At 64.5% G+C, this 57,671-nt stretch carries 49 protein-coding genes and 1 pseudogene (1 of these 50 only partly in view); 14 read left to right on the top strand and 36 right to left on the bottom strand.

Features of this window, described 5'->3' with window-relative positions:
* Positions 1-11 precede the first annotated feature (11 nt).
* Complete coding sequence (gene ubiB / locus IF809_RS13040; protein ID WP_462837762.1) at positions 12-1,586, bottom strand: 2-polyprenylphenol 6-hydroxylase; 1,575 nt, start codon at positions 1,584-1,586, stop codon at positions 12-14.
* Positions 1,583-2,344: a bifunctional demethylmenaquinone methyltransferase/2-methoxy-6-polyprenyl-1,4-benzoquinol methylase UbiE gene (gene ubiE / locus IF809_RS13035; protein WP_462837761.1), complete on the bottom strand. Its 762-nt coding sequence runs from the start codon at positions 2,342-2,344 to the stop codon at positions 1,583-1,585. Before ubiE ends, ubiB begins: the two co-directional genes overlap by 4 nt.
* 81 nt (positions 2,345-2,425) lie before the next feature.
* Here ubiE and mutM point away from each other — a divergent pair, with 81 nt between their 5' ends.
* Positions 2,426-3,331, top strand: coding sequence for a bifunctional DNA-formamidopyrimidine glycosylase/DNA-(apurinic or apyrimidinic site) lyase (gene mutM / locus IF809_RS13030; protein WP_462837760.1), 906 nt, complete (start codon positions 2,426-2,428; stop codon positions 3,329-3,331).
* 268 nt (positions 3,332-3,599) lie between these two features.
* Here the strand turns inward: mutM and IF809_RS13025 are convergent, their stop codons facing one another.
* Positions 3,600-4,343, bottom strand: coding sequence for a nucleotide-binding protein (locus IF809_RS13025; protein WP_462837759.1), 744 nt, complete (start codon positions 4,341-4,343; stop codon positions 3,600-3,602).
* Positions 4,344-4,587: 244 nt separating this feature from the next.
* On the opposite strand from IF809_RS13025, the gene ggt reads away from it, so the two are divergent.
* The gene (gene ggt, locus IF809_RS13020; protein ID WP_462837758.1) at positions 4,588-6,267 is read left to right on the top strand and encodes a gamma-glutamyltransferase; all 1,680 of its coding nucleotides are present in this window, start codon (positions 4,588-4,590) and stop codon (positions 6,265-6,267) included.
* 144 nt (positions 6,268-6,411) lie between these two features.
* Here the strand turns inward: ggt and IF809_RS13015 are convergent, their stop codons facing one another.
* A complete protein-coding gene (locus IF809_RS13015; RefSeq protein WP_462837757.1) occupies positions 6,412-7,773 on the bottom strand; it encodes a serine protease in 1,362 nt (453 codons plus the stop codon).
* A gap of 91 nt (positions 7,774-7,864) precedes the next feature.
* Here IF809_RS13015 and IF809_RS13010 point away from each other — a divergent pair, with 91 nt between their 5' ends.
* Complete coding sequence (locus IF809_RS13010; protein ID WP_453981148.1) at positions 7,865-8,668, top strand: HesA/MoeB/ThiF family protein; 804 nt, start codon at positions 7,865-7,867, stop codon at positions 8,666-8,668.
* A gap of 20 nt (positions 8,669-8,688) precedes the next feature.
* On the opposite strand, the gene IF809_RS13005 is transcribed toward IF809_RS13010, so the two are convergent.
* A complete protein-coding gene (locus IF809_RS13005; protein ID WP_453981147.1) occupies positions 8,689-9,690 on the bottom strand; it encodes a 2-hydroxyacid dehydrogenase in 1,002 nt (333 codons plus the stop codon).
* 320 nt (positions 9,691-10,010) lie between these two features.
* Here IF809_RS13005 and IF809_RS13000 point away from each other — a divergent pair, with 320 nt between their 5' ends.
* Positions 10,011-10,541, top strand: coding sequence for an SH3 domain-containing protein (locus IF809_RS13000; protein WP_462837756.1), 531 nt, complete (start codon positions 10,011-10,013; stop codon positions 10,539-10,541).
* A gap of 88 nt (positions 10,542-10,629) precedes the next feature.
* On the opposite strand, the gene irrA is transcribed toward IF809_RS13000, so the two are convergent.
* Positions 10,630-11,118: an iron response transcriptional regulator IrrA gene (gene irrA, locus IF809_RS12995; RefSeq protein WP_128963107.1), complete on the bottom strand. Its 489-nt coding sequence runs from the start codon at positions 11,116-11,118 to the stop codon at positions 10,630-10,632.
* 367 nt (positions 11,119-11,485) lie between these two features.
* Here irrA and fabA point away from each other — a divergent pair, with 367 nt between their 5' ends.
* The 4 genes from fabA (at position 11,486) to IF809_RS12975 (ending at position 16,344) form a co-directional block, all read left to right on the top strand.
* Entirely contained in the window at positions 11,486-12,007 is a 522-nt protein-coding gene (fabA, locus tag IF809_RS12990; RefSeq protein WP_097663360.1) for a bifunctional 3-hydroxydecanoyl-ACP dehydratase/trans-2-decenoyl-ACP isomerase, read from the top strand.
* Between the two features lie 49 nt (positions 12,008-12,056).
* Entirely contained in the window at positions 12,057-13,280 is a 1,224-nt protein-coding gene (gene fabB, locus IF809_RS12985; protein ID WP_128963106.1) for a beta-ketoacyl-ACP synthase I, read from the top strand.
* 139 nt (positions 13,281-13,419) lie between these two features.
* A complete protein-coding gene (fabI, locus tag IF809_RS12980) occupies positions 13,420-14,220 on the top strand; it encodes an enoyl-ACP reductase FabI (protein WP_462837755.1) in 801 nt (266 codons plus the stop codon).
* 135 nt (positions 14,221-14,355) lie between these two features.
* Positions 14,356-16,344 (top strand): autotransporter outer membrane beta-barrel domain-containing protein, encoded by a 1,989-nt coding sequence (locus tag IF809_RS12975; RefSeq protein WP_462837754.1) that lies wholly within the window; start codon positions 14,356-14,358, stop codon positions 16,342-16,344.
* Between the two features lie 10 nt (positions 16,345-16,354).
* Here the strand turns inward: IF809_RS12975 and IF809_RS12970 are convergent, their stop codons facing one another.
* Genes IF809_RS12970 through IF809_RS12960 form a run of 3 tightly spaced genes read right to left on the bottom strand, consistent with a single transcriptional unit; the run spans position 16,355 to position 18,345 of the window.
* Complete coding sequence (locus tag IF809_RS12970) at positions 16,355-16,951, bottom strand: glutathione S-transferase family protein (RefSeq protein ID WP_128963103.1); 597 nt, start codon at positions 16,949-16,951, stop codon at positions 16,355-16,357.
* Positions 16,948-17,412 (bottom strand): GNAT family N-acetyltransferase, encoded by a 465-nt coding sequence (locus tag IF809_RS12965; protein ID WP_462837753.1) that lies wholly within the window; start codon positions 17,410-17,412, stop codon positions 16,948-16,950. Before IF809_RS12965 ends, IF809_RS12970 begins: the two co-directional genes overlap by 4 nt.
* A gap of 6 nt (positions 17,413-17,418) precedes the next feature.
* Positions 17,419-18,345 (bottom strand): hydrogen peroxide-inducible genes activator, encoded by a 927-nt coding sequence (locus IF809_RS12960; RefSeq protein ID WP_128963101.1) that lies wholly within the window; start codon positions 18,343-18,345, stop codon positions 17,419-17,421.
* Positions 18,346-18,459: 114 nt separating this feature from the next.
* Here IF809_RS12960 and katG point away from each other — a divergent pair, with 114 nt between their 5' ends.
* Positions 18,460-20,625 carry a catalase/peroxidase HPI gene (gene katG / locus IF809_RS12955; protein WP_462837752.1) on the top strand — a complete coding sequence of 722 codons (2,166 nt, stop codon included), beginning with the start codon at positions 18,460-18,462 and terminating at the stop codon, positions 20,623-20,625.
* Between the two features lie 206 nt (positions 20,626-20,831).
* Here the strand turns inward: katG and pnp are convergent, their stop codons facing one another.
* From pnp to rimP, 8 genes are all read right to left on the bottom strand, one after another.
* Complete coding sequence (gene pnp / locus IF809_RS12950) at positions 20,832-22,994, bottom strand: polyribonucleotide nucleotidyltransferase (protein ID WP_128963099.1); 2,163 nt, start codon at positions 22,992-22,994, stop codon at positions 20,832-20,834.
* 465 nt (positions 22,995-23,459) lie between these two features.
* A complete protein-coding gene (gene rpsO, locus IF809_RS12945; protein ID WP_008540131.1) occupies positions 23,460-23,729 on the bottom strand; it encodes a 30S ribosomal protein S15 in 270 nt (89 codons plus the stop codon).
* A gap of 2 nt (positions 23,730-23,731) precedes the next feature.
* On the bottom strand, positions 23,732-24,850 hold the full coding sequence (gene truB / locus IF809_RS12940) for a tRNA pseudouridine(55) synthase TruB (RefSeq protein WP_164938348.1): 1,119 nt from the start codon (positions 24,848-24,850) through the stop codon (positions 23,732-23,734).
* Complete coding sequence (gene rbfA / locus IF809_RS12935) at positions 24,847-25,290, bottom strand: 30S ribosome-binding factor RbfA (protein ID WP_128969083.1); 444 nt, start codon at positions 25,288-25,290, stop codon at positions 24,847-24,849. Before rbfA ends, truB begins: the two co-directional genes overlap by 4 nt.
* A 156-nt stretch (positions 25,291-25,446) precedes the next feature.
* Positions 25,447-28,137, bottom strand: a complete 2,691-nt coding sequence (infB, locus tag IF809_RS12930; protein ID WP_462837751.1) for a translation initiation factor IF-2 — start codon at positions 28,135-28,137, stop codon at positions 25,447-25,449.
* A 69-nt stretch (positions 28,138-28,206) separates the two neighbouring features.
* Positions 28,207-28,890, bottom strand: coding sequence for an RNA-binding protein (locus IF809_RS12925; protein WP_128963097.1), 684 nt, complete (start codon positions 28,888-28,890; stop codon positions 28,207-28,209).
* A gap of 23 nt (positions 28,891-28,913) precedes the next feature.
* Positions 28,914-30,524, bottom strand: coding sequence for a transcription termination factor NusA (nusA, locus tag IF809_RS12920; protein WP_128963096.1), 1,611 nt, complete (start codon positions 30,522-30,524; stop codon positions 28,914-28,916).
* A gap of 2 nt (positions 30,525-30,526) precedes the next feature.
* Positions 30,527-31,282, bottom strand: coding sequence for a ribosome maturation factor RimP (gene rimP, locus IF809_RS12915; RefSeq protein ID WP_462837750.1), 756 nt, complete (start codon positions 31,280-31,282; stop codon positions 30,527-30,529).
* A gap of 374 nt (positions 31,283-31,656) precedes the next feature.
* Here rimP and IF809_RS12910 point away from each other — a divergent pair, with 374 nt between their 5' ends.
* Complete coding sequence (locus IF809_RS12910) at positions 31,657-32,739, top strand: DUF2336 domain-containing protein (RefSeq protein ID WP_462837749.1); 1,083 nt, start codon at positions 31,657-31,659, stop codon at positions 32,737-32,739.
* Here IF809_RS12910 and trmB read toward each other — a convergent pair.
* The 15 genes and pseudogenes from trmB to murJ form a co-directional block, all read right to left on the bottom strand.
* Positions 32,736-33,446 (bottom strand): tRNA (guanosine(46)-N7)-methyltransferase TrmB, encoded by a 711-nt coding sequence (trmB, locus tag IF809_RS12905; protein WP_462837748.1) that lies wholly within the window; start codon positions 33,444-33,446, stop codon positions 32,736-32,738. The two genes, IF809_RS12910 and trmB, sit on opposite strands and share 4 nt — an antisense overlap.
* Entirely contained in the window at positions 33,443-34,570 is a 1,128-nt protein-coding gene (locus IF809_RS12900; protein WP_462837747.1) for a M20 family metallopeptidase, read from the bottom strand. Before IF809_RS12900 ends, trmB begins: the two co-directional genes overlap by 4 nt.
* Positions 34,571-34,687: 117 nt before the next feature.
* On the bottom strand, positions 34,688-35,101 hold the full coding sequence (locus IF809_RS12895; RefSeq protein WP_128963091.1) for a helix-turn-helix domain-containing protein: 414 nt from the start codon (positions 35,099-35,101) through the stop codon (positions 34,688-34,690).
* 224 nt (positions 35,102-35,325) lie between these two features.
* A complete protein-coding gene (lnt, locus tag IF809_RS12890; RefSeq protein WP_462837746.1) occupies positions 35,326-36,939 on the bottom strand; it encodes an apolipoprotein N-acyltransferase in 1,614 nt (537 codons plus the stop codon).
* Positions 36,936-38,054, bottom strand: a complete 1,119-nt coding sequence (locus tag IF809_RS12885; protein WP_128963089.1) for a hemolysin family protein — start codon at positions 38,052-38,054, stop codon at positions 36,936-36,938. Before IF809_RS12885 ends, lnt begins: the two co-directional genes overlap by 4 nt.
* A complete protein-coding gene (ybeY, locus tag IF809_RS12880) occupies positions 38,054-38,563 on the bottom strand; it encodes an rRNA maturation RNase YbeY (RefSeq protein WP_462837745.1) in 510 nt (169 codons plus the stop codon). The genes IF809_RS12885 and ybeY overlap by 1 nt, the downstream gene beginning before the upstream one ends.
* A gap of 60 nt (positions 38,564-38,623) precedes the next feature.
* On the bottom strand, positions 38,624-39,622 hold the full coding sequence (locus IF809_RS12875; protein ID WP_128963087.1) for a PhoH family protein: 999 nt from the start codon (positions 39,620-39,622) through the stop codon (positions 38,624-38,626).
* 64 nt (positions 39,623-39,686) lie between these two features.
* Positions 39,687-41,084, bottom strand: a complete 1,398-nt coding sequence (gene miaB / locus IF809_RS12870) for a tRNA (N6-isopentenyl adenosine(37)-C2)-methylthiotransferase MiaB (protein ID WP_462837744.1) — start codon at positions 41,082-41,084, stop codon at positions 39,687-39,689.
* A 139-nt stretch (positions 41,085-41,223) separates the two neighbouring features.
* Positions 41,224-41,904: an HAD family hydrolase gene (locus IF809_RS12865; protein ID WP_462837743.1), complete on the bottom strand. Its 681-nt coding sequence runs from the start codon at positions 41,902-41,904 to the stop codon at positions 41,224-41,226.
* 5 nt (positions 41,905-41,909) lie between these two features.
* Positions 41,910-42,365: pseudogene (locus tag IF809_RS12860) on the bottom strand (Fur family transcriptional regulator).
* 38 nt (positions 42,366-42,403) lie between these two features.
* Positions 42,404-42,889: a ribosomal protein S18-alanine N-acetyltransferase gene (gene rimI / locus IF809_RS12855; RefSeq protein WP_462837742.1), complete on the bottom strand. Its 486-nt coding sequence runs from the start codon at positions 42,887-42,889 to the stop codon at positions 42,404-42,406.
* Positions 42,886-43,578: a tRNA (adenosine(37)-N6)-threonylcarbamoyltransferase complex dimerization subunit type 1 TsaB gene (gene tsaB, locus IF809_RS12850; RefSeq protein ID WP_453981128.1), complete on the bottom strand. Its 693-nt coding sequence runs from the start codon at positions 43,576-43,578 to the stop codon at positions 42,886-42,888. Before tsaB ends, rimI begins: the two co-directional genes overlap by 4 nt.
* A gap of 200 nt (positions 43,579-43,778) precedes the next feature.
* Positions 43,779-44,348 carry a NifU family protein gene (locus tag IF809_RS12845; RefSeq protein WP_462837741.1) on the bottom strand — a complete coding sequence of 190 codons (570 nt, stop codon included), beginning with the start codon at positions 44,346-44,348 and terminating at the stop codon, positions 43,779-43,781.
* Between the two features lie 221 nt (positions 44,349-44,569).
* Positions 44,570-45,622, bottom strand: coding sequence for a tryptophan--tRNA ligase (gene trpS, locus IF809_RS12840; RefSeq protein WP_462837740.1), 1,053 nt, complete (start codon positions 45,620-45,622; stop codon positions 44,570-44,572).
* A 69-nt stretch (positions 45,623-45,691) separates the two neighbouring features.
* A complete protein-coding gene (murJ, locus tag IF809_RS12835; protein WP_462837739.1) occupies positions 45,692-47,224 on the bottom strand; it encodes a murein biosynthesis integral membrane protein MurJ in 1,533 nt (510 codons plus the stop codon).
* Between the two features lie 125 nt (positions 47,225-47,349).
* Between murJ and IF809_RS12830 the strand changes: the two genes are divergently transcribed.
* Complete coding sequence (locus tag IF809_RS12830; RefSeq protein WP_128963077.1) at positions 47,350-48,351, top strand: adenosine kinase; 1,002 nt, start codon at positions 47,350-47,352, stop codon at positions 48,349-48,351.
* Positions 48,352-48,523: 172 nt separating this feature from the next.
* Here IF809_RS12830 and IF809_RS12825 read toward each other — a convergent pair whose 3' ends face one another.
* Both IF809_RS12825 and IF809_RS12820 read right to left on the bottom strand, forming a co-directional pair.
* Entirely contained in the window at positions 48,524-50,176 is a 1,653-nt protein-coding gene (locus IF809_RS12825) for an AMP-binding protein (RefSeq protein ID WP_462837780.1), read from the bottom strand.
* Between the two features lie 166 nt (positions 50,177-50,342).
* A complete protein-coding gene (locus IF809_RS12820; protein WP_462837738.1) occupies positions 50,343-51,536 on the bottom strand; it encodes a serine hydrolase domain-containing protein in 1,194 nt (397 codons plus the stop codon).
* 334 nt (positions 51,537-51,870) lie between these two features.
* Between IF809_RS12820 and IF809_RS12815 the strand changes: the two genes are divergently transcribed.
* The 3 genes from IF809_RS12815 to IF809_RS12805 all read left to right on the top strand — a co-directional run bounded on the left by IF809_RS12815 (position 51,871) and on the right by IF809_RS12805 (position 55,000).
* On the top strand, positions 51,871-52,191 hold the full coding sequence (locus IF809_RS12815) for a hypothetical protein (RefSeq protein WP_128963074.1): 321 nt from the start codon (positions 51,871-51,873) through the stop codon (positions 52,189-52,191).
* A gap of 111 nt (positions 52,192-52,302) precedes the next feature.
* Positions 52,303-53,796, top strand: coding sequence for an NAD-dependent succinate-semialdehyde dehydrogenase (locus IF809_RS12810; protein ID WP_453981124.1), 1,494 nt, complete (start codon positions 52,303-52,305; stop codon positions 53,794-53,796).
* Positions 53,797-53,914: 118 nt separating this feature from the next.
* Entirely contained in the window at positions 53,915-55,000 is a 1,086-nt protein-coding gene (locus tag IF809_RS12805) for an SbmA/BacA-like family transporter (RefSeq protein WP_128963072.1), read from the top strand.
* Between the two features lie 18 nt (positions 55,001-55,018).
* On the opposite strand, the gene IF809_RS12800 is transcribed toward IF809_RS12805, so the two are convergent.
* Both IF809_RS12800 and IF809_RS12795 read right to left on the bottom strand, forming a co-directional pair.
* Entirely contained in the window at positions 55,019-57,235 is a 2,217-nt protein-coding gene (locus IF809_RS12800; RefSeq protein ID WP_453981123.1) for an SLC26A/SulP transporter family protein, read from the bottom strand.
* 229 nt (positions 57,236-57,464) lie between these two features.
* Positions 57,465-57,671, bottom strand: the end of a protein-coding gene (locus IF809_RS12795) for a phosphoribosylaminoimidazolesuccinocarboxamide synthase (protein ID WP_462837737.1). 708 nt of this gene lie beyond the right edge of the window; 207 of the gene's 915 nt are visible here — the last part of the coding sequence; its start codon lies beyond the right edge, outside the window; its stop codon occupies positions 57,465-57,467.

Genomic DNA, 57,671 nt, shown 5'->3' with positions numbered 1-57,671 from the left:
GCTTTTGGAGATCAGAGATTCCGGACAGCGATCAGGATGCCGATGAAGGTCACGGCGATGATCCAGACTGCCACGGTGCGCCAGCGGTTCTTGCGGCCCTCGCTGCGTCCCATCGCGGCGATGCTCTCCGGCGACAGCCCGATGCCTTCCCGCGTCATGGTCTCGAGCTGCTCCAGCACCTTAACCGAGCGCTCGGCGATGTCGGGCAGGCGCATCAGCACCTTGGCGAGCTCGCCGCCGCCGGCGAGCGCGCCCTGCACCCGGCCGATGGGTCCGAGATTGCGCTCGATCCATTCGCGCACGACGGGGTCGGCGACCTTCCAGATGTCGAGCCTGGGATCGAAGCCGCGCGCGACGCCTTCGACCACCACCATGGTCTTCTGCAGCAGGATCAGCTCGGGCCGCGTCGTCATGTCGAACAGGCCGGTGACCTCGAGCAGCAGCGTCAGCAGCCGCGCCATCGAGATTTCCTCGGCGGTGCGGTTGTGGATCGGCTCGCCGATGGCGCGGATGGCCTGCGCGAAATTCTCCACCGAATGATGTGCGGGCACGTAGCCCGCCTCGAAATGCACCTCGGCGACGCGGCGATAGTCGCGCGTGATGAAGCCGAGCAGGATTTCGGCGAGGAAGCGCCGCTCCTTCATGCCGAGCCGGCCCATGATGCCGAAATCGACCGCGACGAGGCGGCCGGCGTCATCGAGGAACAGATTGCCCGGATGCATGTCGGCGTGGAAGAAGCCGTCGCGCAGCGCGTGGCGCAGGAAGCTCTGGATGATCTTGCGGCCGAGATCGGGCAGGTCGACCTGCGCTTCTTCGAGACGCTTGTGGTCGTTCAGCGCGATGCCGTCGATCCACTCCATCGTCAGCACGTTGTGGGTGGTGCGGTCCCAGTCGACGGCAGGCACGCGAAAATCAGGATCGTCCTGCGTGTTCTCCGCCATTTCCGACAGCGCCGCAGCCTCGAGCCGCAGGTCCATCTCCATCGCGACGGAGCGCGACATGGTGTTGATGACCTCGACCAGGCGCAGGCGCCGCGCCTCGGCCGAATAGGTCTCGGCCTTGTGTGCGACGTAGAAGAAATCGGAGAGATCCCGGCGGAAACGCGCCGCCACGTTCGGCCTGAGCACCTTGATCGCGACGGCCCGGCGAATGCCGTCGCGCTCGACCTCGCCGCGATGCACCTGCGCGATCGAGGCGGCCGCGACCGGCGGTCCGAAGCTGGCGAACACATCCGTCAGCGGCCGTTCCAGCGACGTGGTGATCGCAGCCTCCGCTTCGGCCTGCGAGAAAGGCGGCAGCCGGTCCTGCAGGCTTTCGAGATCGCGCGCCATGACGACGCCGACGACGTCAGGGCGTGTGGCCAGGAACTGCCCGAGCTTGAGATAGGCCGGGCCCATCCGCGTCAGGGCGCGCGAGATCCGCGGGCCGTGCTTGGCGCCGCGGCGTTCGACCAGACGCGCAAGCTTCAGCGCGAGCTGTCCTGGCGGCGGCACCAGGCTGGGATCGACGGAGCCGAACACGCCCTCGCGCGCAAACACGAACGCGGCGCGGATCAGGCGCGAAATGTGGGTGATGGCAGAGATCACAAACGCCAGCCCGAATGCAGTGAGACGATGCCGCCGGTCAGTGTCTGCCAGCCGACGCGGGAGAAGCCGGCCTCGCGGATCATGTCGGCGAACACGTTCGGCTTCGGAAACCTGCGGATCGATTCGACGAGATATTGGTAGGATTCGGCATCGCCCGTAACCATGCGGCCGAGCGGCGGGATCACCTTGAACGAGAACAAATCGTAGAGCTTGTCGAGCCCGGGCATCTCGACGGTGGAGAATTCCAGGCACAGGAAACGGCTGCCGGGTTTCAGCACCCGATAGGCCTCGCGCAGCGCCTTGTCGATCTGCGGCACGTTGCGGATGCCGAAAGCGATCGTATATGCGTCGAAGCTGCGGTCGGCGAAGGCGAGCGCTTCGGCATTGCCCTCGACGAAATCGACCTGGGTCTCGAGGTGGCGCTTGGCGGCACGCTCGCGGCCCACCGCCAGCATGTCGGAATTGATGTCGCAGACGGTGGCGTGAAAGCCGGGACCCGCCGCCTTGGCGGCGCGGAACGAGATGTCACCGGTGCCGCCGGCGACGTCGAGCAGTTTGAACGGCCGGTCGCTTCGCGGCGGATCCAGCGCGTTGATCATGATGTCCTTCCAGATCCGGTGCAGGCCACCGGACATCAGGTCGTTCATCAGATCATAGCGCGACGCCACGCTGTGAAACACATCGTTCACCAGCGTCTGCTTGTCCCCCAGGGGAACGTCTTTGAAGCCAAAATGCGTGGTTTCGCCCGGCCGATCCATTACTCTACTCCACTGGGCGGACCATAGCCCGCCCGCCGCAATGGCGCTATCACACCGCCCTCATAAGGTGAATGCCTGACCATGCCTGAATTGCCCGAAGTCGAGACCGTCCGCCGCGGCCTTCAGCCCGTCATGGAGGGGGCCAAAATCGTCGTCGCGGAGGCTCGCAGGCCGGATTTGCGCTTTCCGTTCCAGCCGGACTTCGTGGCCCGGCTCCAGGGGCAGATCGTCACGGGCCTCGGCCGCCGTGCAAAATATCTCATGGCCGATCTCGCCTCCGGCGACGTGCTGTTGATGCATCTGGGCATGTCGGGCTCGTTTCGCGTCATCAAGCCGGACAACGAGGCCGCGCCTGGCGAGTTTCACTATCCCAGGGGCAAGGACTCCGCGCATGACCATGTGCTGTTTCGGATGTCCTCGGGCGCCGACATCGTCTTCAACGATCCCAGGCGCTTCGGTTACATGAAAGTGATTGCGCGCAACGCGCTCGAAGACGAGCCGTTGCTGCGCGACCTCGGCCCCGAGCCGCTCGGCAACGAGTTCGATGCCGCGATGCTGGCGCGCGCCTGCGCAGGGAAGGCGACGAGCCTGAAGGCCGCGCTGCTCGACCAGCGCGTGGTCGCAGGGCTCGGCAACATCTATGTCTGCGAAGCGCTGCACCGCTCGCATTTGTCGCCGCGTCGCATCGCCGCGACGTTGTCGACGAAGGCCGGACAACGCAAGGGCGTTGCCGGGGGCGAGCCGACCGATCACGCCAAGCGCCTGGTCGGCGCGATCCACACCGTGCTGAACGATGCCATCAAGGCCGGCGGCTCGTCACTCCGCGACCATCGCCAGACCTCAGGCGAGCTCGGCTATTTCCAGCATTCCTTCAAGGTCTACGACCGCGAAGGCGAGGTCTGCAAGACGCCGCGCTGCGGCGGCACCATCAAGAGGTTCGTCCAGAACGGACGCTCGACGTTCTGGTGCCCGAAATGTCAGAAGTGAGAGGGACCGCAGCCGGAAGACTGTGAACCTCTGGGACGACCAACCAATAGAGCACCTTAGCTCGCGAACAGCCGTTTTGCCTGACGAGTAAGACGTCTGGGGGCCGTCGCCGCGGCAACTCGGCTGACCGCGGTTCTACTGTGCATGGGGTTGTTTTCGACAAAACGCGAAGCGAAGCAATCCGGCCGGGCTGGGGGCCGGATTGCTTCGTCGCTTGGGCTCATTCACCGGACGGCGAAGAGCCTTGGGCCTCGAGCGATTGCCCCGCTCAGGACGCCAGAGTGTTGGTTTCGTCCGCAGCGAGCTCGCTGGCCGCATGCAGCATCCCGTCGGCCGCCGACATGACCTGGTCGATCAGGGCATTGGTGGTGGCCTCGAGCTCGAGACGGGTCTCGATCCAGCGCCAGAGGCCGCGGATCTCCTCGGTCGACTTGCCGTTCGGGGCGAATTCGCTGACGGCGAGGCCTGATGCGAGCGAGTCCTGATGATCATTGCGCATCACGATCAACGGGCGCGCGAGCACGTCAGCGAGATCGAGCGCGGCTTCCTCGGCGAGCGCGCTCGCGGCATTGTCGATGCGTTGGCCGCGGATCGGCGTCTGGTTCAGCACGAAGCTGTAGGGACGCTTCCAGGCGCGCGCGACGCTGAGGGTGGAGACGGTCGCCTCGATGTCGGCGACGCTCGGGCGGGCCGGGATCAGGCAGAGGTCCGAGTAGCGGATCGCAGCAGTGGTCGCTGCGGAAAGGCCGGCGGCGGTGTCGACGATCGCGAGCTGGAGGCCGCTGTCGGCCAGCATCTTCAGCCGCGGTGCGAAATCGGCGGAGTGATAGATCGGCTCGACGACGATATCGTCGTTGTTGCGGCGGCGCTGCCAGTTGGAGAGGGTGCCCTGCGGGTCGGTCTCGATCAGGCGGACGGTGAAGCCGGCCTGCTTGGCAGCCAGCGCGAGGCCGACGGCGAGCGTGCTCTTGCCGCTGCCGCCCTTTTGGGTGGCCAGTACGATCGTGTGCATGGGAAGATCAATCCTTTGGAGTGCTTGGGTCTTACGGGTAACGCCACGCGAACGTGCATCGCTTCTTGATGCTGAGCTCTTCTCGCTCAGGACGTGCCTTGCCCGATCCAAAGGGGACCGCGGATGTCCGAATCAACGCTGACGATGATGGCAGAATCGGGAATGCCAGCTAATCCGTACCAATACTGGACCCGTATTCGCGCGTATGATGTGCTTGCCGCAGTGAACAAGAAAGGCGAGCGGCATGGGCGGCAACTGGCGCGAACGGACGGCAACCAGCTTCGAATGTCAGAAGATGCCGGCGGTCTCGAGCCGCGGCATGGTGGTCAGCAATCATCCGCTCGCCTCCAGCGCCGGTGCCGAGATGCTGGCCGCCGGCGGCAACGCCATCGATGCCGCGATCGCGACGCTGTTCACGCTGACAGTGGTCGAGCCGATGATGGTCGGCATCATCGGCGGCGGCATGGCGCATATCCGCCTCGCCGATGGCAGCCACCGCGTCATCGATGGCCAGAGCGCCGTCCCTGCTTCGATGCGTGACACCACCTACACATCCAAGCCAGGCTCGGCGCACGACGTGTTCGACACCGTCGGCAACGAGAACCTCAACGGCCCGAAGGCGGTTGCGACGCCGGGCTCGTTGAAAGCCTGGTGCGAGACGCTGCAAAGGTTCGGCACCATGTCGCTGGCCGACGTCATGCAGCCGGCGATCAAGCACGCCGCGCGCGGCTATGCCGCCACGCCTTACCTGCACGAATGCATCAGCGAGTGCGCCGCCGAGATGCGCAAGGACAAGCCGATCGCCGCGATCTATCTGCCCGATGGGGAGCCGCTCAAGGTCGGCGAACGCGTGGTGCAATCGGAATATGCCGAGACGCTCCGTCATATTGCCGATCATGGCGAGGCGGCCCTCTACGGAGGGCCGCTCGGCGATATCCTCGTCGACTACATGGAGAAATCAGGCGGTTTCATCCGCCGCAACGATCTCGCCAACTACAGGACCGTCGAGCGGCTGCCGATCCGCGCCTGTTATCGCGGCTGGACCATTTTCGGTCCCCCGCCGCCGGCGGCTTCTGGCGTGCATATCACGCAGATGCTGAACATCCTGGAAGGCTACGACATCGGCGCCCTCGGCTTCGGAACGTCAGAGACCATCCATTACCTCGCCGAAGTCCTGAAGATCGCCTTCGCCGATCGTGCCGCCGCCAGCGGCGATCCCGATTACGTCGGCGTGCCCGTAGAGAAGCTGACCTCGAAGGCTTACGCCGAGGAGCGCCGTCGTACGATCGATCCGGCGCGGGCGCAGGCCTTTGGCGCCGGGGTGACGCAGCTCGAAAGCGCGCATACCACGCATCTAACGGCGGCAGACAGTTTCGGCAACGTGGTCGCGACCACCCAGACCATCAACAATCTCTTTGGCGCCAAGATCATGATCCCGGGTCTCGGGGCGATCGCCAACAATTACATGAACCTGTTCGATCCGCGGCCGGGCCATGCGCTGTCGCTGGCGCCGGGCAAGCGCGTCACGACCTCGATGTCGCCGATGATGGCGCTCCGCGAAGGCAAGCTGCGCTACGCGCTGGGCCTGCCCGGAGGCAAACGCATCTTCCCAAGCGCGATGCAGGCGCTGCTCAATCTGATCGATCATGGCATGAGCCTGCAGGAGGCGGTCGAGGCGCCGCGGGTCTGGACCGAAGGCAATGCGCTCGAGGTCGAGCAGACCATCCCCGAGAGCGTCCGCACAAAGCTCACAGCGCTTGGCCACAAGGTGCTGCCGGTCGCGACGGTCGCCGGCGGCATGAACGGGATCGCCTTCCATGACGACGGCACCATGACGGGCGCCGCCTGCTGGCGGGCGGATGGCACGCCGGTCGGAATTTCGGGTGGTCTTGCGAAGAGCGGGATCAGGTTCAGGCTGAGTTAGGTTTCATGCCCGGACGTAGCGCAGCGCGAAGCGGTGGGCTGCTGAGCCGGGGCTCAGAAATCCACCAACACAGCGCATGAGGATGCTTGGGTCCCGGCTCTGCGCAGCAACGCTAAGCGTTGCAGCGCGTCCGGGACACGAAAGCTATTTCCGCACGCAGATGACACGCACGACGGCGGCTTTCGCGTCCGTCGACGCGCCGTTCGCAGCGACCGCGTTCGCTTTCAGGAAATCGCGCACCGTATCCGCCGAGACCATCACCGCTTGCGATGGCGGCACTGAAGTCGTGGGGCCCGCAACCATTGCCGGTTTCAGCAGCGCGATGCCGGCGAATTTGCCGTCGCCGTCCATGGCCGGGCTGCCGGAGAAGCCGACCGCGGGCGGAGGCGAGAGCGCAGAATCGCTCGTCGTCACCGGCGCCAGCGCGCCCTTGAGGCTCGACACGCCTGCCGCGCCGCCCTGGCTCTGCGGATCGGCGATGCCGACGATATCGACACTCGTCTTCACAACGCCGCTTGCGAGGCTGAGCGGCTTCAGGCCGCGTGCGCCATAGATGTGCAGCAGCGCGAGATCGTGCTCCTTGTCCTCGGCGAGACGATCGGCATTGCCGTAGCCGCCGATGGTGATGGCGAGGCAAGAGTCGGTGACGAGACGATCCGTGACGATCGCGCCGTCGTCGCTGACGACGATGCCGGTGCCGTATTCGACAGTCTTGCGCGGCGGCGGCCCGGCCTGTGGCCCCGACGGAAACGCGTTGAATGCGCTCGACATCGCGATCACGACCGGCTCGACCGTGTTCTCCATGGCCTGGTCGTACAGAATGGTCATGATGCGGACTTCGTCGCCTCTAGAGGTGCCGCGCACGTAAAACTTCTTCAGACCCTGCAACCCTGAAAGCACGAAGAAGTCGGGCTTCACCACGGTGTAGTCGATCTTGCGCCCCGCTGGCTCCTTCTTCTCGGCGTCCGCGAGTTTTGCGGTGGTCGGGTTCGCCTCCTTGCGGCGGCTGAGCAGCACCTGCACCGTTCCGGTCGGTGAGGTCCATTTCGAGCCGTTGGCATCGGTGGCCTGTTGCGGCACCAGCTTCGAGGGAATGCCGAGCCGCGCGCCGCTGGTCATCTCGGTCACGATCTTCCAGCCGACGCTGTCCTGCTTGCGCCTTGCGGTCTCGGCGAGGGCGGCGCGCTCCTGCGGATTGAGCACACCGGTCGGCTTACCGCCCTTGGCTTTCTGGTATTCCTTGATGGCGTCGACCATGCGCGAGCTGACGTCGCCGGTGATGGCGCCGTTATATTGACCGACCCAGGCGAGGTCGGATTGCAGCGATAGCCGCTCGGCCTGCGCCATCGCGTCGGCCGTTTCCGACGGCGTTTGCACGGCGGGCGGCTTGATCGGGGTGGTCTGGACCACCTTCGGCTTGGCGCCGGGGACCTGCGGCGCCGTCATCTGGGCGTTCGCGCCTGTGGCAGACGCCAACATCAGTGTTGCCGCAAGCATCGATCTCATGACAAATCCAGCCAGCCCATTGAACGCGCTGCCATTGAAGCACATCTCGTTGGTCGCGAACAATCTCGGGGTGGTTCAGGAGTAAGAGACGGTGCTGAGCCCGGACGAACTCGAACGCTATGCCCGCCATATCGTGCTGCGCGATGTCGGTGGTCCCGGTCAGGCCGCGCTGAAGCGGGCTTCCGTGCTGGTGATCGGCGCCGGCGGTCTCGGCGCGCCTGCGCTGATGTATCTGGCCGCCGCGGGCGTCGGCACGCTCGGCGTGGTCGATGACGACGTTGTGTCGCTGTCCAACCTGCAACGCCAGGTGATCCACACCACGCCTGACATCGGCCGGCACAAGGTCGAGAGCGCGGCCGAGCGGATCGCCGAGCTCAATCCGCATGTCCGTTTCGTCGGTCACGCGACCTGGCTCAATGCCGACAACGCGCTCGACCTGATCGGCGACTACGATCTCGTGCTCGATGGTTCCGACAATTTCTCGACGCGCTATCTGGTCTCGGACGCCTGCTTCTTCGCGAAGCGCCCGCTGATCACGGCGGCGCTCGGCACCTTCGACGGTTCGCTCACGACGATCCGCGCGCACGAGACCAACGAACAGGGCGAATTCAATCCGACCTATCGGTGCCTGTTTCCGGAGGCGCCGCCGCCGGGCACCGTGCCGGCTTGCGCCGAGGCCGGCGTCATGGGCGCGCTTGCCGGCGTGATGGGCTCGATGATGGCGCTGGAGGCGATCCGCGAGATCGTCGGTTTCGGTGAGGGCCTGGTCGGCCGCCTGCTGATGATCGATGCGCGCGCAATGCGCTTCGAGACCTTGCGCTATGCGCGCGATCCAGCCAATCCGCTCAATGGCGATGGGCCCGTGATCGCCGATCTCAGCGCCCATCGCGACTGAGCGCGATAGGTCTTTGCGACCTACAGCATGCTCGGCAGCACCCGGTCCGGCGGCTTGTGTGCGTCGAGGAAGGTGCGAATGTTGATGATCACCTTCTCCCCCATCTCGACCCGGCCCTCGATCGTGGCCGAGCCCATATGCGGCATCAGGGTCACCTTGCCGGCCTTCGCAAGCCGCACCAGCTTCGGATTGACCGCGGGCTCGTGCTCGTAGACGTCGAGGCCGGCGCCGGCGATCTCGCCGCCTTCGATCAGCTTGATCAGCGTGTCTTCGTCGGTGACCTCGCCGCGCGCGGTGTTGACGATGTAGGCGTCCTTGCGGATCAGCTTCAGCCGCCGCGCCGACAACAGATGATAGGTCGCCGGCGTGTGCGGGCAGTTCACCGAGATGATGTCCATCCGCGCCAGCATCTGGTCGAGACTTTCCCAATAGGTCGCGCCGAGCTCTTCGGCGATGACAGGCGCGACGGGACGGCGGTTGTGATAGTGGATCTGCAGGCCGAAGGCGCGGGCGCGGCGCGCAACCGCCTGGCCGATGCGGCCCATGCCGATGATGCCGAGGCGCTTGCCTCCGATGCGGTGACCGAGCATCCAGGTCGGCGACCAGCCCGCCCAGGGTTTTCCTTCGGTCAGCACCGAGGCGCCCTCGATCATTCGGCGCGGCACGGCCAGGATCAGCGCCATGGTCATGTCGGCGGTGTCTTCGGTCAGCACCTTCGGCGTGTTGGTAACGGTGATGCCGCGGGCATGCGCAGCTGCGACGTCGATATTGTCGACGCCGTTACCGAAATTCGCGATCAGGCGCAGCTTGCAGTCGGGCTGGTTGACGATGTCGGCACTGATGTGATCGGTGACCGTCGGAACCAGGATGTCGGCGGTGCGCGCGGCTTCGGCGATCTGCTCGGCCGACATCGGCGTATCGTCGAGATTGATGCGCGCGTCGAACAGTTCGCGCATCCGGGTCTCGATCGAGTCCGGCAGCTTGCGCGTCACGACGACGAGGGGCTTTTTCTTCACCGACATGTCCTGCCCTCATGAGGCGTTGCAGGCCGCCTTTGTCGCCAAAGGCCGGCCGTTGAGGCCTCATTAACCCGGTTGTTCGACACTGGCCTTGCCGTGTCGTCCCCGGCGTTTCCTTCAAGCTTTCCCCCGATTTCCGGCCGGAAAATCGGGGCAAACTGGTTGTTCATGCGTCCGTCCTCTCTAGCAGAAGGCCGGGCCAAGACAAGAACCAGGACTAAGGCTCCGGGAACACCCGCGTGGGGCGGGAGAGGGGATGCGGCAGGGTTTGGAATTTGGGGAGAGGATCCGGTTCAGCCGGGTCTTCGACAGGAGACGGGTTAATGGCGTTGGGGCGTTTTTGTTCGGTGATGGCGCTCGTTTGCACCTGGTGGAGCGCTTCGGTCGGCCCCTCGCATTCGGCCAAGGACGCCACCCCGCAGACCGCCAGCGGTCTGCCGGTGCCGCGCTATGTCAGCCTGAAATCGGATCACGTGAACGTCCGCGCCGGCCCGACCAAGGACAATGACGTGGCCTGGGTCTACACCCGCGCCGGCCTGCCGGTCGAAATCACGGCCGAGTTCGAGAATTGGCGGCGGGTCCGCGATTCCGAAGGTGCCGAGGGCTGGGTCTATCATTCGCTGCTGTCGGGCCGCCGCACTGCGGTGGTCACCATGAAGCACAAGGACGAGCTCGCGCCGATCTATGATCGCGCCGATCCGGACAGCGCGGTTGCCGCAAAGCTCCAGGCTGGCGTCGTCACGCAGGTGAAAAAGTGCACGACCAGCTGGTGCCACGTCACCGGCGCCGGGTTTGACGGCTGGATCCAGCAGGAGCGCCTCTGGGGCGTTTACGCCGACGAGCAGGTGAATTGACGGCTTGACAATGGCCGGGACGTCTCGCGTGAAGACGCGCTTCGCGCTTCTGCCCGGTCCTGACGATCAAACTAGCGATTGAACGATCTCAGCGCTTCTTGCGCAGCCGCACGACCATGTCGATGCGTGAGATTTCGTAACCCTCCGGCACCTCCGGCATCTTGGACAGCGCCAGATGCGGATCCTCGATGTCGACCAGCTCGTGGCTGTTCTCGAGATAATAATGGTGATGGGTGGTGACGTTGGTATCGAAATAGGTCTTGGTGCCGTCGACGCTGACCTGGCGCAGCAGACCGGCGTCGGTCAGCTGATTCAGCGTGTTGTAGACGGTTGCGAGCGACACCGGGACCTTGGCCAGGGTCGCTTCCTCGTAGAGCATTTCAGCCGTGAGGTGGCGTGCACCCTTACCGAACAACAGCCAGCCCAGCGCCATGCGCTGGCGCGTCGGACGCAGGCCCGCGGACTGCAGCATTTCGTTGACGTCGTGCCAAGGGCAGCCGGTCAGAGCCGGCTGGCGGCCGGCCAGTAGGGCGGCATGGACGTCGTCGTGGCGAAGGGGCGCGTTGTTCTCGCTCATTTCCAAAATTCGGGCACGCGTGGACTCTATCTACCTGCAATATATGGACGGATAGATGCAGATGCAAGTTTCTCGCAACTAGAGTGGTTCTAATTAGCGAGGGAACCGCGCCCGAGCCTCGTCATTTTACCTTCATGAGATCGCTTTGCCACCGAAATGCCCTGTGTTAGAGAGCGCCCGGTTCCGCTTAGCCTGGTGTGGCGCGGCCGGGCAATTGAGGCCGGGTTCGCAAGTCTATGTGTGCAGGTCCATCCGGGCTCGGCATTCGCGCCTGCTGACGACGGCAAGAGGCGTTGCTTTCCGGACGAAACGGGGCCCATTTTTGCCAGAAACGCCGATCAATCGGGGTTAGAATAGAGGCTTCTGCATGCTGAACAGGCGCAACGGTTACGAATACGAAGATCTGCTGGCATGCGCCCGCGGCGAGATGTTCGGCCCGGGCAATGCACAGCTGCCGCTGCCGCCGATGCTGATGTTCGACCGCATCACGGAAATCAACGACGATGGCGGCGAGTTCGGCAAGGGACTGGTGCGCGCCGAACTCGACGTGAAGCCGGACCTCTGGTTCTTCGGCTGCCACTTCAAGAACGATCCCGTCATGCCCGGCTGCCTCGGCCTCGATGCGCTCTGGCAAATGGTCGGCTTCTATCTCGGCTGGACCGGAGGCGAAGGTCGTGGCCGTGCACTTGGCCTCAACGAATTAAAGTTCAGCGGCCAGGTGCTGCCCGAGGCCCGCAAGGTTGTGTACAACGTCGATATCAAGCGCGTGATGCGTTCAAAGCTCGTGCTCGGCATCGCCGACGGATGGCTTTCGGTCGATGACCAGATTATTTATCGCGCCAAGGATCTGAAGGTCGGACTGTTCAAGCAGGGCACGAGCCTGGGCTAGGCGTATTATCAAGCATTACCAAGAAGACAACGATTTAGGCGAGGCTGTCATGAGGCGGGTTGTGGTCACCGGGATGGGTATCGTCTCGTCGATCGGAAACAACACCCAGGAAGTGCTTGCAAGCCTTCACGAGGCGAAGTCGGGCATTTCGCGGGCGGAGAAATATGCCGAGCTCGGCTTCCGTTCGCAGGTGCAAGGTGCGCCCACGCTCGATCCCTCGACCGTGGTCGACCGGCGCGCGATGCGCTTCCTCGGTCAGGGCGCGGCGTGGAATCACGTTGCGATGGAGCAGGCGATCCAGGACTCCGGTCTCTCGCCCGAGGAAGTTTCCAACATCCGCACCGGCATCATCATGGGCTCCGGCGGTCCGTCCGCCCGCACCATCGTCGAAGCCGCCGACATCACCCGCACCAAGGGACCGAAACGCGTCGGTCCGTTTGCGGTGCCGAAAGCGATGTCGTCCACAGCGTCGGCCACGCTCGCGACCTGGTTCAAGATCAAGGGCGTGAACTATTCCATCTCCTCGGCCTGCGCGACGTCGAACCACTGCGTCGGCAATGCCTATGAGACGATCCAGATCGGCAAGCAGGACGTGATCTTCGCCGGCGGCTGCGAGGAGCTCGACTGGTCGCTGTCGGTGCTGTTCGACGCCATGGGCGCGATGTCCTCGAAGTACAACGACACGCCCGCCACGGCCTCGCGCCCCTATGACGTCAACCGAGACGGCTTCGTCATCGCCGGCGGCGCCGGTGTGCTGGTGCTCGAAGAGCTCGAGCACGCCAAGGCGCGCGGCGCGCGCATCTACGGCGAGATCGTCGGCTACGGCGCGACCTCGGACGGCTACGACATGGTCGCACCGTCAGGTGAAGGCGCCGAGCGCTGCATGCGCATGGCGATGTCGACGGTGAAAACCAAGGTCGACTACATCAATCCGCACGCCACCTCGACGCCGGCCGGCGATCCGCCGGAGATCGAGGCGCTCCGCAAGGTGTTCGGAACAGGCGAGAAGTGCCCGCCGATCTCGGCGACCAAGGCGCTGACCGGCCACTCGCTCGGCGCCACCGGCGTGCAGGAGGCGATCTACTCGCTGCTGATGATGAACAACGGCTTCATCTGCGAGAGCGCGCACATCCAGGAGCTCGATCCTGTCTTCGCCGACATGCCGATCGTCCGCAAGCGCATCGACAACGTCAAGATCGGCACCGTGCTGTCGAACTCGTTCGGCTTCGGCGGCACCAACGCCACATTGGTGTTCAGCCGGATGGACGTGTGACGGCCTGCTCGCTGTCATGCCCCGCGAAGGCGGGGCATCCAGTACGCCGCGGCCTCTCGACTCAATCACTGCTGTCTCTGGAATACTGGATCACCCGCCTGCGCGGGTGATGACGCGGAACGATAGGAGCCGTTAGGCGATGGAAGGTTTGATGAAGGGTAAGCGCGGTCTGATCATGGGCATCGCCAATGATCATTCCATCGCCTGGGGCATGGCCAAGACGCTGCATGCCCATGGCGCCGAGCTTGCCTTCACCTTCCAGGGCGAGGCTCTCGGCAAGCGGGTCAAGCCGCTCGCGGAGTCTCTCGGCGTCGAACTGGTGCTGCCTTGCGACGTCGAGGACATCGCAAGCGTCGACGCGACCTTCGATGTGCTCCGCGAAAAATGGGGCAAGCTCGACTTCGTCATTCACGCGATCGGCTTTGCCGACAAGAACGAGCTGAAGGGCCGCTACGCCGACACCAGCCGCGAGAACTTCTCGCGCACCATGGTGATCTCCTGCTTCTCGTTCACGGAGGTCGCCAAGCGCGCCGCCGAGCTGATGACGGAGGGCGGCAGCATGGTCACGCTGACCTTCGGCGCCTCGGAGCGATCCATGCCGAACTACAACGTGATGGGCGTCGCCAAGGCGGCACTGGAAGCCTCGGTGCGCTATCTCGCGTCCGATTTCGGACCGCGCGGCATCCGCGTCAACGCGATCTCCGCCGGCCCGATCCGCACCCTCGCAGGCTCCGGCATCGGCGAAGCGCGCGCGATGTTCGCCTTCATGCAGAAGCATTCGCCGCTTCGCCGCGGCGTCACGCTCGACGAACTCGGCGGCTCGGCGCTGTACCTGCTGTCGGATCTCTCCGGCGGCGTGACCGGCGAAATCCACTACGTCGATTCCGGCTACAACATCGTCCTGATGCCGAGGCCGGACGATCTGAAGGCGTCGGAGTAGTCTTGTAGACGGGACTGCGATCTTTGCTCGCACCCCACGATCGTGGGGCAGACATTCCCAAAGAGTCGTGTTCATCTCCGTCCGGCGGTGCTGCGTGGGTCACGTGGGCCGGGGTTCGGGGGAACGATCTTGCGGATGGTGCATGCGGTAAGCCGGGTCAGTGCGCTCGCGTTCGTCGCCGGCGCCATGCTGCTCTGCGGCGGCTCACGGGTCCGGGCGCAGTCGGCGATCTGGGATGCGACCCTTTCCAACACCAACTGGTACGTGCCGACAGCGCAGCTGCTGGCCTATGCTGCACCAAAGACCGGCTTCTTCAATCCGATTCCGATCGGCGACCAGACATTGTGGTCGCTCGCGACCGCGACGAATGGCTCGTTCACCGGAACCAGTGTCGCGCAGCTCAAGCTTGGCCCTGCGCTGCTGACCGACACCTCGACCATCCAGGGCTTCGTCACCACCGCAGGCCAGATTACGATGCTGTTCACGCCGACGTCCGGTGGTGCCGTGACTGTCGGCCTTGGCCACATGCGCACCGTCAACGGCATGACCGGGATGGAGATGCAGATGATCACGGGTGACAGCCTGCTCGTGACCCATTGGGCCTACATGCTGCCTTACGATCCCGCGATCTTCATGCCGCCGGCCTCGCAAGCCATCCCCGCGAACTCCGTTCCGCAATGGGCGTGGACATCAGGCACCCCGTGGCGGATCTCCAGCCCGGCACTGTTCGGCTCGTCGTCTCCCGGCCGCTTCGTCATCACGAACTATCAGAACGGATATTTTTGGGGCGCCGGCATCGCGCCCACGGGAAGCAGTGCTGCCAATTTCACGATCCTGGGCTCGGTCACGCCGGAGGGCAATGTTCTCTTCAACACGCTCTCCAAGGGGACGCTTAGCAGCCTCTATGGCGCGGCGAGCGGCGATGCGTCGGGTGCGCAGATGCTGGTCAGCACTTACGATCTCTCGGGTAACCCGACCGGTGGAGTGGCCTATCTTTCACTTGTTCGGCCCTATGCCGAAACGCTGCAAGGGCAGAATAGCCGCGCCGGGCTCGGTGCGGCCGAGATGCTCTATCGTCTCTCGGCGACCTCGCTCGGTTGGACCGGCTCCATGGCACCCGGTTTCGTTGTCCTCGACAATCTGAGCGGTCCGAATCTTGTCAACGCCGTCAACCAGACCTTGCCCGTTCTCACCGGCGCTGCGTCGCAGGCGACATACACCACGCAGCGCGTGTTTCAGCAGGCCATGACGGGGCGACTTGACGACGTGCTTGGAGTGAACGGCGCCGTGGCGGCAGAGCGCAATGTGTGGATGAAGCCGCTCGGCGGCAGCGTGCGGCAGGGCGGCCAGGACGGCGTTGCCGGATACAACGCGTCCGGTGGCGGGATCGCCGTCGGCGGGGATACGGCCATCTCCGCCCGCACGATGATCGGCGGCGTATTCGCCTATTCCCATCACACCATCACCGGAAGCGAAGATGCGGTCCCGAACCGGCTCGGGATCGATTCATATCAGGCCGGAATTTATGGCGCCCACGCGCTCGGTAATGGCTTCCAGATCGACGGTCAGCTCGATGGTGCGCTGAACGATAATGTCGAGAGCCGCTCGCTCGCCTTCATCAACAGCACCGCCGGTGCCGGCTATCGCTCCTACAGCGGACATGCAGGTGCCGGCGTCCGCAAACTGATTCCGCTCGAGCCGGGATTTGCGATCGCGCCGTCGCTGCGACTTGACTATGGACAGGTGCGTTCTCCCGCTTATCAGGAAAGCGGCGCGGGCGGTTTCAGCCTCAATGTGGATGCGCAAACCTATCGTGAGCTCACGCTGACGGCGGGAGTGAAGGGCGCTTACCAGATCGCAAAGCAGGTCTACCTCACCGGTGAGGCCGGCATCGGCTACAACACGCTGAACCAGGCACTTCAGGTCAAATCGGCATTTGCCGGAGGCGGCGACACCTTCGTGACCAGCGGCCTTGCTTTGTCGCCGTGGATCTACTCGACGGCGATGGGACTCGTCGCCGCCGACGGCAAGTCCTTTGATCTCGGAATCCGTTACGGCCTTGCGGCGACATCCTCCGGACTGCTGCAGCAGTCCGGGCTCGCCGTCCTCAGGATCAAGCTGTAGCCGGCCTGTCTCAACCTGCCGCAATCTTCTCCGCGCGCTGGAACGCTGGCCGCGCCATGCAGCGGGCGAGATAGGCCTCGAAGGCCGGGCGCGACGGCACCATCTTGAACAGGCGCACCGCGAAATTCAGGCCCGAGCCGATGGTGATGTCGGCGGCGGAAAACTCCTCGCCGAGAATCCACGGTCCCTTGGCGAGTGCTGCTTCCAGCACGTCGAACACCTGCGTCGCGCTGCCCCAGGCCGCCGTCGAGGTCGGCACCTCGATCTTGGTGAAGATCTGGATGATCGCGGGCTCAATGCAGCTTGGCGAAAAGAACAGCCATTGCAGATAGCGTGCGCGGCGCGGATCGGTGATTGCGGGCGCGAGCCTGGTCTCCGGAAAGCGGTCGGCGATGTAGGCGCAGATCGCAGCGGCCTCGCCGAGCGCGGCATCGCCATCGCTGAGCGCCGGTACCTTGCCCATCGGGTTGATTGCCAGATAGGCCGGTGCCTTCTGCGCACCCGTCGAAATGTCGGTCAGCACGCGCTCATAAGGCAGGCCGCTCTCTTCCATCAGCCAAAGCGTCGAAAATGATCGCGAGCGCGGCGACCAATAGAGCTTGATCATCGTGGATCTCCGTTCTTCTTCCACCGATAGTACTTCATCATGAAGCCGTTCGACGGCTCGATCTCTTGCTTCTCGAACACAAAACCCTCGCGCTCGTACCAGCGCCAGGCCTTTTCGTTCTCGCGGACGCAGCGCAGGTACATCTCGTCGGGCATTTTCGTGCGCGTGAAGGCAAGCAGCTTCCGTCCCAGCGATTGGCCCTGATAGGCGGGCGCGACGAACAGCTGGTCGAGATAGAGCTTGGGCAGGTGCAGCGCCAGCATCGCGGCGATCGTACTGTTGTCGTCGGCGACGAACAGGGTCCAGCCGTCCTCGATCTCGCGCCTGAGGCGCGCGCGCAGATTCGCCAGCAGGAAGTTGCTCGCTTCGGCGAGCCCGGTCGAAACCCAGCTCTCCATCCAGACGCGGGCGATCTCATCATATTCGTTGGTGCGGGCGGGGCGGATGACCGGATCCGACATCAAGCGCTACGCCCGCTGGCTGCGCAGGGACTGCCGCGCGCGCACCTTGCCGGCCGACAGACACACCACCTCCGAGATCTGGAGCAGTTGCCGCGCCAGCGGGCTGGTCTTGCGCCAGACCATGCCGATGGTGCGTGACGGCTCGGGATCGCGGAAGCGCGACAGCGAGACCGAGGCCGATCGCGTCTCTACCGACACCGCCATCTCCGGAATCAGCGTGACGCCGATACCGGCGCTGACCATCTGCACCAGCGTCGACAGCGAATTCGCATCCAGCATCTCGCGCGGGGGCGCCGATTGCATGTTGCAGAACGACAGCGCCTGGTCGCGGAAACAATGGCCTTCCTCGAGCAGCAGCAGCCGCATCTCGCGCATCATCTCGCGCGACGGCACGGGCGTGCCCGCATCCGTGCCCGGCCGTACCAGCAGGAATTTCTCCTCGAACAGCGCGACCTCTGTGAGCGAGGGTTCGGAGACCGGCAGCGCGACGATGGCGGTGTCGAGCCGGCCCTCGACGAGCTCCTGGATCAGGCGCGGCGTCATCGTCTCGCGCACGCGGATATCGAGCTCCGGATGCATCCGCGTGAGGTTCTTGGTGATCTTGGGCAGGAGATAAGGCGCGATCGTCGGGATCATGCCGATGCGCAAACGGCCGGAGAAACGGTCCCGCGAGGCGCGGGCGAAATCGCCGAGCTCGTCGACCGAGCGCAGGATGTCCCGGACGCGCTGCGCGAGCTCCTCGCCGAACCGGGTGAGCGCGACCTGGCGTGCGCTGCGCTCCAGCAGCAGCCCGCCGAGCGCTTCCTCCAGTTCCTTGATCTGCATCGACAGCGCCGGCTGCGAGATGGAACAGGCCTCCGCGGCGCGGCCGAAATGACCATGACGCGCCAGCGCGTCAAAATACCGCAGCTGGCGCAGCGTCAGATTGATCATCAGAAAATCCTATCGCAGCGATCATTAAAGTCAACTTCCCCTGATGGAAGGCGGCGCTTAGAGTGCTTCTACCTGGTCAATGGCGCGAGTTCGACGCCACCAGAGGAGGTATTCATGGACGACACTTCAAAGTGCCCGTTTTCGGGTGGAAAACGCGTGCCGGCGAACCGCGACTGGTGGCCCACCAATCTCAGCATCGAGATGCTGCACAAGAACTCCGACCTGTCCGACCCGATGGGCAAGGACTTCGACTATGCCAAGGAGTTCAAGTCGCTCGATCTGAACGCGGTCATCAAGGACCTGACCGCTCTGATGACGGATTCGCAGGAATGGTGGCCCGCCGATTTCGGTCACTATGGCGGTCTCATGATCCGCATGGCCTGGCACAGCGCGGGGACCTATCGCATCACCGACGGCCGCGGCGGCGCCGGTGCCGGTCAGCAGCGTTTCGCCCCGCTCAACAGCTGGCCCGATAACGCCAACCTCGACAAGGCGCGCCGGCTGCTCTGGCCGATCAAGCAGAAATACGGCCGCAAGATTTCCTGGGCCGACCTGATGGTGCTCGCGGGCAACGTCGCGCTGGAGTCGATGGGCTTCAAGACGTTCGGCTTCGCCGGCGGCCGCGCCGACGTCTGGGAGCCGGAAGAGCTCTATTGGGGTCCGGAAGGCACCTGGCTCGGCGACGAGCGCTACAGCGGTGAGCGCCAGCTCGCCGAGCCGCTCGGCGCGGTGCAGATGGGTCTGATCTACGTCAATCCGGAAGGTCCGAACGGCAAGCCGGATCCGGTCGCCGCGGCGAAGGACATCCGCGAGACCTTCTTCCGCATGGCGATGAACGACGAAGAGACCGTCGCGCTGATCGCCGGCGGCCACACCTTCGGCAAGACCCACGGCGCTGGCGATCCGTCGCTGGTCGGCCCCGAGCCGGAAGCGGGTGCGCTGGAAGACCAGGGCCTCGGCTGGAAGAGCAAGCACGGCTCTGGCCTGGCCGGTGATTCCATCACCAGTGGCCTCGAAGTGACCTGGACGACGACGCCGACGAAGTGGAGCAACAACTTCTTCGAGAACCTGTTCAAATACGAATGGGAGCTGACGAAGAGCCCGGGTGGTGCGAACCAGTGGACGGCGAAGGGTGCCGACGCGATCATTCCTGATCCGTTCGACAAGTCGAAGAAGCATCGGCCGACGATGCTGACGACCGACCTCTCGCTGCGCTTCGATCCTGCCTACGAGAAGATCTCGCGCCGCTTCCTGGAGAACCCCGATCAGTTCGCGGATGCGTTTGCCCGCGCCTGGTTCAAGCTCACCCATCGCGACATGGGTCCGATCCAGCGCTATCTCGGCCCGCTGGTCCCGAAGGAGACTCTGATCTGGCAGGATCCAATTCCGGCCGTGAATCACGAGCTGGTCGGCGACCAGGATATCGCTGCGCTGAAGAGCAAGATCCTGGCCTCGGGCCTCTCGGTGTCCGAACTGGTCTCGACCGCCTGGGCGTCGGCCTCGACCTTCCGCGGCTCGGACAAGCGCGGCGGCGCCAATGGCGCGCGCATTCGCCTGGCTCCGCAGAAGGACTGGGAGGTCAACCAGCCGGCTCAGCTCGCCAGGGTGCTCGGCAAGCTCGAGGCGATCCAGAAGGAGTTCAACGCGTCGGGCGGGGCCAAGAAGGTCTCGATCGCCGACCTGATCGTGCTCGGCGGCACTGCCGCGGTCGAGAAGGCCGCCAAGGATGCCGGTGTCGACGTCAAGGTTGGCTTCACGCCGGGCCGCATGGATGCCTCGCAGGAGCAGACCGATGCCGCCTCCTTCGCGCCGCTGGAGCCGCGGGCTGATGGTTTCCGCAACTATGTCGGGAAGAAGCATCAGTTCATGCGGGAAGAAGAGGCCCTCGTCGATCGCGCGCAGCTTCTGCGGCTCACCGGTCCCGAACTGACCGTCCTGGTCGGCGGCCTGCGTGTGCTCGGCGCCAATGCGAACGGGTCGAAGCACGGCGTCTTCACCTCGAAGGTGGGCACGCTCTCCAACGACTACTTCGTCAACCTGCTCGATATGAGCACGGCGTGGGCCCCCGCTGCCGATGGCTCCTATGAGGGCCACGACCGCAAGACCAATGCGGTGAAGTGGACTGCCACGCGCGCCGATCTGATCTTCGGCTCGCACTCGCAGCTCCGCGCCTTCGCCGAGGTCTATGCGACCTCGGATTCCAAGGAGAAGTTCGTGAAGGACTTCGCCAAGGCCTGGACCAAGGTGATGAACCTCGATCGCTACGATCTCGCGGCGTGAGGCTTCCAACCTCTCCCGCTTGCGGGAGAGGTCGCGCCGAAGGTGCGGGTGAGGGCTTTCTCCTCTAAGGGATTGTCCCATTGAGGAGAGACCCCTCTCCCCGACCCTCTCCCGCAAGCGGGAGAGGGGGCGCAGCTCACCTGGAGCGACAAACAAAAAGGGCGACCTCTCGGCCGCCCTTCGTGTTTTGACGCGTCTTTACGCGATTACTCGCCGGCCGCTTCGCGCGGGGCCTTCTCGCCCTCGCCGCCCTTGTCCTTGCCTTCGAGGTCTTCGCCGGTGGTCTGGTCGACGACCTTCATCGACAGGCGGGTCTTGCCGCGGTCGTCGAAGCCGAGCAGCTTGACCTTGACCTTGTCGCCTTCCTTGACGACGTCGGAGGTCTTCTGCACGCGGTTGGCCGCGAGCTGGCTGATGTGGACGAGGCCGTCCTTGGAGCCGAAGAAGTTCACGAAGGCGCCGAACTCCATCACCTTGACGACGGTGCCGTCATAGATCTGGCCGACTTCCGGATCGGACGCGATCGACTTGATCCACTTGATCGCGGCCTTCATCGCCTCGCCGTCGGAGGAGGCGACCTTCACGGTGCCGTCGTCCTCGATGTTGACCTTGGCGCCGGTCTTCTCGACGATCTCGCGGATCACCTTGCCGCCGGTGCCGATCACTTCGCGGATCTTGTCCGTGGCGATCTTGAAGGTCTCGATGCGCGGCGCGTATTCGCCGAGCTCGGCGCGGGCGTTGGTGAGCGCCTTGGCCATCTCGCCGAGGATGTGGATACGACCGTCCTTGGCCTGGGCCAGCGCCACCTTCATGATCTCTTCGGTGATGCCCTCGATCTTGATGTCCATCTGGAGCGAGGTGATGCCCTGCTCGGTACCGGCCACCTTGAAGTCCATGTCGCCGAGATGGTCCTCGTCACCGAGGATGTCCGAGAGAACCGCGTAGCGCTTGTCCTCGAGGATCAGGCCCATCGCGATGCCCGCGGTCGGCCGCTTCATCGGCACGCCGGCGTCCATCAGCGCGAGCGAAGCGCCGCAAACCGAAGCCATCGACGAGGAGCCGTTGGATTCGGTGATCTCCGAGACCACGCGCACGGTGTAGGGGAACTCGTGATGCGGTGGCAGCACCGGGTGGATCGCGCGCCAGGCGAGCTTGCCGTGGCCGATCTCGCGGCGCTTGGTACCGCCGAGGCGGCCGGTCTCGCCGACCGAGTAGGGCGGGAAGTTGTAGTGCAGCAGGAACGTCTCTTTGTACGTTCCCGACAGCGCATCGATGTACTGCTCGTCCTCGCCGGTGCCGAGCGTGGTCACGACCATCGCCTGGGTCTCGCCGCGGGTGAACAGCGCCGAGCCGTGGGCGCGGGGCAGCACGCCGACTTCGGCGATGATGTTGCGCACCGTCTTGACGTCACGGCCGTCGATGCGCTTGCCGGTATCGAGGATGTTCCAGCGAACGATCTTCGCCTCGAGCTCCTTGAAGACGGCGGCGATGCGCAGCTTGTCGTATTTCGGCTCCTGCCCTTCGGGGAAGTAGTGGGCGATCACCTTTTCCTTGACCTTGCCGACCGCGGCGTAGCGATCCTGCTTGACCGGAATGGCGTAGGCGGCGCGCAGCTCCTGCTCGACGAGGCCGAGCATTTCCTTCTCGAGCGCGGCATTGTCGATCACGGTGACTTCGCGCGGCTCCTTGGCGGCCTTCTCGGCGAGCTCGATGATCGCGTTGATGACGGGCTGGAAGTGGCGGTGACCGAACATCACGGCGCCGAGCATGATGTCTTCGTTCAGCTCCTTGGCTTCCGATTCCACCATCAGCACGGCGTCGGCGGTGCCGGCGACGACCAGGTCGAGCTGGGTGTCGACCATCTCGTCGAGCGTCGGGTTGAGGATGAACTCGTCATTGGCGAAGCCGACGCGGGCTGCGCCGATCGGGCCCTTGAACGGCGCGCCTGACAGGGTCAGCGCGGCCGAGGAGGCCACCAGGGCGACGATGTCGGGATCGTTCTCCATGTCGTGCGACAGCACGGTGGCGATCACCTGGGTCTCGTTGCGCCAGCCGTCGACGAACAGCGGGCGGATCGGACGGTCGATCAGGCGGGAGACCAGCGTCTCCTTTTCGGTCGGACGGCCCTCGCGCTTGAAATAGCCGCCGGGAATGCGGCCGGCTGCGTAGGTCTTTTCCTGGTAGTCGACGGTCAACGGCAGGAAATCGACGCCTTCACGCGGCGCCTTCGCCGCGACGACGGTGGCGAGCACCACGGTCTCGCCATAGGTGGCGATGACGGCGCCATCAGCCTGGCGGGCGATCTTGCCGGTTTCGAGCTTGAGAGGGCGTCCGCCCCAGTCGATCTCGACTGAATGCTTATTGAACATAGAGGTCTTCTTTCATGGGTTCTCGAAAGAAGGGACGGCTCGAAAAACAAAAACCATGTCAAGATTGCAGGATGCTGATCGGAGCGGGCGATCAGCGTCCTGCGATCCTGCCATGGTTCTTGGATGTCGGATGGCGTCCATCCTTTCGGGTCATACGGGCACCTTGCCCGTTGCGCCCAGCCGCCGGATTGCTGCTGGACTGGTCAGTCGGCACGAACGCGAACACCGAACCTTTGGTCTTCGCTGATCATGCCCCGGATGCGAAGCGTCGCTTAAGCATGATCCGGAAAAGTGCGAAGCGGTTTTCCGAAAGATCATGCTCAAACAAAAATCCAAAGTGCGACTCCTGTCGCGCTTTGGGCTCGCACCGGACGTCCGCGTGAGCCTCGATCAAAAACCTTAAAACAAGCGCTTTCGCTCGAAATCACGCGCAAAAACGCGCGCCATTGGCGCGCGCAAGAACTCTTAACGACGAATGTTGTGCTTCTCGAGCAGCGCCTTGTACCGCGCCTCGTCCTTCTTCTTCAGGTAGTCGAGGAGCGAGCGGCGGGTCGAGACCAGCTTCAAGAGGCCACGACGCGAATGGTTGTCCTTCACGTGGGTCTTGAAATGGTTGGTGAGGTTGTTGATGCGTTCCGACAGGATCGCGACCTGAACCTCGGGCGAACCGGTATCACCGGCCTTGGTGGCATTCGTCTTGATGACTTCCGCTTTGCGTTCTGCGGCAATCGACATCGTCAATTTCTCTCGTTGCGACCGGTTGAGGCAGTCAAGCCGGTCAGGTTGAACACACGCTTGGGGATGATTTCGCCATTGCCAACTTCGGCAAGCGCCAAAAGACGGCCTGCCACCGTGACATAGACTGTGCCGCTACTTGTGGGCGCATCCCGTCCGCGCAACAAAACGGCCTGGCCCCGATGGAGCCTTGCCGCATCAGCCCGAGTGACGGCCAGTGCCGGGATGTCGTCCAGCGCGGTCTCAACGGGCATCAGCGCGTCGGCGAGGCTTCCCTCGCCGGACGCGGCTCTATCGCACAAAGCCTCCAGCTGATCCAGCGGAATCATGTCATTTTCGCTGAATGGGCCGACCAGGGTCCGCCTGAGCGCGCAGATATGGCCGTAAGTGCCGAGAATCCGGCCCATATCGCGCGCCAGCGCCCGGACATAGGTACCCTTGCCGCATTCGGCCTCGAATACGGCCCGATCGTTATCCGGTTGATCTACAAGGGTTAAATGGTGAATCTCGACCGGGCGGGGAGCCAGTTCCACGACCTCGCCGTCGCGGGCGAGGTCATAGGCCCGCTCGCCCTGGACCTTGATCGCCGAATAGCGCGGCGGAACCTGCTCGATCACGCCGGTGAAACGGGGCAGCAGGGCTTCGATGGCTTCCCTCGTCGGACGCTGGTCCGAGGTCGCGGTGACCTGGCCTTCGATGTCGTCGGTGTCGCGCTCCTCGCCCCAGCACACGGTGAAGCGATAGCGCTTGCGCCCGTCCATGACGAAAGGAACGGTCTTGGTGGCTTCGCCGAGCGCAATCGGCAGGCCGCCGGAGGCGAGCGGATCGAGCGTGCCGGCGTGGCCTGCGCGCTTGGCGTTGAACAGGCGCTTGAGCACTGCGACGGCCTGCGTCGACGTCATCCCGATCGGCTTGTCGAGCACGACCCAGCCGTGCACGTCGCGCCGGTCGCGGCGCACCTGATTGCCCTTCTGCTTGTTCGCGCGCGGATCGTTGTTGACGCGGCGCGCTTCCTGGTGCGGCTGAACAGTGCTGCCGACATCTGCAAAATTATTTTGCTGCATGTCGCGCGCATCGGCCTCGTCGCTGCCGATCGTGCCGTGAGCCGGGTCCATCATCATTGCTCTTCTTCCCGATCCGAATCCGGATCCTGTTCCAGATTCTTGTCCAAGTCCTTCTGCACCGCAGGTGTTCGCAAAAGCTTCTCGATCCGTTCCGCTTCGTCGAATCGCTCGTCGACGCGGAAGCGAATGTCAGGTGCAAATTTCAGGTTAACGCGCCGCGCGACTTCGCCGCGCAGGAATTTCTTGTTGCGATCGAGCGCAGCGATGACGAGCTCGGTATCGCGGCCACCGAGCGGCATCACGTAGATTGTCGCGAGCTTCAGGTCGGGCGACATCCGCACCTCCGGCACGGTGATGATGTGGCCTTCGAGATCCGCATCATGCACGCTGCCTTGCGCCAGAATATCGGCTATCGCGTGGCGAACCTGCTCGCCGACGCGCAGCTGACGCTGCGAGCCGCCGGTCGCGGAACTCTTTTTCTGATGATGGCGCGGCATGGTCGAAAAATCACCTCGTCGTGCCCGCGCTTGGGACACGAGCATTGTCATTTGTCCTGTTGAAACGAATGGAGCGTGGATGGCCGGAAAAATCCGGCCATCGCACTCCCGCAATTTCAGTTCAAAAAGATCCGGGCGCTTCGGTAAGATTTGGACTTACAGGGAGCGCTGGATCGTCTCCACGCGATAACACTCGATGACGTCACCGGCCCGCATGTCGTGATAGTTCTCGAAGGCCATGCCGCATTCCTGACCGGACTGGACTTCCTTCACTTCGTCCTTGAAGCGCTTCAGCGTCGACAGCTTGCCTTCGTGCACGACGACGTTGTCGCGGATCAGGCGCACATTGGCGCCGCGTTCCACGGTGCCGTCGGTGACACGGCAGCCGGCGACCTTGCCGACCTTGGAGATGTTGAAGATCTCCAGGATCTCGGCATTGCCCAGCATGGTTTCGCGCAGGGTCGGCGCGAGCAGGCCGCTCATCGCCTTCTTCACGTCGTCCACGAGGTCGTAGATGATGTTGTAGTAGCGGATCTCGATGCCGTTGCGCTTGGCGGCGGCTGCCGCCTCCTTGTTGGCACGCACCGAGAAGCCGATGATCGCGGCGTTGAAGCCTTCGGCGAGCGTCACGTCCGACTCCGAGATGCCGCCGACGCCGGCGTGCAGAATGCGGGCTGCGACTTCGTCGGTGCCGAGCTTCTCCAGCGAGCCGAGGATCGCTTCCAGCGAGCCCTGCACGTCGGCCTTGACGATCAGCGGGAACTCCTTGCGGCCCGCCGTCTTCAGCTGCGACATCATCTGCTCGAGCGAGCCGCGCATGCCTGAGATCGAGGCCGCCGCGTTCTCGCGCTTCTGGTGCGCGCGGTAGCTGGTGACCTGGCGGGCGCGGGCTTCGTTCTCGACCACCGCGAGACGGTCGCCGGCTTCCGGCGGGCCGTTGAAGCCGAGCACCTCGACCGGCACCGAGGGGCCGGCCTCCTGCACGGTCTCGCCCTGATCCGAGATCAGCGCCCGGACGCGGCCCATCTCGGCGCCGGCGACGATGATGTCGCCGACACGAAGCGTGCCGCGCTGGACCAGCACGGTCGCGACCGGACCACGGCCGCGATCGAGCTTGGCTTCGATCACGGTGCCTTCGGCCGGACGCTCGGAGTTGGTCTTCAGGTCGAGGATTTCGGCCTGGAGCGCGATCATCTCGAGCAGCTTGTCGAGATTGGTCTTGTTCTTGGCCGACACTTCGACGTCGACCACGTCGCCGCCGAACGATTCGACCTGCACCTCGTGCTGGAGCAGCTCGGTGCGGACACGCTCGGGCTTGGCGTCGGGCTTGTCGATCTTGTTGATGGCAACGATGATCGGCACGCGCGCCGCCTTGGCGTGATTGATGGCCTCGACCGTCTGCGGCATGACGCCGTCATCGGCCGCGACCACCAGCACCACGATGTCGGTGACCTTTGCGCCGCGGGCGCGCATCGCGGTGAACGCGGCGTGGCCGGGCGTGTCGATGAAGGTGATCTTCTTGCCGCTTTCGGGCGACACCACCTGATAGGCGCCGATATGCTGGGTGATGCCGCCGGCTTCGCCTGAGACCACGTTGGCATGGCGGAGCGCGTCGAGCAGCGAGGTCTTGCCGTGGTCGACGTGGCCCATCACGGTGACGACAGGCGAACGCGTCTCGGTGTCCGTGGAATCGTCGACCTGGTCGAACAGGCCTTCCTCAACGTCCGACGCGGCGACGCGCTTGACGGTGTGGCCGAGCTCTTCGGCGATCAGCTGGGCGGTATCGGCGTCGATCACGTCGGTGATCTTGTGCATCGCGCCTTGCTTCATCAGCATGCGGATGACGTCGACCGCGCGCTCGGACATGCGGTTGGCGAGTTCCTGGATGGTAATCGCTTCCGGGATCGTCACTTCGCGAATGAGCTTTTCCTTCGGCTCGTTCGAGGCGTGGCCCTTCAGCCGCTGGGTGCGGCGGCGGAACGAGGCGATCGAACGCTCGCGCACGTCGTCGGCGTTGAGAGCGGTCACGACCGTGAGGCGGCCGCGCTCCTTCTGCGGGCCGGGCTTGTGCGTGGTCTTGGGCGCTGCCGCGGGACGAGCGGCGCCGCCGGGGCCACGCCGGATCTGGCGCGGACCATCGTCTTCGTCAGGTCCGGCCGCGACAGCGGGCGTGCGACCCACGGGGCCGCCGGGCCGCGACGTCGTGGTCGTCGCCGGGCGAGCGGTCGTGGCGGCTCCCGGCCGGGTCGTGGTCGGCCCGGGGCGCGGAGCACTGGTCGCCGGGGCTGAGGCCGTCGAGGCGGGACGCGCGGCCGCTGCCGGCTGCTCGCCTTCGCCAAAACGCTTCTTGGCTTCGGTCTCCGCCTTGCGCCTGGCTTCTTCCTCGTGACGATGACGCTCTTCCTCGGCCTTGCGGCGGGATTCGGCAGCTTCGCGCTCGGCGCGCTCGGCGGCCTCGCGGACGGCGCGGCGCTGGGCCTCCTCCTCGGCCTGGCGGCGCTCCTCGACTTCACGAACCTTGGCATCGGCGAGCGCGCTGGCGCGGGCAGAACGCTCGTCCTCGGTCAACGTGCGCAGCACGACGCCGGAGCCGGCGTTGCGCGGCGGCGCCGAACGTGAGGGGGTGGGCGCAGGTGCGGCCGGCGCCGGCTTTGCGACGACCGTAGGCGCCTGCGGCTCAGGGCTGCCATCGATGCGACGCTTGCCGCGCTTCTCGACCACGACCTGCTTGCTGCGGCCATGGCTGAAGCTCTGGCGCACAGTGCCCGTTTCGACGCGCGGCTTGAGCGATAGCGTCTTGCTCGGAACGCTCAGCTTCTTGTCGTCAGGGGTCTTGGTATCAACCATTCAGCGGTCCTAATCCTGATTTATCAGTGTTGTGCGTTGCCGCACCGTCCTATCGGGTCGTCGTTGTCTTCAGAAATCCTGGCCGTGCTTTTCGGCAGTCTTGTCATCGTCCGCCAGCCGGTATCGGACCAGCATCTGGCTACGTGACAGGAATGTCTTGCTCGCCGGGCCCGCGAGCAGGGCAGCATGTATCACATTTGACCGGGTGAGTGCCAAATCCAATTCTGCAGATTTCAATGCGGTGACGACGGGAATCGGCGGCTGAACACCGCGATTTCCGTCATTTTGCCGCGCCAGCGTGTCCAATTTACGGATTCCGTCCGCGGCCCCGTCGCTGGCGTGGATCAGGGCCTCGACCGTGCCTTCCCGCAGGGCGCTTTCGACCTTGCCGAACCCGGCGACGACCTGCCGCGCCTTGGCGGCGATCCCAAGGGCTTCGATCACGCTCCGGACCAGGAGCGCCTCGATGTCGGCAGGAAGCGTCTTGGAAATGCGCAGGTCGCGCTTGAAGGCTTTGGTAAATTGGTGACGGCGAACGGCTTCCGCAACCACCTGTCGCGACGCCGTGACCCACATGCCCCGTCCAGGCAGCTTGCGCTTGAGGTCGGGAACTATGTCGCCCGCGGGCGATACGACGAAGCGGATCAGCTCGTCGATCGGCCGGACCTCCCGGCTGACCGCGCACATGCGCATGGTCGCGGACCTTTCGGCCCGCGGTCCATGGTCAAGTTCGCTGTCAGCGCTGGCAAGCATCCGGGCGACATCCTCCGTCGCCCTTAAGCCGGCTGATCTTCGGCCGCGTCAGCCTCTTCGGCTGGCTTGGCGAGGTCCGCCTCGGTGATCCAGCCGGCCTTGACGCGGGCCTGCATGATCATGGCTTCCGCATCGTCGCGGGAGATGCCGAGACCATCGAGCGCGCCGGCGAACTTGGTCTGTTCGCCGCCTTCCTTGCGCTCGGTCCAGCCGACCAGATCGTCGGTGGCGCAGCCGGCCAGGTCCTCGACCGTCTTGATGTCGTTCTCGCCGAACTTCACCAGCATCTTCGAGGTCACACCCGGGACGTCCTTCACGGCGTCCTCGACACCCAGTTCCTTGCGCCTGGCTTCAATCTCGGCTTCCTGCTGGTCGAGGTATTCACGGGCGCGGCTCTGCAGCTCCTGCGCGGTCTCCTCGTCGAAACCCTCGATGCCGGCGAGTTCCTTGAGGTCCACCATCGCCAGTTCCTCGACCGAGGTGAAGCCTTCGGACGCGAGCAACTGGCCGACCACCTCGTCGACGTTGAGCGATTCCATGAAGACGCGGGTGGAGTTCTCGAAGTCGGCCTGGCGGCGCTCCGATTCCTCCTGCTCGGTCAGGATGTCGATGTCCCAGCCCGTGAGCTGCGAGGCCAGGCGGACGTTCTGGCCGCGACGACCAATCGCCAGCGAGAGCTGGTTGTTGGTGTCGGGGACCACGACCTCGATGCGCTCGCGGTCCTCGTCGATGACGACCTTGGAGACTTCAGCGGGCGCCAGCGCGTTGACCACGAAGGTCGCGATATCGGGCGACCAGGGGATGATGTCGATCTTCTCGCCCTGCAACTCGTTCACCACCGCCTGCACGCGCGAGCCGCGCATACCGACGCAGGCGCCGACCGGATCGACCGAGGAGTCGCGGGAGATCACGCCGATTTTCGCGCGCGAGCCCGGATCGCGGGCCACTGCCTTGATCTCGACGATGCCGTCGTAGATTTCAGGCACTTCCTGCGCGAACAGCTTCGCCATGAATTGCGGATGAGTGCGCGAGAGGAAGATCTGCGGACCGCGCGTCTCGCGGCGGACGTCGAAGATGTAGGCGCGGACGCGGTCGCCGTTGCGGAACACTTCGCGCGGCAGCATCTCGTCGCGGCGGATGATGGCTTCACCACGACCGAGATCGACGATTACGCTGCCATATTCGACGCGCTTGACGACGCCGTTGACGATGTCGCCGATGCGGTCCTTGAATTCCTGATATTGCCGGTCGCGCTCGGCCTCGCGCACCTTCTGCACGATCACCTGCTTGGCCGACTGCGCGGCGATGCGGCCGTATTCCAGCGGCGGCAGCGTGTCGGCAATGGTGTCGCCGACCTGGGCGCCGGGATTGGCGCGCTGCGCATCGACCAGCGAGATCTGGTTGGAGTGGTTTTCGACTTTGTCGACCACCAGCATGTGACGCGACAGCCGCAGCTCGCCCTTCTTCGGGTCGATCTCGGCGTGAACGTCAGTCTCGCTGCCGTAACGGGCCCGCGCCGCCTTGGCGATGGCATCCTCCATCGCCGCGATGACGATGCCGCGGTCGATCGATTTTTCGCGGGCGACGGCGTCGGCGATCTGGAGCAATTCAAGTCTGTTGGCGCTGACTGCCATGGCTAGTCTCCTTCGTCAGGCTCGATCTCGCCGCGCCGCGCGCGTTCGGCGGCAAGACGATGTTTCTTGGTATTGGTCGGGGCCGGTTTCTTTTTCGGCTTGGTGTTCTTGGTGGTTTTTTCGCTGATCTTGGCGTGCGGCGCCTGGGGCGGCGCGAGACCGAGATCCCGGCGCATCTGGCGCTCCTCGGCCTTGCCGCGGCGCATGGATTCAGCGATCAGCTCATCGGTCAGCACCAGCCGCGCTTCGCCGATGTCTTCCATCGTCAGGAGAACGTCCGGATTGTCGCCCGCTTTGACGTCGTCGCGACGCAGATGCACGCGGCCGCCTTCCACAGCGCCGAGCGTACCGCGGAACCGCTTGCGCCCTTCATGGGCGACAGCCATCTCGATCTTCACCAGATGGCCGGAATAGCGCTCGAAATCAGAGCGGCGCACCAGCGGACGGTCGATCCCCGGCGAGGAGATTTCCAGCCGGTAGGCGCGATCGATGGGGTCGGCGACGTCGAGCACGGGCGAGAGCGCCCGCGAGATCGCCTCGCAATCCTCGAGCTGCATCGAACCGTCGGGCCGCTCGGCCATGATCTGCACGGTGCAGCCGGCCTCGCCGGAGATGCGGATCCGCACCAGGCGGTAGCCCATGCCTTCCAGCACCGGCGCCGCGACCGCGGACACCCGTGCCGCCACGCCCGGCTCGACCACGAGCCTCGGCTCGGCCAGCAATTCGGCATTGGTGGAACCAGAGGTCGGTTCGGTCATATCAGGGGTCAAGGCGCTCGATAGTGTCGATGGTTAAGGCTTGGTTTAAACTTCAGAGCCTGCTTCGGAACCAGGCCGCATCTTCCGCCAAGCCGCGTTCAGGTAATAAAAAAGAGCGGGTCCTTTCGGGCCCACTCTCACTACGCGGATCGTATGAGAAGATGAATTGGCGCTGATATAGCCCTTTCCGCCTGTCCGGACAAGGCCTCTTGCGGGCCGATGCGGGCTTTTTGAGCCCAGGCGACCCGCCCCGGGAGCGCCGACAGGCGCCCAAGGGAGCAACGCTTCCTTCACGAAGCAAGCCTAAATTTCGAGCTTGTGGGGCGGCTTGAGCTATGGCGCGCCCACGGCGTGCCAGATTCGAGTTGCGTTTCATGACCGTTGCCACGTCGCTCATTCCCGGACTGGACGATATCGTCAAACGCGGCGATCCCCGGCGCCGTGGCGAGATCGCGAGCGCCATTGCCGCGCTGTTTTTCCAGGACCCCTCAAAACTCCGTCCCGAGCTCGTCGATCTCTTCGACGATCTCCTGATCGATCTCGTCCCGCATGCGGAGCTTGCCGCGCGGGTCGATCTCGCCGAGCGCTTCTCGCGGGTGGACAATGCGCCGCGTCATCTGGTGGGCCAGCTCGCCCGTGAAAACGAGATCATGGTGGCAGGTCCGGTGTTGCGCCGCTCGCCCGTGCTCGATGAAGCCGCACTGGTCGAGATCGCCCGGCTGAAGGGGCAGGGCCATCTGCTGGCGATGACGGAGCGGCCGACGCTGTCGACGCAAATCACCGACGTGCTGGTCGAGCGCGGCGATCGCGACGTGGTCCGCCGCGCGGCCGGCAATGCCGGTGCGCATTTCTCGCCGGGGGGCTATTCGGAGCTGATCAAGCGCGCCAGCCAGGATGGCGTGCTGACGCTCAAGATCGGCCAGCGCGAGGATCTCTCGGGCGAGAACCTCAAGGAGCTTCTGAACGGCACGCTCGACGTCATCAGGCGTCGTCTCTCCAGCGTGGTCAATCCGACGCGCCAGGTCGAGATCAAGCGCGCCATGGCCGCGATCGAGGAGGCTGCGTTGCCGCCCGGGCCGCGGCGCGATTTCTCGGCCGCGCAGCGCACGGTGCTCGGCCTGCATCGTGACGGCCATCTCGGTGAGAGTGCGCTGCTCGGCTTCGCCAAAGCGCACAAATACGAGGAGTCGCTCGCCACGCTGTCGGCGATGTCCGGCGTCAGGCTTTCGATCCTCGATCGCCTGATCGCGGGCGATCGCTACGACCCGATCCTCGTCCTCGGCCGGGTCCTGAATCTTGGCTGGCCTACGGTGCGCGCGCTGATCCTGATGTGGTACGGACCGCATCGCACCCCGGCCGATGCCGATCTCGAAGCGGCGCGAATGAACTTCACCCGCCTGATGCCAACCACCGCCGAGCGCGTCGTGAATTTCTGGCGCAACCGGCGGACGATCTAGCTTCTGCGAAAACGCAAATAGGCCGCTTTGCGGCCCTCGCGCGCGGCCTTTCGTCCGTAGCGCGTCATGGTGTAGCCGGCCCAAGGCTTTCGGAAATCATCTGCGTGTTCCGCGAGCCATTGAAAGTCCGGCGCGCGCGCAAGATGCGATAGCGTCCAGGCGCAGTAGTCGTCGATATCGCAGACGAAACGGAACTCACCGCCCGCCTTCAGCACGCGCGCCATCGCGGCGATCGTGCGATCCTGAACGAAGCGGCGCTTCCAGTGTCGTCGTTTCGGCCATGGATCCGGATGGATCAGATCAATCCGCGACAGCGAGGCATCAGGTAACCAGGCGAGCAGCTCGGCCGCATCGCCGGCGAACAGGCGGATGTTGCCGATGTTGGCGGCCTCGATCTGCGCCAGGATCTTGGCCATGCCGTTGACGTAGGGTTCGCAGCCGATGAAGCCGGTCGTCCGAAAGTTCTGCGCTTCCGCCGCGAGATGCTCGCCGCCGCCGAAGCCGATCTCGAGCCGCAGATCTTCGGCGGCGGGATCGAATATCTCGGCGGCATTCGCCGGCCGCGGCATAGTGATGTCGAGCGACAGATGCGGCAGCAGATGATCGATCAGTTCGGCCTGATGCTGCCTGAGCTTGTGGCCCTTGCGCCGCCCGAAGAAGGCCCGCTCGCCCTCGCTGCGGTCGGGATCTGATTTGCGTTCGCTCATCGCAGCGTCTGATAGAGGCGGTAGAGCAGCCGCGCGCGCGGCTCGAGCGAGGAGACATAGAGCTGCTCATAATGAGTGTGCGCGCCCTTGCCGTCGACGCCGAGCCCGTCGAGCGTGCCGGTGTGCGGCGCCGTGAAATTGCCGTCCGAGCCGCCGCCGGTGTGGGTGTCGATCAGCTCGAAGCCGAGTTCGGCGGCAAGCGTCTTCGCATGCTCGTACAGGGAGGCGCCGGCATTGCCCTTCTCGTAGGGAGGACGATTGAGCTCGCCGGTGACGGTCACGGTCACGCCGTCAGTCTTCGATGTCAGGCCGAGGATCTTGCCGACGAACTCTTCCGCATCTTCGAAACCAGGCACGCGCAGATCGACTTCGGCATAGGCCTCTTCCGGCGTGACATTGGGGCGCGTGCCGCCGCGCACCACGCCGACATTGACGGTGACGCCGCGCTTCAGGTCGTTCATTGCTTCCAGCGTCTGGATGACGTTGGCGAGTTCGCGGATGGCGCTGCGGCCGTCTTCGGGGCGCGAGCCGGCATGCGCGGGCACGCCTTTGATGAAGACCTCGAATCGTCCGACGCCCTTGCGTCCGGTGACGATCTTGCCGCCGTCGCGCGCCGGCTCCGTCACCAGCACGTATTTGGCCTTGCGCCCCTCGTTCTCAATCAGCGCACGCGAAGTCGGGCTGCCGATCTCCTCGTCGGAGGTGAACAGGTGGGTGATGCCGAGCGGCGGGCGATCGGATGCGGCGCAGAGTTCGCGAAACGCGTGATAGGCGATGTAGGCGCCACCCTTCATGTCGTAGATGCCGGGACCGAATGCGCTGTCGCCCTCGACCTTGAACGGCAGGCGCGAGATGAAGCCCAGGGGGTGAACGGTATCGAGATGACTGAGCACCAGAATACCGGGCCGGTCCTGCCCCCAGGTCGATCGCACCAGGAGATGATCGCCACAGCCGTCGACGCCGGCAACGCGTTCGAGCGTCACGGGCAGATCGCGATAATGGTCGGCAACCATCGAGGTCAGCTTGTTGACCTGTTCGGGCACTTCCGTCGGCGTCTCGATCTCCACCCAGCGGCGGATACCAGCGAGGATAGTTTGGGAATCGAACGAATTGGATTTCGCCATGGACGTATCTGTGCCTTCAAATCGCATCACTTCAGCGGAGACAGCGTAAAGCGCAGTCCGCAAATGACGACATAGGCCAGATTTGGCGCAGTCTCAAATCGGAATGAATAGCGCGCGTCAGCGCTTGTCCGGGCCTTCGCGTGCGGCGATCTGCTCGACGAGATCGACGATCGAGCGACGCAGCTTCGAATCGGTGATTCGCGTGAACGCCTTGGTCAGTGCGAGCCCTTCCGACGTCGCGAGGAAGTCGGACACGTAAGAGGGCGATGCACCTTCAGCGAAGCCGTCGGGGCCGGGCACGCCGCTCGGTCCGCCCTCGAACAGGAACGACACCGGCACCTGAAGAATCTCGGCAATCTGCTGGATTCGGCTCGCGCCGACCCGGTTCGTGCCCTTCTCGTACTTCTGAATCTGCTGGAACGTCAGGCCCAAAGCTTCACCGAGCTTTTCCTGACTCATGCCCAACATGATGCGGCGCATGCGCACGCGACTGCCGACATATTTGTCAACAGGGTTGGGCGCTTTCGACATTTCCTCAGCCCTCCAAACATCACCGTCGGCGCAATCGAAGGAATTGCCTCAGGTGCCAGCGACGCCAAACTTCACTCTGATTGGGGAAACATTGCGGAGAAATTTAGCAATGCACCCCTGTCTTGCGCAGCCGGTGCAGAATGGGGAGGCCGCATGCAGTCTGTCAACGGTGGGACTACGGTTGTCAAAAGTTTCCGCCGTCTTGCCGGAAAGCGTTAGCGCGATCAGGGGAGCCGTTTGGCAACACGACGGCGCACCGCCAAAATCACGGCCAGCGCAACGAGCATGGCCGCGGGGATGTCACCGACCTTCGCATAGATCGTGGGCGGAATTGCGGTGGGCAGGCCTGCGTCCAAGATGCCTTCGATCCCGAGGCCGAGGCTGGCCACCGTGCGCCCCATGGGATCGATCACCGCCGAGATACCGGTATTGGCAGAGCGGACCAGCGGCAGTCCCTGCTCGACGGCACGCATCCGCGCCTGCTCCAGATGCTGATAGGGACCGGTCGAGATACCGAACCATCCGTCATTGGTGAGGTTCACCATCCAACCCGGGCGCTCGTCACGCGTCCCAACCTCGCCGGGAAAGATCGCCTCGTAGCAGATCGATGGCGACGCGGGCGGGGCACCTGGCACCGGCAGCACGTGCCGCACCGTCCCGGCGATGAAGCCGCCGCGCATCCGCGTCAGCTGCTCGAAGCCGAGCTTCTCCATGATGCTCTGGTACGGCAGATATTCCCCGAACGGAACCAAATGCAGCTTGTCGTAAACGGCGAGCACGCTGCCGTCGTGGTCGATCACGTAGATCGAATTGTAGGCCCGCGTGATCGGGGTGCCGGGTGGCAGATCGGGCGCGCGCACCGAGCCGGTGATCAGCACCGTGCCTTTAGGCAGCAGCTCGGCGATTTGCGCCATGGCATCGGCTTCGCGGGTCAGGAAGAACGGAAAAGCAGATTCCGGCCAGATCAGGATGGTGGCAGCGCTCACGCCAGTCGCTTGGGGGCCGGACGCACGGTCCGACAGCGCCAGATATTTCCTCATCACCTCCGCCTTGGCGGAGTAGTTGAATTTAAGGTCCTGCTGGAGGTTGGGCTGCATCAGGCGCAGCTTGGCACCTGCAACCATCGTGGTCGGATGCAGCGACATGCGGATGGCGCCGAAGATTCCCATGACGACCAGCAGCGCAATCGCCGCGGCCGGCACGCGCCATGCCGGGCTGCGATCGCGCGTGCGGTCGATCAGCACCGCGGGGCTCGCGAAGATCGCAACGGTGAGGAACGTCATGCCCCATTGGCCGATCAGCGAAGCCGTCTGCGCCAGCGCCAACGGCTCCGACAGCGCATAGCCGAAGGCATTCCAGGGAAAGCCGGTGAGCACGTGGCCGCGCAACCATTCACCGACCGTGAGGCTCGCGGCGAGCGCGAGAATACGGGTGGCATCCTTGGTCCAGAGCAGTCGCGCCAGCGCAAAACCGATCGCCGTGAAAATCGAAAGGTAGGCCGGCAGCCCCAGCACGGCGAACGGCGTGAGCCAGGCGAACACGTCGGCGTCGACGAAGAAGGCGTAGCCGATCCAGTAGAGGCCGGGGACGAAATAGCCGAGTCCGAACCAATAGCCTGTCAGCGCTGCGGCAGGGACGCCGCCATATCGTCCGGCACCGGCGCCGTCGATCAGCCAGACCATCACCGGGAAGGTGATGAACAGCACCGGAAAGATGTTGAATGGTGCCAGCGCCAGCACCGATAGCGCGCCGCACGCCATCGCCAGCAGCGCGCGTTTCCATCCCCAGGTAAGGATGACGGCAAGCGCAATCTGCCTGAACCGCTGGAAGGCGCTCACTGCGGGCCGGTCCCGTCGGCTGGCGGCGGGGCTGGCGTGTCGCCGGCCTGCGGCTGACCGCTGTCGGGCGCCGCCTCGCGGCGGCTTCGCTCGCGCTGGGTGCGGGGCGCGGGGCGTTCCTTCCGGGTCGAGATGCGCAGCCGCTTGACGCGGCGTGGATCGGCATCGAGCACCTCGATCTCGTAAGTGCCGGGGCCCGAGATCACCTCGCCGCGCACCGGCAGGCGGCCGACGAAGCTGACGAGATAACCGCCCAGCGTCTCCACCTCCTCGCCGGCCTCGCCGATGACGAAGTCTTGGCCGATCACGGTGCGCACGTCGTCGAGACTGGCGCGGGCGTCCGCAATGAAGGCATTGTCGGGCAGCCGCACGATCGAGGGCGGCTCGTCGCTGTCATGCTCGTCGTCGATCTCGCCGACGATCTGCTCGACGATGTCCTCGAGGGAAACGAGGCCATCGCTGCCGCCGTATTCGTCGACGACCAGCGCGAGATGAATGCGTGTGGCCTGCATCTGCGCCAACAGGTCGATCGCGCGCATCGACGGCGGCACATAGAGCAGCTTGCGGATGATGCGCGCGTCCTGCAGCGGCAGCGCGAGGTCCACCGCTTTCAGATCCAGCCCGGCCGGCAGCGGCTTCTTGCGCTTGGTCTTGGTGGCCTCCGAGACGCGCGCCCGCACGGTCATGAAGGCAAGCAAATCGCGGATGTGGACGATGCCGACGGGATCGTCGAGCGTCTCGTTGTAGACGACGAGGCGCGAATGGCCCGCGCTCTCGAAGCGGTCCATCAATTCGCCGAGCGGAATGTCGCGCTTCACCGCGACGATGTCGGCGCGATGCACCATGACGTCGGCGATCCGGCGCTCGTGCAGGCCGAGGATATTGCGCAGCATGGTGCGCTCGACCGCGGAGAAGCCGGTGTCGCCGGGCGCCGTCGCATCGAGCACGACCTGGAGATCGTCGCGTACCGATCCCGCCTTCCAGCCGAACAGCGTGCGGATCGCGCGCAGCAGCCAACCTTCTGCGGTCGGGCGCATGACCTCGCCAGGCGTCACGACGGCCGGCAGATTCGTCGTGTTGCGCGGATTGTCGTGAACAGGATCTGAATCCGGCATCAGTGCGACCCCGCGCGGTCTGCATAGGGATCGGGGATGCCGAGGTGGGCCAGGATCTCGGCTTCGAGCGCTTCCATTTCTTCCGCGTCGTCGTCGTTCTCGTGATCGTAACCGATCAGGTGAAGGAAACCGTGCACCGCGAGATGACTCAAATGATGTTCGAACGGCTTGTGTTCCTCGTCCGCCTCGCGCCGCATCGTCTCGAAGGCGATCGCGATGTCGCCGAGCATGCGCGGCGCATCGCCCGGCTTCCATTCGCTCTCCGGCTGAAGCGCCGGAAACGACAGCACATTGGTCGGCTTGTCCATGCCGCGCCAGTTGCTGTTGAGCGTGCGAATGCCGGCATCGTCGGTCAGCATCACCGCCACTTCCGCATCCGCAACGTCTTCATCGACGGATTCGGCGGCGGCGGCGACGGCGCGCTGGATCACGGCTTCGGCGTCAGGCTCGCTTTGCCAGCAATCGGCGACGATGAGGACCTCGGTGATGGGAAGGTTGGGATGCGACATGGCTTTGTTCGGAACGATTGGGCGCCGTGTTCGCGCCCGGATGGTCCCGCTGTTATCTCGTCAGGATTTGTTGCCGGCCGGCGGCCGCTGCGGCGACCCTTCATAAGCGGCGACGATTCGTGCCACGAGCTCGTGGCGGATCACGTCCTCGGCCTTGAAATGAACTTGCGCGATGCCTTCGACGCCATTGAGCAGACGGGTCGCTTCGGCCAGACCCGAGGTCTGGCCGTTCGGCAGGTCGATCTGCGAGGGGTCGCCGGTGACGATCATGCGGCTGTTCTCGCCGAGACGGGTCAAGAACATCTTCATCTGCATCGATGTGGTGTTCTGCGCTTCGTCGAGGATGATCGCGGCATTGGTCAGCGTGCGGCCGCGCATGAAGGCGAGCGGCGCGATCTCGATCTCGCCGGTCTGCAGCGCGCGCTCGACGATGCGCGCATCCATGAGATCGTAGAGGGCATCATAGATCGGGCGAAGATAGGGATCGACCTTCTCGCGGAGGTCGCCGGGCAGGAAGCCGAGCCGCTCGCCGGCTTCCACCGCCGGACGCGACAGAATGATCCTGTCGACCTCCTTGCGCTCGAACAATTGCGCGGCATGCGCAACCGCGAGCCAGGTCTTGCCGGTGCCGGCGGGGCCGATGCCGAACACCAGCTCGTGGCGCTTCAACGCGCGGATGTAGGAGTCTTGCGCCGCCGTGCGCGCGCGCACCGGGCGCTTGCGCAAATTGATGCTGTCGAAGCTCGACTTCGCCGACTTGGCATCGAACTCGAACAGCGAGCCTTGTGCGATCACGGCGCGGATCGCGCCTTCGACCTCGCCCTGGTCGACATCCTGCCCCTTCACCGCGTGGGCGTAGAGGGTTTCCAGTACGCGGCGCGCCGCGTCGCAGCCGTCGCGGGTGCCGCCGATGGTGATGTGGTTGCCCTTGGAGTCGACGACGACGCCGAGCCTGCGCTCGATCTGCGCCAGGTTCTGGCCATAGGGCCCGACCAGCGCGGACGCGGCGCGGTTATCGTCGAAATCGATGACGACCTGGGTCTCGGGCGGAACTTGCATGTCGCGGTCAAACTTGCGGCTGGGAGCGATAGAAGACGAATCCGATGCGCTTTTTGGCAAGGGTTCAGGCTCCAGTGGCGATGGATGATAAAGCGGGCTCGCGCGCATTGCGTGGCGTGGCAAGCTCGCCGAGGAAACTGTAGCGCTCGAGGCTGTCGATCCTGACCGGCAGGATCTGTCCGATGATGTCGCGCGAGGCCATCACATGCGCGGGCTGGAGGAAGCCGGTGCGGCCGACGATCTGGCCCTCCTTGCGCGCCGGACGTTCGAACAGCACGTCGACCGTTGAGCCAATCGCAGCCTTGTTGAAGGCCGATTGCTGGCTGTCGATCAGTTCCTGGAGCCGCTCCAATCGCTGGTCCATCTCGGCGGGGGACACCGTCTCCTGCATATCCGCGGCCGGCGTTCCCGGCCGGGCGGAGTATTTGAACGAATAAGCCGCAGCGTAGCCGATTTGTGCGACAAGCGCGAGGGTGGCGAGAAAATCTTGCTCGCTCTCGCCGGGGAAGCCGACGATAAAATCTGATGAAAAAGCAATGTCTTGGCGCGCCGTACGGAAACGATCGATGACGCGTCGATAATCATCGGCGGTATGTTTCCGGTTCATGGCGGCCAGAATCCGGTCGGAGCCGGACTGAACCGGCAGGTGCACGAACGGCATCAAGGCATCGAGGTCGCGATGGGCCTCAATCAGGCTGTCATCGACGTCGCGGGGGTGGCTGGTCGAATAGCGCAGCCGCGCGATGCCGGGAATTTTGGCCAGATGCTCCAGCAATCGGCCAAGACCCCAGCTTTTTCCGTCGGGTCCCTCGCCGTGATAGGCGTTGACGTTCTGGCCGATCAGCGTGAGTTCGCGCACGCCGTTGTCGGCGAGACGCTTCACGTCGTCGACGATCTTCGCGACGGGTCGCGAGACTTCCGCGCCGCGCGTGTAAGGCACCACGCAAAAAGTGCAGAATTTGTCGCAGCCTTCCTGCACCGTGACGAACGCGGAAATGCCGCGCGCACGGATCGCGTCGGGCCTGGGCTGGGCGAGAAAGCCGAACTTGTCGGCGGCGGGAAATTCGGTCTCGATCGCGCGGCCTTCGTTGCCGGCGCGTTTCAACAATTGGGGCAGGTGATGATAGCTCTGCGGGCCGACCACGACGTCGACCGTAGGCGCCCGGCGCACGATCTCTTCGCCTTCCGCCTGCGCCACGCAGCCGGCGACCGCGATCTGCATCGTCCGGCCGCCGCGCGCGGCCTCGTCCTTGGCGACGCGCAAGCGGCCGAGCTCGGAATAGACCTTTTCGGAGGCCTTCTCGCGGATATGGCAGGTGTTGAGGATGACGAGGTCGGCGTCCTCGGCGCTCGTGGTCTCCACGAATCCTTCCGGAGCCAGCGTGTCCACCATGCGCTGGGCATCGTAGACGTTCATCTGGCAACCATATGATTTGATGTGCAGCTTGCGCGGCGGCGTCATGGAACCCGAAAATGGCGGTGGAGGACGGCCCTCAGATATAGGCTGAGGGGCTGAAAATCCAGCGAATGGAGGGCCATACGGGATATTGCGGCCACTCGCAGCCCGCTTCAGCCCTGAATTTGGAGATTTTGGACCCGATTCAGCCCGTTAGGGCGTCCGCCGCGACCTGCCGGACCAATTCCGGCAATTGGCGCATGTCCTCGAACGTCAGGTTGGCGCCCGCCGCCCGCAGCCTTTCGGCGTGACCCGGCGGGCAGTGGCTGCCGCCGTCAAAGCCCAGCACGGTCATCCCGGCGGCGTGCGCGCCGGTCACTCCGGGGACGCTATCCTCGATCACGATGCACCGTTCCGGCGCGACCTTCATCTGGTCGGCAGCAAACAGGAACAGATCGGGCGCGGGTTTGCCGCGTGCGACCTGGCTCGCCGAAAAGATGTGCGGAGCGAGCAGGTCGTACAATCCGGCGCAGGTCAGGCCGTGAAGGATCTTGTCGGGTGTACCGCTCGATGCCACGCATTTCGGCAAGTCGATTGCCCCGATCGCTGCGGCGACATGGGTGATCGGTTGCAGATCGCTGGCGTAAAATTGCAGCGTGGCCGCATTCACCTGCTTTTCGAGATCGTCGGGGAGACTACGACCAATTTCCTGTTCGACCATCCGCCGTGCGTCTTTCTCGGAGACACCGAGGAAACGGACCAACACCTGTTCCGAGGTAATAGGATAACCGTGCCGCGTCAGCACATCCGCATGCGCGCGACAGGAGATCACCTCGCTGTCCACCAGCACCCCGTCGCAATCGAAGATAATGAGATCTATCGGCACGCGACTTAAGACGTCGGTTTGTCGTCGTCGAGCGGGACGCAATAGAGCTCGAGCCGGTGATCGACCAGCTTGTAGCCGAGCTTGCGGGCGATCTCCGCCTGCAGCTTTTCGATCTCCTCCGAGGTGAACTAGATCACCTTGCCGTCGCGCAGATTGATGAGGTGATCGTGGTGGCTGTCGCGCATCTGCTCGTAGCGCGCGCGTCCCTCGCGGAAATCGTGGCGTTCGATGATGCCGGCGTCCTCGAACAGTTTGACGGTGCGGTACACGGTTGAGATCGAGATCTTGTCGTCGACCGCGACACAGCGGCGGTACAATTCCTCGACGTCGGGGTGATCGACCGCTTCGGCAAGCACGCGGGCGATGACCCGGCGCTGCTCGGTCATGCGCATTCCGGTTGCGGCGCAACGCGCCTCGATGCCGGTCGCCTTGGATGCGGAAGAAGGTTTAAGTCCAGTCATATCGTGTCCGCCCGACGGGGCGCTTTCTGCGATTGATGTTACGACAAGTCACGTCGCATCAGTAGTGCGTTCAATTGTTCCCCGTCGGCCTGCTTATAATAGCGTTCGCGGCGCCCGACCACCACGAATCCGCATCCCGCATAGAGCCGTCGGGCCGGCTGGTTGTTCTCCTCGACTTCAAGAAATATCGTGCGCACACCGCGGCCGGCGAGATGGCCAAGATGGGTCATCAGCAGCGTGCGGGAGAGGCCTCGGCCGCGATAGGCCGGATCGACCGCAACCGAGAGGATTTCCGCTTCGTCCGCACCGATCCGCGACACCGCAAAGCCGATGGTCTTGCGGCCCATGCGCAAGCGATGGATCAGCGTGTTGGTCTCGATGAGCATGGTCTCGAATTCGCCTTCGCCCCAGCCGTGCGCGAAAGACTGGCCGTGAAGCTGCGCCAGCCGCGCCGCATCGCGCGCGGAGGCCGGCTCGACGGAGGCGGTGCCGCCGCGCCACCATTCCGAAAGCCATCTCATCATGAGCTTGCAGCTTGGACGAGCGGCGGCTGTGCGGCCGGTTTTGCGTCGGGCGCTTTCAGGTAGAACGGCCGCGCCGGATTGAGGTCGGGATTGGCCGCGGCGCCGAGCCAGGCCACCCAGCTGATGTCGGGCGCGGGCTGCGCGTCAACCGCGACCGGTTGCGGCCCATCCTTCGGCCAGCGGTCGGCCAGGATATTTGCGGCATTACCGACCAGATGCGGCGCGCCGAATTGCGAGGTCGCGATGGCTTCGTCGATCGGGGCGATGGCCGGCTGGACCAGCTGGCTGCCGTCGCCGGCGACAATCTGGAAGTAGACATGATCGTGCCGGGCATCGATCGCCGAGATGACCGGCGCTGTTCCGCTCTGGCCGACGATAGCCGCCGCGTAAGCCGACAAGGTGGTCACGCCGACGGCGGGCCGCTTCGCCGCGAGCGCGAGGCCGCGGGCCGCCGATATGCCGACACGCAGGCCGGTGAAGCTTCCTGGACCGAGGGTGACCGCGATGCGATCGAGCGAGGTGAAGGCGAGATTGGCCGATTGCATCACGCGCGCGATCATCGGCATCAGTGCCTCGGCGTGACCGCGCTTCATCAGCAGCTGCTCCCGCGCAAGGAGCTCGCCCGCATCGGTGTCGAGCACGGCGGCCGCGCACGCCTCAAGCGCGGTATCGATGGCAAGGATCAGCATGGAAAAGCGAACGACTGATGGCGAATAGCGAATAGTCTAGCCGATCGGAATGCCATTCGCCATTCGTCGCGCACTCTTCGTAGCCCCCAAATATCGCCGCACTTCGTGGGGTAGGCAAAGCGAAGCTTGCCCACCATTTCCTTTCCGAATGCATGGTGAGCACGGCGCAAGTGCGCGTTTGCCCACCCTACGGCGCCTGATTACATCGGCCGGACTTCGACCACGTCGGGTACGAAGTGCTTGAGCAGGTTCTGGATACCGTGCTGGAGCGTCGCGGTCGAGGACGGGCAGCCCGAGCAGGCGCCCTTCATGTTGAGATAGACGATGCCGTCCTTGAAGCCGCGGAAGGTAATGTCGCCGCCGTCATTGGCGACCGCCGGCCGTACCCGGGTCTCGATCAGGTCCTTGATCATGTCGACCGTCTCGGCATCGGCCTCGTCGAAGAACTCGTCCTCGTCGTCGAGATCGACATCGGCTTGCGCTTGGCCGTCGGCGAGCAGCGGCGCGCCGGACATGTAGTGCTCCATGATGGCGCCGAGAATCGCGGGCTTGAGCTGCTGCCATTCACCGCTCGCTTTGGTCACGGTGATGAAATCCGATCCGTAGAACACGCCGGTGACGCCGGGCACCTCGAACAGTCTTTCCGCGAGCGGCGAACGGCCGGCAGCTTCGCGGCTCGAAAATTCCATCGGGCTGCCATCGGACACGACGCGGCCGGGGATGAACTTCAGCGTGGCGGGATTGGGGGTGGCTTCGGTTTGAATGAACATGGCTTTCTCCAGACGTCGCCGGTTCAAGGCCGACGCGTGCCCTATTCCCTAGCAGATGGCGATGGGGAACGCACGGTCAAGGGCGAAAGCGGCCATTTCGTAGTTATTTCAGAGGGTTAAGGCGGCGAAATATCATCGCATCGTCATGGCCGGGACAAGCCCGGGCATGACGGACTTCTGGTGAGCCGTGCCTAGAAGAGACACATCTACGCAGTTGGAGTTCAACGCCGGCGGATGAAGCCGACGATGTCCTTCGAGAGCGTCATGGTCTCGTCAGCGATGGCGCGGGCCCGGTCGGAACCGTCGTTCAGGATCGCGTCGATATGACCGGGATCGGCGACCAGGCGCTTCATTTCGCCGGCGATCGGCGCCAGCTTGGTGACGCACAGCTCCGCCAGCGCGTTCTTGAAGCTGGAGAACTGGCCGCCGCCGAAATCGCGCAGCACGTCCGCCTTTGAACGGTCGGAGAGTGCCGCGAAGATGCCGACGAGATTGTCGGCTTCGGGGCGCGCCTCCAGGCCCTTCTCTTCGCTCGGAAGCGGCTCCGGATCGGTTTTTGCCTTACGGATCTTCTGCGCGATGGTGTCGGCGTCGTCGGTCAGATTGATGCGCGAATTGTCTGACGGATCCGACTTCGACATCTTCTTGGTGCCGTCGCGCAAGCTCATCACGCGCGTCGCGGGGCCGGTGATAAAGGGTTCCGGCAGCGGGAAGAACAGGCCATCATTGAAGCCGTGGCTGCGGATCGAGTCGCCGAAATCGTTGTTGAACTTCTGGGCGATGTCGCGCGAGAGCTCGAGATGCTGCTTCTGGTCCTCGCCCACGGGAACGTGGGTGGCGCGGTAGAGCAGGATGTCGGCGGCCATCAGCACGGGATAGTCGTAGAGCCCGACCGAGACGTTCTCGCGGTCCTTGCCGGCCTTCTCCTTGAACTGGGTCATGCGGTTCAGCCAGCCCAGGCGCGCGACACAGTTGAATATCCAGGTGAGCTCGGCGTGGCCGGAGACCTGACTCTGGTTGAACACGATGTGCTTCCTCGGATCGATGCCGCTGGCGATGAACGCCGCGGTCACCTCGCGGGTGACGCGCGCGAGCTCCGTCGGCCCGCCCCAGACGTCGACGCCCTGCGTGATCGCATGCATATCGACGACGCAATAGATGCAGTTGTGGGTTTGCTGCATCTTCACGAAGTTGACGATGGCGCCGAGGTAATTGCCGAGGTGCAGATTGCCCGTCGGCTGGACGCCCGAAAAAACCCGTTCAACGAATGGCATGGTCAGTCTTCCTGAGAGGTCGCCGGCCGTCGTTTCCAACAGCGGCGCTGCTCCGTCAAGGGCAATTCGTCAGGCGGACCGCTTCAGGGCGGCAACAGCCTCGCGCCAGGAAGCTGCTCCGAGGACTTGCAGGAGCATGCCGTAAACGGCAATGCCGGCGGTGATCTGCAGGCCCAGCACGATGAAGCGGATGAACCCGTGGGCCTCGGCAGGGACGAGACCCGCCGTCAGCCAGAGCAGGGCGCCCATGGCGGCGGCCGCCAGCACGATCCGTGGCAGCCGGGCGCGTGCCGTCGCATCGATCGAGAAACCGAATTCGCTGGTGCCTTTCCGAAGCAGCGAGGCCGCACTGCTCCAGGCGCCGGCCGCGATGCTCGCGGCGATCCCGCTCGCGCCGAAGACGTGACCGAGCAGCACGGCGAGCACGACCGCAACCACAAAGCCCTTGGCCGTTGCAAGCAGCGGCGTCATCGTGTCGCTGCGGGCATAGAAGGCGGGCGACAGCGCCTTGATCAACACATGCGCCGGCAGGCCCAGCGCCAGCCACATCAGCGCATGCGCGGTCGCCGCGCTGTCCTCGGCGCCGAAGGCGCCATGTTCGAATAGCAGCCGCACGATCGGCTCGGCGAGCACGGCGAGGCCAAGCGTGGCGGGCAGCGCGAGCCCGATCGCAAGCTCCAGCGCACGCGCTTCCGCATGCGCAACCGCCTCGGGGTCGCCGCTCCCGACTGCACGCGTCAGCTCCGGCACCAGCACCGTGCCCATGGCGACCCCGACAATGCCGAGCGGCAGCTCGATCAGGCGGTTGGCGAAATAGAGCCAGGACACGGCCGACGGCGTTGCGGAAGCGATGATCGCGCCCGCGACCATCAGCCATTGCGGGCCCGAACTTGCGATCATGCCGGGGATGGCCTTGGCGAAGAAGCCGCGCATCTCCTTGTCGAAGCTTGCGCGCAACGGTGTCGCGAGGCGCGCGCTTCGCTGCGACCCCAGCATCACGAGTTGCAGCAGGCCGGCGATGCCGACGGTCGCAGCGAGCGTCCATGCGGCGAGCGCCGCATCGGTCCGCCATAGCAGCAGCGCGCCGATGGCCGCGATCAGCGCGATATTGAACAGCAGCGGCGAGAACGCGGTGAGCGCGAATCTCCCTTGCGCATTCAGCAATCCCATCAGCACCGTGACCGGGCCGGCAAAGGCGAGATAAGGCAGCATCAGCCGCGCGTTCTGGACGGCAAGATCGAGCGTACTGCTCCCGACGAAGCCCGGCGCGATGATCATGATGATCAGCGGCATCAAAACAGCGATTCCGCTCGAGATCACGATCAGCGTCGCGCTGACCGTGCCGAGCACGCGCCCCGCAAAGGCAGAAGCGGCCTCCGCGCCATCACGATCACGAACGCGCAGCCAGGCCGGGATCAGCGCCGCATTGAGGGCTCCTTCACTGAGCAGCCGCCGCACCACGTTGACAAGCTGGAAGGCGGCGAGAAATGCATCCGCCACGGCGCCGGTGCCGAGCAGCGCCGCGATCAGGGAATCGCGGGCAAAGCCCAGGAGGCGCGAGGCCAGTGTTCCCGTCGAGACGGTCAGGAAGGAGCGGATCATTGCGCGTGCATAATACCGTTGCTTGCCCGCGTAGGGCCGGTCGTGATAGGCCGCGGGCCAGATTTCAAGCCGACAGGAAGCGGATTTCCGTAAGGTTCGCAATCCGCCAAGCAGGATCAAGGTGAATGGCTGACGTGAAATATGACGTTCTCGGTATCGGCAACGCGCTGTTCGACGTGCTGGTCCGGACCGATGAAGCCTTTTTGGTCAAGCATGGCATGGCCAAGGGCAGCATGTCCCTGATCGACGAGGCGCGGGCCGCCGCCATCTACGCCGACATGGGCCCGGCGACGGAAGTCTCGGGCGGCTCGGCCGCCAACACCATCGTCGGCATCGGCAGCTTCGGCGCGCGTGCGGCCTATGTCGGCAAGGTCAAGGACGACCAGATCGGCAAGCTCTATGTCCACGACATCCGCGCCGCCGGCGTCGCCTTCAACACGCCGGCTGCGAAGGACGGCCCCGCCACCGGCTGCTCCTACATCCTGGTCACGGGCGACGGCGAGCGCACCATGAACACCTATCTCGGCGCAGCGCAGGACCTGTCGCCGGCCGATATCGATCCGGCCGAGATTGCCGCCGCCAAGATCGTCTATCTCGAAGGCTATCTCTGGGATCCGCCGGGCGCAAAGGAAGCCTTCCTCAAGGCGTCCAAGATCGCCCACGAGGCCGGCCGCAAGGTGGCGCTGACGCTGTCGGACTCCTTCTGCGTCGGCCGCTACCGCGACGAATTCCTGGGATTGATGCGGAACGGCACCGCCGACATCGTGTTCGCCAACGAGTCAGAGCTGCACTCGCTCTACGAGACCTCCGACTTCGACACCGCGCTCAAGCAATTGCGCAACGACGTCAGGCTCGGCGTGGTGACCCGCAGCGAAAAGGGGTGCGTGGTGGTGACGCCGACGGATGCTGTTGCGGCTCCCGCTTCGCCGATCTCGCAACTGGTCGACACCACCGGCGCCGGCGATCTGTTCGCCGCAGGCTTCCTGTACGGCCTTTCGCGCGACCTCTCGCACAAGCAGTGCGGCGAACTCGGCGCGCTTGCCGCGGCCGAAGTGATCCAGCACATCGGCGCGCGCCCGCTCGTGTCGCTGAAGGAGCTGGCCCAGCAGCGCGGGCTGACGGTTTAGGGCTCTGCTGATGGCCTGACGCAGGTGCGCGCGTCACACTCCGCTGTCGTCGCCCGGCTTGACCGGGCGACCCAGTATTCCAGAGACGTTAGTTGTTAAATCGAGAGGCCGCGGCGTAGTGGATTCCCAGCTTTCGCGGGGAATGACAGCCATTGTGGGGGGCGTCAGCACCTCACGCCGTCTTCGCGGCCCTCAACCCCAACCGCTGCTCGACCGCGTCCCGCATCACGAATTTCTGGATCTTTCCGGTCACGGTCATCGGGAATTCGTCGACGAATTCCACGTAGCGCGGGATCTTGTTGTGGGCGATCTGGCCGTCGCAGAAGGCGCGGATCTCCTCCGCGGTCAGTGTCTCGCCAGGCCTGACCCGGATCCAGGCACAGAGCTCCTCGCCATAGCGGGTGTCGGCCACGCCGAAGATCTGCACATCCTGGATCTTGGGGTGACGGTACAGAAACTCCTCGATCTCGCGCGGGTAGAGGTTCTCGCCGCCGCGGATCACCATGTCCTTGATGCGGCCGACGATGTTGCAATAGCCCTCGTCGTCGATGACGGCGAGATCGCCGGTATGCATCCAACCGGCGGAATCGAGCACGTCGGCGGTCTTCTCCTTCTCCTCCCAATAGCCCAGCATGACGCTGTAGCCGCGGGTGCAGAGCTCGCCGCGTTCGCCGCGCTTGACGATCCGCCCCTCGAGATCGACGATCTTCACCTCGACATGCGGATGAACCCGCCCGACGGTGGAGACGCGCCGCTCGAGCGGATCGTCGGTCGCGCTCTGGAAGCTGACCGGGCTGGTCTCGGTCATGCCATAGGCGATCGTGACCTCGCGCATGTTCATCTCGGTGTTAACGCGCCTCATCACCTCGATCGGGCAGGGCGCGCCGGCCATGATGCCTGTACGCAGTGATGCCAGGTCGAACGTCTTGAACTCGGGGTGATCGAGCTCGGCGATGAACATGGTCGGCACGCCGTACAGCGTCGTGCATTTTTCCTGCTCGATCGCGCGCAGCGTCGCGAGCGGGTCAAAGCCCTCGCCGGGATAGACCATGGTCGCGCCGAGGGTGACGGATGCGAGATTGCCCATCACCATGCCGAAGCAATGATAGAGCGGCACCGGGATGCAGATGCGATCCGCTTCCGTCAGGCGCATCGCGCGTCCGGTGAAATAGCCGTTGTTGAGGATGTTGTGGTGCGTCAGCGTCACGCCTTTTGGTGATCCCGTGGTGCCGCTGGTGAACTGGATGTTGACGGGATCGTCGAACTGAAGCGCAGCGCCGAGCGTTGCAAGCTCCTCGCGATGCTCGGTTTTGCCCATGCGCGCGACGTCCTCGAACGGGATCGTGCCTGCTGCGGCCGGACCGCCGATCTGGATCACCATCCGCAAGGCGGGCAGCCGGGCTGCCCGCAACTGTCCGGGCGTGGCGCTCTTCAGCTCCGGCAGCAGCGTGTTGAGCATTTCCATGTACTGGCTGGTCTTGAAGGCCGTCGCGGTGACGATCGCCGCGCAGCCGACCTTCTTCAGCGCGAACTCCAGCTCGCTGAGTCGATAGGCGGGGTTGATCGTCACCAGGATCAGGCCGGCCTTGGCGGCTGCGAACTGGGTCAGCGTCCATTCCGGCCGATTCAGCGACCAGATGCCGATCCGCTCGCCTCGCGCGAGTCCAAGCGCAAGAAAGCCTGCTGCCAGCGCATCGACGCGCTCGGCGAATTCCGTCCAGGTCCATCGCACGCTGTGGCTGGGCGAGACCAGTGCCTCGCGATCACCCCAGCGCCGTGCCGCACGGTCGAGACTGCGGCCGATGGTGTCGCCGAGCAGCGGCATGTCCGAGATGCCGCAAACGTAGCTTTCGGCCTTGTCTGCAAGATCGTGCGCCAAGTTCATCTCCTCGAACCTTCCTCGCCTCGTGCCGTTCAAGCCGATGGCTTTCGGGCACGAGGTTATCCGTTGCCAGGGAGGCGCGCGACACTGCGCGCCTCATACTAAGGAGTTATGCCGCCTTCTTGCCGCTGCCGGCATCGAGCCCGGCATAGACGCCACGCTCAAATCCCGCGAAGGCCTGCAGGCATTTCGCGTCGGCGAACGGCAAGAGCTGCATCAGGATTACCCCGGTGACGTCGCGCGCCGGATCGATCCAGTAGTAGGTGTTGGCAAGGCCCGCCCAGGCGAGGCTGCCGGCGCTGCGGCCTTCCGGCGTCTTTGCGGTGTTGATCATGAAGCTGAGGCCCCATTTCTTCACCTGGTCCGGATACAGATCGACGTCGTTAGTATAGATGGGCGCCGCCGTGGCCATCCTGGTCATATTGAGGTCGCCCATCTGGTTCTGGCTCATGGCGGCGATCGTCTCCGGCTTCAGCACCTGGTTGCCGTTGCCGCGCCCCTTGTTCAGGATCATCTGGGTGAACTTGATGTAGTCGGCCGCGGTCGAATAGAGGCCGCCGCCACCCATGTGGAATTCGGGGCTCTGCTCAAGCTCGAACGGGATCGCGGCGAGCTGGCCATCCTCGCCGCGCGCATGCATGCCGACCAGACGCTTGCGCATGTTATCGCTGATCTTGAAGGCGGTGTCGCCCATGCCGAGTGGCGTGAACAGATTATCGCGAAGATAGGCGTCGAGCCGCTTGCCGCTCGCAGCTTCCACCGCCTTGCCGACGAAATCGATATTGGTGCCGTACTCCCAGCGCGTGCCGGGATCGGTCATCACAGGCGTCTTCAGTGCGGCGTTCTGGCAGGTGATGATTCCAGGCGTGCCGGTCTTCTCCATGTAAGCCGCAAAATCGCGATTCCACATGTCGTAGCAGAAGCCCGCGGTGTGGGTCATCAGCTGGCGCAGCGTGATCGCGCTTTTCGCCGGCCGCAGCTTTGGCTCGCCCTTGGCATCGAAGCCCTCGAGCACTTGCGGATTGGCGAGATCGGGCAACAGCGATCCGATCGGCGCATCGAGCGATAGCTTGCCCTGCTCGACCAGCTGCATCGCGCCGGCCGATGTCACCGCCTTCGTCATCGAGGCGATCCAGAACACGCTGTCCAAGGTCATCGCTTCGGGTTTGGAGAGATCGCGCTTGCCGAACGCGCCTTGATACAGCACGTCGTTACCGCTGGCGGCGATCGCAACGACGCCGGGGATTTCCTTCGCATCGCTTGTCTTACGCAGAATCTCGTCGATCTCAGCTTTGCTTTGCATCCGCATTTCCTCCGGTTTGATTATTGTTGGAAGTGATCGGATTGTCCTCCCGGAGGTCGCGCGCGGCAAGCATCTCAACCTGCGCGCCGGTCGCGATGTCGTGACTTGACGGTTCCGGCCCCGCGCGGGACGACTGATCTGCAACACACCTTCACAATCTGCGGTGGATGGCCGCTACTGACCGTGACCTTGGATGGCCGCGGCGATATGTTTCGGGCGTTTAAACACTTGAAACATTTTGTGCGTTGCGACGTTCAGCTTGCGGCCCGGCCTGCGGCTGACGTTTGGATTTGATGCAAATTTGGCGGTCCTGGCGGCCGCGAGGGGACATGAGATGATTTCGACCTGGAGCGAATGGAAGCGCTATCCCCGTCCCGGACGGGGCGACAATCTGGAAGCGCCAATCTCGCCTGGCATTTATGAAGTGCGGGTCGCCGGATCAGGCGCGCTCTATTCGTTCGGCGCGGTCGATAATCTGGCGCAGGCGCTGGCGCTGCTGCCGGTCGGTTCGAAGAGCTGGTTCGGCCGCCGCAACCCGTCGGACGTGCCCGATCTCGAATATCGCACCTGCGCGACCTCCTCGAAAGCCGACGCGAAGGCGGCCGCCGAACGCATGATCGGCCGGCGTGAGACCTACATGAGCGGCGCGGCGTAACCCGCCGCTGCCAGCGTATCTCCCATCAGCTGTGCGTTGTCGGGCGGTGCATTGCTCCCCGTCCGCCCCTATATTCCGGCCGATCCTGACCGCCCCCGAGGGAGTAACGCCATGACGCCAACCGCTGCCGCACGAGCCCAGCATGCCACTGCCACCCTGCGTGACCGGTTGAAGGACCCGTCGCTGCTGAAGGAGGCCTGCTACATCGACGGCGCCTGGGTCGGTACGCCGGTCTTCGCGGTAAACAATCCCGCGACCGGTGTCGAGCTCGCAAAGGTGCCGCAGCTGGGTGCGGACGACACCACCAAGGCGGTCGAAGCCGCCCAGCGCGCGTTCCCGGCCTGGGCCAAGCACACCGCCAAGCAGCGCTCCAACATCCTGCGCAAATGGTTCGAGCTGATCATCGCCAACCGCGAGGATCTCGCGCTGATCCTCACCTCCGAGCAGGGCAAGCCGCTGTCGGAAGCGCTCGGCGAGGTCGACATCGGCGCCGCCTATATCGAGTTCTTCGCCGAGGAAGCGCGTCGCGTCTATGGCGAGACCATCCCGTCGCAGCGCCCCGATGCGCGGCTGCTGGCGATCAAGCAGCCGATCGGCGTTTGCGGCGCGATCACGCCGTGGAACTTCCCGAACTCCATGATCACGCGCAAAGTGTCGCCGGCGCTCGCCGCGGGCTGCACCGTGGTGCTGAAGCCGGCCAACGAGACGCCGCTGTCGGCGCTCGCGCTGGCCGTGCTTGCCGAGAAGGCCGGTATCCCCAAGGGCGTGCTTAACATCATCACCGGTGACGCGCCCCCCATCGGCAAGGTGCTGTGCGAGCATCCGGCGGTGCGCTTTGTCGGCTTCACCGGCTCGACCGCGGTTGGCAAGATCCTCTACCAGCAGGCCTCGGTCGGGGTGAAGCGGCTCGGCCTCGAGCTCGGCGGCAACGCGCCGTTCGTGGTGTTCGATGACGCCGACATCGATGCCGCGGTCGAGGGCGCGATCGTCTCGAAGTATCGCAACATGGGCCAGACCTGCGTCTGCGCCAACCGCCTCTATGCCCAGGACAAGATCTACGACGAGTTCGTCAAGAAGCTGTCGGCGAAGGTTGCGGCGATGAAGATCGGCGACGGCACCGAGAGCGGCGTCACGCAAGGTCCGCTGATCAACATGAAGGCGGTCGACAAGGTCGAGCGTCACATCGCGGATGCCGTCAAGCGCGGCGCCAAGGTCGTGACCGGCGGCAAGCGCAGCGAACTCGGACGCTCCTTCTTCGAGCCGACCGTGCTCGCCGACGTCAAGCCGGACTCGCTGGTGTCGCAAGAGGAAACCTTCGGCCCGCTCGCGCCGGTGATCCGCTTCAAGGACGAGGCCGACGTCATCGCCATGTGCAACGCCTCGCCGTTCGGCCTCGCGTCCTACTTCTACTCCCGCGACATCGGCCGCGTCTGGCGCGTCGCCGAAGCGCTGGAATCGGGCATGGTCGGCGTCAACACCGGCCTGATCACCACCGAGGTCGCGCCCTTCGGCGGGGTCAAGGAAAGCGGCCTCGGGCGCGAAGGCTCCCGTCACGGCATGGAAGAATATGTCGAGATCAAATACGTTATGATGGCCGGGGTGTAGCCGTCGGACCCGCTTGACGCAGGTCAAATGGCCTCGAGCAAGACACCGTAATTTGACACCGTAATTTGGCGCGAGCGGCATCATAGGGTGGTGCCGCACCCAGGATTGCGGCTCGCGAATGCTGACGAGGACCTCTTTCGTTCCGGGTGAGAAGCGGCTGCTTGGCCGCTTCTGGAAGAGCGCTTCAGGATATTGGCGGGGCCCCACCGCCTGGGTCGCATGGGCTCTCGTCCTCGGGTTGATCGTCAATGTGATCCTGCAACTCCTGACCCAATACGCCCTGAACTTCTGGAATCGGGACTTCTTCAACGCCATCGGCCGCAAGGATCAGGCAGAGCTGCTGTACCAGGCGTACCGGTTTCTGCCGCTGGCGGTGGCGAGTATCGCCTTGACGGTCTTCTCGGTATGGGGGCGGATGACCCTGCAGCGCTCCTGGCGCGAATGGTTGAGCAATCGCCTCTATGGCCAGTGGCTGGGAGGTTCTCACCCTGCGAGGTCAGGTGCCCTCGCCGGACACCACGAGGCACCCGAATATCGTATCGCCGACGACGCCAGGGTCGCGACCGACCTGCCGGTCGATCTCGCCACCGGGCTGCTTCAGTCCTTGCTCACCATCGGGACGTTCATCGGCGTGCTCTGGTCCGTCGGCGGCAATTTGCAGGTCCATCTCGATGGGATGGACTTCACGATTCCCGGTTATCTCGTGCTTGCCGTCATCGTTTATGCCGCGCTGCTGGCGCTCGGCATCTGGCTGACGGCCGGGCATCTGACGCGGGTCATCGAAGAGAACAAGCGCATGGAGGCCGAACTGCGGGCGATCGGGACGCATGTTCGCGAGAGCGGTGAAGGGAAGGTCGTTTCCGAGGATCGGCCGAATGGCCTCCACGCCGTGGTATCGGCGTTGAAGGCCGTGATCGCGATCTGGCGCATCTATTGCTGGCAATTGATGCGGATGACGCTCGTCACCTACACCAGTCTCCTGATCACGCCGGTGATCGGTCTGTTGCTGTGTCTTCCCAAATATCTGGTCGATGCGATGACGCTTGGCGAGGTGGTGCAGGCATCGGCGGCCTTTGTCGTCGTCCAGACCGCGTTCAACTGGTTCACGGACAACTACGCCAAGCTCGCAGAATGGACGGCCTCCGCCAACCGGGTGGCCGAACTCCTGCTCGCCCTGGATGAAGACCAGGCGATCCGGTCCTAGCCTGCCGGATCTCTTTCGCTATCGCCTGAGCACCGCGATCGTTCGGTTCGCGAACGTCAGCCGCTCGGCCATCACCGACACGAAATAGGTCAGCAGCTTTTGGCTGAGCGCGGGATCCTCGTCCTTGATCGCGTCGAATTGCTGCGCGCCCAGCACGTAGAGCACGCTGTCGATCTCGGCCTGGATGGTCGCGCTCCGTGGGGTCCGCGCGACCAGGCCCATCTCGCCGATCGTGGTGCAGCGCCCGAGGCTGCGGACCCGGGTCATGCCGCCCTGCTCGGCGGGGATCATGATTCCGACGCGGCCATCGAGGATGAAATGCATGGAATGGGCGGCTTCGCCGGCCCGCACGATGATTTCGCCGGCCTTGACCTCGAGACGTTCGCAGCGACGGCCCAGTCGTGCAGCGTCGTCCTCGTCGCCCAGGATCTGGGTCAACCAGTCGCGCAAGGAAGCCTCTCCCCGCGCCTGGCCGCGATGCCGGGCAATGATCTCGTTCTCGCACCATTCCAGCGCATGATCGAGCTCCTGCGTGATCCGCACTTCGGGCGAGATGAAGCCGCTGGCGCGCAGCGCCTTGGCGGCACCCGGCGGAAGATGCACCAGCACGAGCTCGATGCCGCGGTCCCGTGCCGTGCGCTTGATCTGGTCGAAGCTGTAGGCGGCCGAGGAGTCGATCCCCGTCACGAGCTTGAAATCGAACACGAGGAAGCGGCATTCCGGGTGCCGGTGCAGCAGGCCCTTGACGTGCTGGTAGAGACGGTTGGCCGAGCCGAAGAACAGATAGCTCTGCAGCATCAGGCCCTGGATGTTGCGACCATGGGCCGCCAGCAGCGCCTGTTCGTCGCGCGACCGGTCGAGCGACGAACGATATTCGGTGCCGTCGAAGCCGAACTTGACGGAGCTGACGCGCGCGGCGCTCAGTGCGAAGATCGTGCATCCGATCACGATGCCGATCAGGATGCCGGCGACGAAACCCCATTTCAGGATGATGAGGATGATCGCAAGCAGCGACAGATATTCCGGCGTTGACAGCCGCCGTCGCGACTGCACGATCCATTTGTGCAGCGTGTCGCTGCCGAGATAGACCAGCAGCCCGCCCAGCACGAGCTTGGGCATGAAGCCGAGCAGCGTCGGCGCAACGACCAGCATCGAGGCCGAGATCGCCGCGGAGGTCAGGCCCGAGAGGCGGCCGCGTCCCCCGGCCGAAAAGTTGAGGATGGAGCGGCTGACCGAGATGCAGCCGGTGTACCCGCCCAGCGCACCGCAAAGCATGTTGGCAAGGCCGGTGACGTTCAATTCGCGCTCCAGGTCGGCTTCGCGGTGCGTCGCGACCTCGACACCGGTGGTGTTGAAGAGCGTGCTCGATGCCGTGACGAAGATCACCGCGATGAGGTTGCCGGACAATTCGGGTAGCGTGGACCAGGGATAGTGAGCGAGCGCCTGCGTCGTCCACGGCCATTCCAGCCCGATCTGCTGCGGCGGATGAAACGTCCATCCCAGCGCCTGTGCTTCCGCCGGGGAAATGCCGGCGACCCAGAACGCGACATGCGCGGCGATCGTGCCCGCGATCAGGATCAGCGGCAGTCCGATCGGCGTGCGCGAGCGGTGCCAGGTGAGATAGAGCACTGCGGCCATCGCGCAGGCGGCACTGAGCTCGAAGACCGTGGTCGTGTTGGCAAAGCGTCCAAGGGTTGCCAGTTGAAGCGGCTGGCCGGTGATGACCCTGATGGCGCCCAGCAGGATCAGGCAGCCGGTCGCGCCCAGAAAGCCGCCGACCACCGGATACGGTACGTACCGGATGGCGCGGCCGATCCGCGTGACGCCGAACGTGCAGAGCACGAGGCCGGTGGCGATGCTGACGAGACCAAAGGTGACGAGCACCGGCGCCAGAAGCGGTGCGGTAGGATCCACGGCGGTGATCCGCTCGACCAGCGACGAGGCGACGATCCCCGTCATGGCGGCCGTCGAGGCCTCAGGCGCGGCGATCGCAAAGCGCAGCGAGCTTCCGAGCCCAACGACGAGGGCCAGAACGGCCGATGCCATGAAGGTGACGCCGACGCCTGTGCTCAAATATGACGCCAGCGGACCGGCGAAGATCAGGACCGAATAGGACAGGCCGAGGGTGACGGTCAGGACGCTGGCGGCAGCACCGCCGAGCACATCATTCAGAGCACGTGTGATCGCCGGATTCAACCGGAGCAACGGACTGGATTGGATCGTTGAATCTGCCACGCCCCTTCCTCGCTGCTCGCGCGATGAGAACGGGGAGCCTAGCGCAATCGGGTGCCCGGGTCCCTCAACGGCCATTGATGAAGGAGAAGGCGGCGTCGGAGACCCCGAGGAGTGCACCGGCCTCTCCACATCATTGCGAGCGAAGCGAAGCAATCCAGACCGTTTCCGCGGCGGGATCCTGGATTGTTTCGCTTCGCTCGCAACAACAGAGTGTGCGGCAGCGGACGAGCTAAATCTTCAGCTCCACCCCCGTCACGCGCCGATAGGCTTCGAGGTACCGCTTGCTGGTCGCATCGACCACGCTCGCGGGCAGCGGTGGCGGCGGGGCGTCGCCGTTCCAGCGGCCCGCGCGGCGTTCGACGTCGAGATAGTCGCGCAAGGGCTGCTTGTCGAAGCTGGCCTGCGGCTGGCCGGGCTTGTAGGTATCGACCGCCCA

The sequence above is a fragment of the Bradyrhizobium sp. UFLA06-24 genome, from assembly GCF_054967145.1.
Note: the sequence above shows the minus strand (reverse complement) of the source record. Positions and strands in the feature narration are given on the sequence as shown.

Excerpts from the sequence above, each read along its gene's own strand:
- ubiE (WP_462837761.1), bottom strand. The coding sequence starts at position 2,344 with ATGGATCGGCCGGGCGAAACCACGCATTTTGGCTTCAAAGACGTTCCC.
- mutM (WP_462837760.1), top strand. The coding sequence starts at position 2,426 with ATGCCTGAATTGCCCGAAGTCGAGACCGTCCGCCGCGGCCTTCAGCCC.
- IF809_RS13025 (WP_462837759.1), bottom strand. The coding sequence starts at position 4,343 with ATGCACACGATCGTACTGGCCACCCAAAAGGGCGGCAGCGGCAAGAGC.
- ggt (WP_462837758.1), top strand. The coding sequence starts at position 4,588 with ATGGGCGGCAACTGGCGCGAACGGACGGCAACCAGCTTCGAATGTCAG.
- IF809_RS13015 (WP_462837757.1), bottom strand. The coding sequence starts at position 7,773 with ATGAGATCGATGCTTGCGGCAACACTGATGTTGGCGTCTGCCACAGGC.
- IF809_RS13005 (WP_453981147.1), bottom strand. The coding sequence starts at position 9,690 with ATGTCGGTGAAGAAAAAGCCCCTCGTCGTCGTGACGCGCAAGCTGCCG.
- IF809_RS13000 (WP_462837756.1), top strand. The coding sequence starts at position 10,011 with ATGGCGTTGGGGCGTTTTTGTTCGGTGATGGCGCTCGTTTGCACCTGG.
- irrA (WP_128963107.1), bottom strand. The coding sequence starts at position 11,118 with ATGAGCGAGAACAACGCGCCCCTTCGCCACGACGACGTCCATGCCGCC.
- fabA (WP_097663360.1), top strand. The coding sequence starts at position 11,486 with ATGCTGAACAGGCGCAACGGTTACGAATACGAAGATCTGCTGGCATGC.
- fabB (WP_128963106.1), top strand. The coding sequence starts at position 12,057 with ATGAGGCGGGTTGTGGTCACCGGGATGGGTATCGTCTCGTCGATCGGA.
- fabI (WP_462837755.1), top strand. The coding sequence starts at position 13,420 with ATGGAAGGTTTGATGAAGGGTAAGCGCGGTCTGATCATGGGCATCGCC.
- IF809_RS12975 (WP_462837754.1), top strand. The coding sequence starts at position 14,356 with ATGGTGCATGCGGTAAGCCGGGTCAGTGCGCTCGCGTTCGTCGCCGGC.
- IF809_RS12970 (WP_128963103.1), bottom strand. The coding sequence starts at position 16,951 with ATGATCAAGCTCTATTGGTCGCCGCGCTCGCGATCATTTTCGACGCTT.
- IF809_RS12965 (WP_462837753.1), bottom strand. The coding sequence starts at position 17,412 with ATGTCGGATCCGGTCATCCGCCCCGCCCGCACCAACGAATATGATGAG.
- IF809_RS12960 (WP_128963101.1), bottom strand. The coding sequence starts at position 18,345 with ATGATCAATCTGACGCTGCGCCAGCTGCGGTATTTTGACGCGCTGGCG.
- katG (WP_462837752.1), top strand. The coding sequence starts at position 18,460 with ATGGACGACACTTCAAAGTGCCCGTTTTCGGGTGGAAAACGCGTGCCG.
- pnp (WP_128963099.1), bottom strand. The coding sequence starts at position 22,994 with ATGTTCAATAAGCATTCAGTCGAGATCGACTGGGGCGGACGCCCTCTC.
- rpsO (WP_008540131.1), bottom strand. The coding sequence starts at position 23,729 with ATGTCGATTGCCGCAGAACGCAAAGCGGAAGTCATCAAGACGAATGCC.
- truB (WP_164938348.1), bottom strand. The coding sequence starts at position 24,850 with ATGATGATGGACCCGGCTCACGGCACGATCGGCAGCGACGAGGCCGAT.
- rbfA (WP_128969083.1), bottom strand. The coding sequence starts at position 25,290 with ATGCCGCGCCATCATCAGAAAAAGAGTTCCGCGACCGGCGGCTCGCAG.
- infB (WP_462837751.1), bottom strand. The coding sequence starts at position 28,137 with ATGGTTGATACCAAGACCCCTGACGACAAGAAGCTGAGCGTTCCGAGC.
- IF809_RS12925 (WP_128963097.1), bottom strand. The coding sequence starts at position 28,890 with ATGCTTGCCAGCGCTGACAGCGAACTTGACCATGGACCGCGGGCCGAA.
- nusA (WP_128963096.1), bottom strand. The coding sequence starts at position 30,524 with ATGGCAGTCAGCGCCAACAGACTTGAATTGCTCCAGATCGCCGACGCC.
- rimP (WP_462837750.1), bottom strand. The coding sequence starts at position 31,282 with ATGACCGAACCGACCTCTGGTTCCACCAATGCCGAATTGCTGGCCGAG.
- IF809_RS12910 (WP_462837749.1), top strand. The coding sequence starts at position 31,657 with ATGACCGTTGCCACGTCGCTCATTCCCGGACTGGACGATATCGTCAAA.
- trmB (WP_462837748.1), bottom strand. The coding sequence starts at position 33,446 with ATGAGCGAACGCAAATCAGATCCCGACCGCAGCGAGGGCGAGCGGGCC.
- IF809_RS12900 (WP_462837747.1), bottom strand. The coding sequence starts at position 34,570 with ATGGCGAAATCCAATTCGTTCGATTCCCAAACTATCCTCGCTGGTATC.
- IF809_RS12895 (WP_128963091.1), bottom strand. The coding sequence starts at position 35,101 with ATGTCGAAAGCGCCCAACCCTGTTGACAAATATGTCGGCAGTCGCGTG.
- IF809_RS12885 (WP_128963089.1), bottom strand. The coding sequence starts at position 38,054 with ATGCCGGATTCAGATCCTGTTCACGACAATCCGCGCAACACGACGAAT.
- ybeY (WP_462837745.1), bottom strand. The coding sequence starts at position 38,563 with ATGTCGCATCCCAACCTTCCCATCACCGAGGTCCTCATCGTCGCCGAT.
- IF809_RS12875 (WP_128963087.1), bottom strand. The coding sequence starts at position 39,622 with ATGCAAGTTCCGCCCGAGACCCAGGTCGTCATCGATTTCGACGATAAC.
- miaB (WP_462837744.1), bottom strand. The coding sequence starts at position 41,084 with ATGACGCCGCCGCGCAAGCTGCACATCAAATCATATGGTTGCCAGATG.
- rimI (WP_462837742.1), bottom strand. The coding sequence starts at position 42,889 with ATGATGAGATGGCTTTCGGAATGGTGGCGCGGCGGCACCGCCTCCGTC.
- tsaB (WP_453981128.1), bottom strand. The coding sequence starts at position 43,578 with ATGCTGATCCTTGCCATCGATACCGCGCTTGAGGCGTGCGCGGCCGCC.
- IF809_RS12845 (WP_462837741.1), bottom strand. The coding sequence starts at position 44,348 with ATGTTCATTCAAACCGAAGCCACCCCCAATCCCGCCACGCTGAAGTTC.
- trpS (WP_462837740.1), bottom strand. The coding sequence starts at position 45,622 with ATGCCATTCGTTGAACGGGTTTTTTCGGGCGTCCAGCCGACGGGCAAT.
- murJ (WP_462837739.1), bottom strand. The coding sequence starts at position 47,224 with ATGATCCGCTCCTTCCTGACCGTCTCGACGGGAACACTGGCCTCGCGC.
- IF809_RS12830 (WP_128963077.1), top strand. The coding sequence starts at position 47,350 with ATGGCTGACGTGAAATATGACGTTCTCGGTATCGGCAACGCGCTGTTC.
- IF809_RS12825 (WP_462837780.1), bottom strand. The coding sequence starts at position 50,176 with ATGCCGCTGCTCGGCGACACCATCGGCCGCAGTCTCGACCGTGCGGCA.
- IF809_RS12820 (WP_462837738.1), bottom strand. The coding sequence starts at position 51,536 with ATGCAAAGCAAAGCTGAGATCGACGAGATTCTGCGTAAGACAAGCGAT.
- IF809_RS12815 (WP_128963074.1), top strand. The coding sequence starts at position 51,871 with ATGATTTCGACCTGGAGCGAATGGAAGCGCTATCCCCGTCCCGGACGG.
- IF809_RS12810 (WP_453981124.1), top strand. The coding sequence starts at position 52,303 with ATGACGCCAACCGCTGCCGCACGAGCCCAGCATGCCACTGCCACCCTG.
- IF809_RS12805 (WP_128963072.1), top strand. The coding sequence starts at position 53,915 with ATGCTGACGAGGACCTCTTTCGTTCCGGGTGAGAAGCGGCTGCTTGGC.